Genomic DNA, 57,671 nt, shown 5'->3' on the forward strand with positions numbered 1-57,671 from the left:
CTATCTGATAGATGTGAATGTTCTCCAGTGCCGTATGGCCGGTTTCCAATTTCAGCGCACTATAGAAACGTGATTCGATGGAGGTCATCTGGCTTTCCTTGCGCTGCTGAAATTGTCGCTGATAAAAGCGCTCGGTATAAGTCAGCATCGTATTGAGTTGTGATACCAGAATGTCTTTGCTGAAGGCGTCGTGGGGCTGATCGTATTCCTGCTCCAGAGTGTCGAGGATGCTGCTCACCAGCGCTTCTTCCTGAGGTGATAAATGCAGTGCTTCATTGACGGAGTAGGAAAAATAAGTTGAGTTTTCTATGCGCTCCTGAATCGGAGTGCCTCGCAAAAAGTCTTCGTGGATCAGTACGATACGGGCCTGGGTTTTGACTCTCAGTCCCTGGGTTCTGACAACTTGACGCGGGGCCATACAAATCAAACTGCCATTTTTGAAATCGTATTTGGTGCGCCCATAAAAAATATCCCCCTCCAGAATATGCTTGAGGCTGATGGAATAAAAGTCGGTGCTGATTTCAACGTCAACATCCGGACAGTTCAATTCATTGGCTGTATCGGATTGCATGTTGATAACTGAAAACAGTGGATGCTCCGGGCCGGGTATTCCCAGATACTGGTGATAATCGTGCAAATTCGTGAAGTGGAGTTTCTGAATCATGATCGTTTTCCTGTCCCGCATCGTGGTTAACCAGGATGCGGGCGAAGGCAGTCAGGGTTATTGGTCAATGTTAAAAGCGGGTGAAGAATTCATCCATGTGTCGTACCGCTTGCGTTACAAACTTGTCCTGATCGTAAAGATCAACGTGAGACGCACCATCGATCTCAACAAATTGTTTGGGCTCGGAGGCTTGATCAAAATACTGTTTGGTCAGTGCCCCCGTGGCCAGAGCCCCGCTGGCCGGATCCATGGCTTTGGAACCAACGATACCAATATAGGGAGTATAGAGGTAAGGCGCATAGGATTGCGCGTCCGCCAGCATCGGGGTTTCCAGCATAAACGAGGGCGACAAGTGGCTGTAGTTGGGGTAGGTTTCGGCACCCGCTCTCTGGGTCATATAATAGCTATAACCTTCACTCGGGGTTACGCCCTGCTCGATAGCCGCCGCTTCTGCACCAAGGCCTAGCGCATCCACATAGTCGATTTCACCGGTTTCATAGGCCTTCTGGCGGCCAGCATTCTGCATGGTAATTAATCCGGTGACGGTTTCACGGTCCATGGTTGCAAAATAGCTGGCTTGGTTACCCATCATTCCGGATACCGTGGCGATGGCTTTCAGGCGTTTATCGGTGGTGGCAACCAGTGCCATATAGCCTCCGGAGGCGCAGACACCCAAACCATACAGCTTATCCTGATTGATGAAAGGCAGTGATCCCAGATAACTGATGGCATCACGGATGCTTTCCATTTTAACGAAGGCGTTTTCGTTATTCCGGATCTGGCCTTCACTGTCACCGTAGCCGGCGTGATCAAACACCAAAGTGATATAACCCTTCTGCGCCAGATGTCTGCCGTAAACGGTACCTGTTTGCTCCTTAACCTGATTAAACGGCGGCGAGAAAATCACAGCGGGGTATTTCTGTGCCGGATCAAACCCCTCTGGCAGAAACAGCAGTCCCGCCAGCATTAAATCGCCTGCGACAGTTTTGGATGCGAAAGCGATTTCATTGATGCCGGCTTTCAGTGTTGTGAGTATGGTCATGGCCCTTCTCCTGATCGTTGTTAAGGTATGGCGCCATCTTAGGAGGAGTGCCGAGCCGGGTTAATAAACAAAACTTCGTTTGTTGTATACAAAACACCTGAGCCATTTAATCGTGATCAAACTCTGATATTTGGTTTCTTTATTTCGGAGTAGTTTTATCTCAGTCAATAATTGGTCGGCTTCATAAACCGTCCGCCTGTTTGTTATACCTCCCAAGAAATATATCTTCCTTGCAATTTGAGCCTCTATACTCCTTTGAGAATTCCTGCTGACTGGTAGAGGAGAAAAAGCAGATGAAAATAAAGTCATTGACCCTGATGGCGTTTGTCGCCTTGTTTTCCGTGGGCGTCGCGGCGGCGGATCGGGTTGTCCATGTTTACAACTGGTCAGATTATATTGCTGAAGATACGCTGGAAAAATTCACCGCCCAAACGGGTATTGAGGTGGTCTACGACGTATTCGACTCCAATGAGATACTGGAGGCCAAGTTGCTGGCTGGCCAGTCGGGTTACGATGTGGTGGTTCCCACCTCCGACTTTTTAGCCCGGCATATACAGGCCGGGATTTATCAGCCATTGGACAAAAGTAAATTACCCAATTGGCAAAATCTGGATACGGACTTGTTGAATACCTTGTCCACCCACGATGCGGGTAATGCTTACGGTGTACCCTATCAGTGGGGTACCACGGGGCTGGGTTATAACGTTGCCAAAGTTAAAGAAATTCTTGGGGATGACGCCCCAACGGACAGCTGGAGTCTGCTGTTTGACCCAAGCTACGCGTCGAAACTGGCCGAGTGTGGCATTACGGTGCTGGATTCGGCTAACGAGGTTTTACCTTTTGCCTTGAATTACCTTGGACTGGATCCCAACTCCAAAAACACAAAAGACTACAAGCAGGCCGAGGCGCTGTTGCTCGCCATTCGCCCTCACATCAACTATTTCCACAGTTCCCAGTACATTGGCGATCTTGCCAACGGTGATGTCTGTTTGTCCATGGGTTGGAGTGGCGATATCTTTCAGGCCATGACCCGGGCGGAAGAGGCGGATAACGGTATCGAGATTGCCTACACAATCCCCAAAGAGGGCGCCGGTATGTGGGCTGACATGATGGCGATACCGAAGGATGCTCCGAATCTGGACGCCGCATACGAATTTATCAATTTCGTGCTGGATGCCCAGATTGGTGCCGATATCACCAACTACGTCTGGTACGGCAGCCCCAATAAAGCCGCCAGGGCGTTTATCGACGATGAAATCCTCTCGGATCCGGCCATCTATCCGCCAGAAGGTGCGAAACTCTTCTCTCTGGAAATGATGCCAATGAAAATTACCCGGACCATGACTCGCACATGGAGCAAAGTTAAATCGGGTAGGTAACGACATGCGAAGGCCTCGACTGGGTCGGGGCCTTCGCATGGCCTAGAGGGCCAGTTGCTTGTGTCAAGCAAGGTCTATTGTGGCTCGGTTTGTCAGATCGCAAAAGACTCAGGCTGTGAGGTAGTTGTGGTCTTCCCAAGCAGTGTCAGGCACTGATTTCCCGTGAAATTTGGTTGATAACACGCTTTGATTCAGGCAGTCGAAGCAGCATCCAGCAATGAATCATTTTATCAAATTCATGGTACTTAATGCCGATCCCTTGGGTGTCGCAAATGGCTTTCAGCTGTTTGGCGTCGGCATACAAAATATCATGGGTTCCCGAGAAGATACTGATCTGACCCAGCCCTTCCAGCTCTCCGTAAATCGGGCTCAGCTGATAATGGGTGGGGCTCTCATTTCCTGCATAAGCCTTACCGGCAAGCAGTAATCCATTGATATCCAGGAAAGGGTCTCTCTTTTCTATTTCTGCCAGTTCGGGATTGGTCATGGTTATATCTAGCCAGGGGGACAGTAAGAAAAGTTGTGATGGTTGGGGTAAGCCCATCTGCTTGATTGTCTGAACGAGTGCTAATGCCATGCCGCCTCCTGCAGAATCACCCATAATAATAAGATTCTCAGGGGCAGTTTGCTCTATGATCTCCAAATACAATTTTTCTAAAAATGTGGAAGTTTCCTGATAAGTATTTTCAGGCGCCAATGGATAGTCTGGTGCGATCACAGAGCAATCCAGCGTATCCAACAGATCTTCAATAAAACCCCAGTGCTGCTTGGTGAAATTGTGGACATAAGCTCCACCATGCAAATAGAGAATGACTTTCTGAGCAGGTTTGTTGTTGGGTGACAACGTAAAAACCTGATGGCCGTTGATGGTCTTTGCAGAGACGGCAAACTTATTCTTAAGCTTGGCAGGTGGGGCAGGCACATCCCTTGTTCGGTTAATCCTGCCCGTGGTCAGTTCCTTGGTCAGCTTGCCTTTAATCAGTAATCGGATAATGAGGCTAAGGATCTTACTTTTTATGCTGGTCATAGTTGTCAATCAATAGCCATTGGCGAAGAGCGTTAATAATAAATAAAAGCAGTCAATATAAAAGGCTGGTATTTACCTTAACAACTGCCTTACCAACTACATTAACAACGTCCGATACGGATTCAAGGCATGACCGGTTATAAACCCAGATCACTTAGACTGGGGTGATCATCGGGGCGACGGCCTAATGCCCAGGTCATTTTCCGGTCCTCTTCCCGGATCGGGAGGTCATTGATGCTGGCGAAGCGTCTCTGCATATAGCCGTGTTCATTGAACTCCCAGTTTTCATTGCCGTAAGAGCGGTACCACTGGCCAGAATCATCGTGCCATTCGTAAGCAAAGCGCACCGCAATGCGATTCTCGGAAAAAGCCCACAACTCCTTGATTAAGCGATAGTCCAATTCTCTCGCCCACTTTCTCTGTAAAAACTGTTTCACTTGTTCGCGGCCGACCGGGAACTCCGCTCGGTTGCGCCATTGGGTGTCTTCTGTGTAGACCAGAGCCACCCGTTCCGGGTCGCGAGAATTCCAGGCATCTTCAGCCATTCTCACCTTTTGTATCGCGGTTTCCAGGGTAAAGGGCGGGGCGGGTAATTTCTTTTCCATTGGATATCTCCATTTAAAGTAGACAGGTCTGTCTACTTGGTAAGACTACAAAAACCAGACAGATCTGTCTACAATCAAAAAATGAAGACGCAAACCAATCCGTCAGCGCGTGATCGCATTCTGACAACCGCTCACGATCTGTTTTATCAGCAGGGCATTCGAGCCACAGGCATCGACAAAATCATTGCCCAATCCCAGGTGGCCAAGGTCACTTTCTATCGGCACTTTCCCAGTAAAAACGACCTTGTTCTTACCTTTCTGGAGTATCGGCACCAGTTGTGGATTGGTTGGTTCAAGCAGGCTTTAGAGCGCCATGGCAACACTATTCAAGCGCTGGTGCCCACCTTGTCAGAATGGTTTAACAGCAAGGAATACAGGGGCTGTGCGTTTCTCAACAGCGTCGGTGAACTTGCGGACGAGCTGGCCGAAGTAAAACAAATCACTCGCAATCACAAGCAGGACATGATGGATGCTGTCAGTGACCTGTTGCCGTCATCCGCTGACAACGATGAATTTTTAAACGTATTACACATCGCCATTGAGGGGGCGATTATTAGGGCTCAATACGACTCAAGCCCGAGTCAGGCGCTGAAGGGGTTGAACAGTCTTATAGACACAGGCTTCAAATAGCACAGATGATAAAGCAACAAACGATCGAGCCTCTGTTACAGCCAGAATGACGGACATAAGCACAACCCATTTCATAATATGGAATATTTTGTCCGCTTTTACGCCCTAAGCGAGTTCTTCTGTTGAAGGAGTCACGCCTCAAGCGTTGGTTTTATGTTCTGATTGAACTTTAATCAATCCGGGTGGGTGCTATGCTTTGATGACCGACTATGGAGAGTCCGAAGTATGCGCCGGTTTACCCTAGCCCCGAAATTTATCCTGTTCTTTTCCGTACTGCTCACAGCCGTTGTCATTATGGCCGTGATCGGCTTTCAGGGCATGATCAATATCCGTGCCGGTGGCGAAGAAATCTACCGTAACTATCTGACCAGTATTGTGAATTTGCGCAATGCGGAGCAGCAATTGGCGGATATCGCGTTGTTGCAAAAAGCGCACATCATTGCGCCCAATGAAACGGTAATGAAAGACATCGAAGCGGAGATGGCCCAGGCGCGCGATGGTTTCCGCCAATCCATGCGCGCATTCGCGGTGACTCTCGATGCCGGTGAAGAGAGCGAACTCTATTACCAGTATCTGGCGGGTGTTGAAAATTTATTTGAGCTGAACGAGAAAATTATTGAACTCAGTATCGTCAACAACGATATAGAGGCCGATGCCATCAGTGAAGGCAGCTTCGCTCGGGTTTACCGCCGCGTATTCGATCTCGGCAAGCAGATGCTGGAAACCAATATTGAGGGCGGTGAAGCCCTGTCACAGCGTAATAATGCAGATTTTGAAAAGGTTAAGCTGTCTGAGCTGATTATTTTTACCATTGTCATGGGGCTGTTTTTTGCTCTGGGTGTACTGGTCAGGCGCCATCTGATTGATGCGCTTAAAGAACTGACCGATACCATGAAAGCTCTGGCGGCCGGTGACTTGAACCGCCATGTTCCCTTGATGGGGCGCACCGATGAAATTGGCGATATGGCCCGAGCTACCCGGCAATTCAAAGAGATGGCCTTGCAGTTGGAAGAATCTGAGGAGCTGGCGAAGGCATCGGCTTCGGCCAAATCAGATTTTTTGGCCAGCATGAGTCACGAAATACGAACCCCGTTAAACGGGGTGCTGGGTATCGTTGAATTACTGCAGGACACCGAGCTGAGTGAACAGCAGAAGCAATATCTGAAAACGGTGGAACGCTCCGGACGCGTCCTGAATCATGTCATCAACGACATACTCGATTACTCCAAGATCGAAGCCGGTGCCATGGAGTTAAATCCTCAGCCCTTTGATTTTCACAGTTTTCTGGAGCAGCTGGAAAGCACCTTCCAGATTAAAAAGCGCTCGGATATTTCATTCAATCTGATCAGTGAAGGCAGTATTCCAAAGTATCTGGTGGGTGATGAACCCCGTCTGCATCAAATTATCGGGAATCTGTTGAGTAATGCCTTCAAATTCACTGAAAAAGGCTCTGTCACACTGACCGTGCTTGTTTCCGAACAATCCGATAAAGAAGCGGTGATTCTGTTCAAGGTCAGTGATACCGGTATTGGTATTTCCCCCGGTAATCAGGTCCACATTTTTGAACCCTTCAGACAGGCGGATCAGTCCACTCATCGTCGCTTTGGCGGCACCGGTTTGGGACTGGTCATTTGCCGGCAGCTGGTTGAGCGAATGGGTGGCCAGGTGGATCTAAAAAGCCAGGAGGGACAGGGTTCCACTTTTTATGTGTCGCTGCCCATGGCCATTGCCAGTGAAGAGGCTATTACGGCCATCAGTCACAGTGATATCCAGCCAACCCTGGCGGCGGACCACTCGCGCATTCAGGTATTGTTGGTAGAAGACAATGCCACCAACCAGATAGTGGCCTGTGGCCTGTTGAAGAAACTGGGGGTTCAGGTGCGCGTTGCCGAAAACGGCATCGAGGCGGTTGATCTGGTGTGTAATTCCGGGCAGAACTACGACCTGATTCTGATGGATTGTGAAATGCCATTAATGGACGGTTACGAAGTGACGCGCCGTATCCGCCAGTGGGAGAAAACTAAACAGAAAGACTCCGTCAAAATTTGCGCTCTCACCGCCCATGCCGTTCAGGAATATCTGGATCGATGCTATGAAGCGGGTATGAATGAGCACATCATCAAACCCTACAAAATGCAGGAACTGCAGTTACTGGTGGAAGGCGTGTCGGCCCAGAGCATGCCCCTGCAGTAATAGAATCACAGATGAATAAGTCGATTTATTTCGCCGGAATGGTTCTGTATTTCTGAAAACACAAATCACTTTACTTTGCCGGCCGATTGGCTTTTTATTTCTTCTTGAGGGAATGCTATCCAGGGAGGATCAATGAGCAATCACACCCCGAACGACGCTGAACCACACTACGGTTCTTTTATTTCCAAGCACTGGCATGGTGGATACAGTTTGCCGGTTTCATACTGGTTGATCGGTTTTGTGGTCAATCTGGTTCTATCCGTCGTTATTGTCGCGATGGGCAGCTGGAGCGAAAACCTGTCGGCTCGAATTGTCGGCGCGGTGCTGATATTCATGCACCTCTCGGTTTTGATTCTTTCAGTCTGGCAGACCGTGGGAATCTGGCGCTCGGCCAATAAGCATGAAAGTCGTGGTGGTGCCGCTGGCTGGGCGAGAGCCGCCAAAGTGATGGTGGTGGTCGGCGTGATTGCATTTGCCCTGCAGTTTGCAACCAATAATCTGTTGCAAATTAAAGAGGGCGTTCATCTGGTGGTGCATGGTGATTCGATTCCAGAGTCGGATGTTCGAGTCAGCCGGGATGGCCGTGAACTGGTTCTTTCCGGCGGCATGAACAAAGGTACCACCAATAGGGTGATTGAGGTTCTGGAGCAGAATCCGGGTATCGAAATTCTCCATCTGAACAGTGTCGGTGGCTGGCTGGCGGAGGCCACCATGCTATCGAGAGTAATCAAACAACACGATCTCACCACCTACACTTCGGGACGGTGCATGAGTGCCTGTGCCTACGCGTTCCTTTCGGCTCAGCGCCGTTATCTGAGCGAACAGGGGGCATTGGGTTTTCACGGTGTGTCACTGGGCAGCGTTGAGGCAAACGATTACAACCTGATGAATCAGGATGCCGAGCGTTTGATGTCAGAGCGCGGTGTGCCCCGCAGTTTTATCAGTCGGGCGTTATCGGTGCCGTCAGATGATATGTGGTTTCCCGAACACGACGTACTGTTGGACGCCAATGTGGTTGATCGGATTGTCGATCCCGACAATTTTTTCTCAGCCCCGGCGCTGCCTAATACCAGTGTGGAAGAGTATCGGCAATCGTTGCAAGCCAACCCGCTCTATGCCGTTATTTATCAGCATTATCCCCGGCTGTCACAGCAGATTGATTTGGAGATCGAGCGACAGCTGGCCGAGGGACTGAGCCTGGAGGATATTCGCGCCGGTATGCGCAGCGTGATGATGGGGCCGGTGATGTTTGAAAATCTGGTCAAGGCTCCCGACGACTTGCTGGTGGATTATTTTAAAACCCAGTTTGCCGAGGTGGATTATCTCAATAATCACAATGCCGATGCCTGCGTTGCCTATCTGCTGGCGGATACTCTGCCCGAAGTTCGGCCGGTGATTGCCCATGAGGTCATGCCCGGCAGTTTGATTGATAACGATGTTCAGGCGTTTGCGCGGGCTCTGGAGGGGGCCGCCCTGAATGGTGTGGCGGAGCGGGCGATGACCGATGATCAGCTATACGCCGGGGTGGATCAGATGTTTGATCAGACCAACGAAGAAGCCTTTTACGTTTTTGATCATGTCATGACACTGGTTCAGGACAGCAACAATAACGCCCGGATTTGTGATGCTTATCGCCGTCTGTTTTATGACATCACCCATTACCAGAATACCCACTTTGCAGCGGAGTATATCCGTATGTTGCTGGGGCCTGTTTGAGTCCCTTAGCAGGGGCGGTCACTCGGCTTCGGGTGAAGCAGTCAGTGCCGGGTTTGCCTGACGAATGTAGTCGGGTACCGGGGCCAGTCGGCCCGGATGATATTTTTCCCAGATCCTGTCGAGGGTGCCGTCGTAGATCATATCCAGTAAGGCGGCATCGATTTCCGGGATCATGGCGACGTAGGGTGATTTCTTGCTGATGGCCAGTACGCCCATGTCACGGCTGGGAATCTTGAACTCGCTCAGCTCCAGTTGCGGGTATTCACTGGCGATATGAACATGTGATGAGCCATACACCGGGAAGGCATCAATCCGCTTGGTGATCAGCATTCTGGGCAGTTGTTCTTCGGTTTCCACGGCGGTTTTGGTGATGCTCTTATCCAGGTCGAACTGGCGGGTGTAGTAAAAGCCGCGAATGACACCGATCCTTAACCCTCGCAGATCCTCATAGGCTTGCAGTTGTTGGGCGTCACCGGCCCGGGTGTAAAAATGGATGTTGGTCAGGCCCGGCCAGACCTGAATATAATCAATGTGCTGGTCGCGGTGCGGAGCCTTAACAATCCACATCATCATATCAATTTTATTTCTGGCCAGTTTTGCCAGGCAGCGCTTGAAGGGACAGTAACTGTGTTCGGTCTGCAGGTTCAGGCGCTCGGCCAGCTCAGCAAAAATTTCCAGATTGATACCGCCCACCAGCTTACCGTCTTCAACCACCGAAAAACGCTCGCGTTTCATATCGCCCAGATGCAGTGGGGGGAGGGTGTCGGTGCCCGGTTCGGTATCCGCGGCTGTGGACAGGCTACTGAACAACCCAAGCAGGAGTCCGATCAGCAGGGACTGAGCGGCTGATTTGGCTATCAAATTACCCAGTGGGCGCATAGTAAAAAGGGCTCTATATTACTCAATGGTGATCTAATCTCGGCGATTATCGCCTATCTGGTCAGTATAGCCGGCGTTTAAGCAGGAAAAAAAGCAGCAGGGTAATATAGCCGCCAGCAACCACATCGCTGAGAAAGTGCGCCCCTACAATAACCCGGCTCAAAGCCACACAACAGCCCCAGATAATGGCCAAGGCCATGGCTGTTCGAATGGCTCGCTTTTTATTTGCCGGAATCAACAGGCTCAATCCGATGGTGGCAAAGCCATTGGCGGTGTGGCCGGAGGGAAAGGATCGGAAATCACCACTGCTGGCGGGGCCGGCGATTTGATACCAGTAGTGGAATTGTTCAAAGCTGGAGATGGCGCGCATCCGGGGGCGCCCCCAAACGTATTTGGTCAGATTGACCACAATGACTTCCAATGTGATCAGCGCAATCACTGTCAGTGCTGAACGACGGTAGGGACGCAGTTTCTCGCTGTTGATGCGGCAGGCGCAGAAAACGGCGGTCAGCCACAATGCCGCAGCGATCAAAGGCAGTTGCCTGCGGTATGTTGCGGGCATACCCGTGGCATCGAATTCATAGGCGTAGTGAAACGGAATATACAGGATCAGCCACACGGCCAAGCCCAACAGTGGCAAGCCAAGCACAAATGTCAGTCGATGTGCGGTGGGTTGCAAACCGTCGCGGCTGGCAATCAATAGCCACGCGGCCAAAAACAGACCTGCAGCGGCAGGGACTTCGCCATAGTCATTAAAAAACTGTCCAAAAGCTGAGGTCGGGTTTAGCAGTGCCCGGGATACATCCCAATCCACCGTGCCCAGTGCCGTGATGCCCAGTAACAGCAGAGTGATGGCACTGGTGAGGAATATGGGGGTTGAGCTGCGCATCGACATGGCGGGTTCAAATCATATAGGGCTTCAAACTGCTGACATCGGATTTACGGTCTTTGGCTTGCGGGAGAGTGACGGGATCGATTTCCGGTTTCGTGTAGGGAATCTGATCCAGGATGTGACGGATGCATTTGAGGCGGCCTTTGCGCTTGTTGTTGGTGTTCACTACGAACCATGGGGCATGCTCAGTGGAGGTACGCTTAAGCATGTCATCTCGTGCGATGGTGTAGTCATCCCAGTGTTTGTGGGATTCCAGATCCATGGGGCTCAGTTTCCATTGCTTGATCGGAGCGTCGATGCGACTTTGCAGACGTTTACGCTGCTCTTTCAGGTCGATGTCGAGCCAGTATTTAAGCAGGATAATGCCCTCACGGACGATCATCTTTTCCATTAATGGGGCATTGTGCATAAAGGTCTCGAGCTGCTGTTCTGTGCAGAACCCCATAACACGCTCGACGCCAGCGCGGTTGTACCAAGAGCGATCAAAAATGACGATTTCGCCTGCGCTGGGAAAGCGCTCTATATAGCGCTGGCCATACAATTGGGTGCGTTCGCGATCGCTTGGGCTGGGCAGTGCCTCCACGCGAAATACCCGGGAACTGCAGCGCTCTGTGATTGCGTGAATCATACCGCCTTTACCGGCAGTATCCCTGCCCTCAAAAACGATGACAATGCGTTGCCCCGTGGCCTGAACCCACTCTTGTAAATAAACCAGCTCAACCTGCAGCTCGCTGAGCTGTGCTTCATACTTCAATTTGTTCATGGCCTGTTGAACCCCGGACGTTATGGTAAAAATGATTCACACGTTAACAGGGTAGAACAAAACTCTCTGTGTTACTGAAGTGGACGCTTGTGCGTTGCCCGTTCAGGAAAACTCAGGCCAAAAATAATCGCCAGTGAGCGCACGCCAAAGCAGATCAGAAAGGCAAAAATAGTGACCCAGGTGTTGTCACCAAACAGGTAGTGGCCTATAGCAAAGGCGATGGCGCCAATCAGCGAGGCGGTGATATAGATTTCTTTTTGCAACAGCACGGGAATTTCATTGCAAATCACATCGCGCATAATCCCGCCAAAGCTGGCGGACATAATGCCCATCAGTGCGGCAACAGAATAAGGTGCCCCGACAGAAATCGCTTTTTGGGTGCCGATGATGGTAAACAGCGCCAACCCCATCGCATCAAACCAGATCAGGGTGCTCATCAAAATTTTGGAATTAAGCGTCACCCAGAATGTGAAGATGGCACTGAGAGCACACACATAAAGAATCGACGGGTCGACCACCCAGAATACCGGTTGATCTAGAATGACATCACGCAGGGTACCACCACCGACCCCAGTGACGGTGGCGATAAAAATAAAACCGACAATATCCATGTTTTTGCGCCCGGCCAGCAGCGAGCCACTGATGGCAAAGGCGATGGTGCCAATAATGTTCAGCCAGTAGATCAGCTCATCAATGTTCATTCGCGGTGGTCCGGGGCTTGGTTGCGGGGAGCGGAATAATCAGTCCATCAGGGCCTTCAAGTGTGCCACAGCACTGCGCGCTAGTGCACTCAGAGAATAGCCGCCTTCCAGAATCGAGATGATTTTTCCCCGGCTGTGTTTGTCGGCCAGCACTTTCAGGTTCTCGGTCATCCAACGGAAATCGGCTTCGACCAGACGCAACTGCCCCAGTTCATCTTCTACATGGGAATCAAATCCGGCCGAGATCAAGATCAACTGCGGAGCAAACCGATCAATGTTTTCAAACCAGACTTTGGTTGCCTCGCGAAACTCCCGGCCTGAGGCGCCGGCTTGCAGGGGGGCCAGATGAATGTTGTCGGCACTGGGTTTGTCACCCCCGAAAGGATAAAACGGGTGCTGAAACGAAGAGTAAAAGCGAATGCGCTGATCGCCGGCACAAATGTGTTCGGTGCCATTGCCGTGGTGAACATCGAAGTCGATAATGGCAACGCGCTCAAGGCCATGCTCGCGAATGGCGTGATAGGCCGCAACAGCGACGTTATTGAAAATACAAAAGCCCATGGCTTTGTCGTATTCGGCATGGTGGCCGGGAGGTCTGACAATACAGAAGGCCTGATTGAACTCATCATTCAAGACCAGATTGACTGCATCCCTGGCAGCTCCCGCGGCATACAGGGCCGCTTCCAGTGAGCCTTGCTGCATTAAGGTGTCATCGTCCAGCCAGACGCGCTCTTCTTTCTGACCTTTGACAAAGATGCCGTCGACATAGTCCGGATGATGGGCCTGATACAGATCCTGTCGCGTAGCCGCAGTTGCTTCGACATGACGCACCACCATGTCCAGCCCCGAGGTCAGCAGTTGATCCTGAATGGCGTTCATGCGCGCCGGACTTTCCGGGTGCTCATCGTCCATGTCGTGCAGCTGGCATTTATGGCTACTGATCACAGCGAGGTTCATGACTGGCTTTGCTCCTCTTCTTGCAGGTTGAGCACCATTTGCACCTCGTGAATGTCATCAGAGAGGGTGCGTTTAAAACCGTTTTTCTGGAATACCTTGAGCATGGGTTTGTTCTCAGCCAGAACGTGTGCCCGGATTTTACTCAGACCCCGCTCTTTGGCAATAAAGATCATTTCTTTTAACAGGGTTTTCGCCATGCCTTTGCCCTGAAAATCTTCACGGGTGACAAAGGCGACTTCACAACTGTTGTCGGCGTCTATTTTATAAAAGCGGCCCACGGCTTCGATGTCAATTTCCGGGTGCCTTTCTTTGACAATGCAAAGTGCCACATCCTTGGTTTGATCCACACTCACCAGAGTACAGGATTTTTCCCTGGTCATTTGCGAGGGAACCGATGAGTAGCGCAGGCGCAGACTTTCACGGGTCAGCGAGTAAAAAAACGATTGCAGGTGGCGTTCATCGGATGGATTCAGCGGGCGCAATTTAAAGGTGCTGTTACCGATTTTGAAATCTTTTACCTGACGACGGCCATACTCGGGAATTTCCATAGGCACGGCTTTCTGATAATCGGGCACCCAGAAGTTTTTGCGAACTTCACGCAACAGCTCCTTGCGGAAGGCTGGGTGTGCGATACGAATCAGTTCCAGTGCGCGCTCACGAATACTCTTGCCTTTGAGTGAGGCGATGCCGTATTCGGTCACCACATAGTGAACATTACCCCGGGTATTAACGATGCCGGCACCCTCGGTAATGTGTGGCACGATGCGCGATACCCGGCCATTGTTGGCGGTGGATTTAAGCGCAATGATGGGCTTGCCGCCGTTGCTCATGGCCGCGCCATTAATAAAGTCCACCTTGCCGCCAATACCGCTGTAGAAGTAATAGCCCACGGAGTCGGACACCACTTGTCCGCCCAGATCCACCTGTAAGGCATTGTTGATGGACGTCATGTTGTCGTTGCGGGCAATGTTACTGGCCGACTCAATGTAGCCACAGGGATAAAATTCAACGTGTGGGTTGCCGTCCACAAAGTTGTACAGCTTCTGGCTGCCGTAACAGGCGGTGGTCAGAATTTTTCCGGGGTGAAAAGTTTTACGGCGATTGTTGATGACGCCGCTTTTAAACAGGTCCACCATGTCATCAATCAGAATACCACTGTGGATGCCCAGATCTTTGTGGTTACCCAGATACTTGAGCGCCGAGCGGGGAGCGGCGCCAAAACCGATTTGCAAGGTGGCTCCGTTGTCTACCAGGCTGGCAAGGTACTGGCCGATGCGATCGTGTTCATCGCCAACAATTTCCTGCTCGTATTCCGGCAGCGCCTGTTCGGCTTCAATGCAGGCGGCGAACTCGGAAATATGCAGATGACTGTAGCCGTTGGTTCTTGGCATCAATGGGTTGATCTGGACAATAACATGGCGTGCTTTTTTGGCCGCAGACAGGTTGATATCAACCGATGTTCCCAGCGAACAGTAACCGTACTCGTCCGGTGGCGATACCATCAGTAATGCCGCGTCCAGCGGCAGATCATCGGTGCTGAACAGATTGGACATTTCCGAGTGTTTGCTGGGGGTGTAATCAGCCCGGCCTTCAGCCACTGCGGCCCGAACTTCGTCGTTACCGATGTAGAAGGTATTCACGGAAAACAGTTGATCGAATTCCCGATTGACCCAACGGTTGGGGGCCAGAGTGTGGCCATGCAGGATTTGCAAATCGTGGAAACCGTTACGATTGTCGATCAAATCGTCAATCAAGGCGTTGGGTACACTGACGCCAGAGCCGACGAACAATCGGTTACCAGAGCGGATCAGCTTGTGCCAGTCCGGTTTTGGAGGAAATTGGATGTCTGAATTTGAGGTACTGGAATCCAGAGTGGTGATGGCTGATGCGGTACCCTGATAACTCTGCAACATGATCGTAACTCCCGGTGAATCTCTATGCAGAAATTATCCGCTGGACTGCCCCGCAGGGCAGTGTACAAACGGTGGGTGAATGTGTGGTTTACGATTGTGAACGGATTCGCAGGGGTAACAGACTGGCGCACAAGATAAAGGCTGCCCCGAGTAGAATCCCGGCCCAGTGCGAATTCAGCAGCGAAGCCAGAGTGATTTTCCCTCCCCAGATGGCGTCAAACAGGCCAAGAGCGGCCAGTGATTCATAATCCATGGTGAAGGCCGCGGCACCTACCAATCCGCCAACCACATAAACCAGCGCGTCGATTCGGCCGGCTCCCAGATTGGCAACGCCGGTACCGGGGCACATGCCTGACAGAGCCCAGCCAATGCCCAGCAGGATACCGCCGGGAACCACGCCGAGGAACATGGATTTGGTGCTCAGATGAGTGGGGTCGATCAGCCCACATGACAGGCCGACAAACAACAGCAGGGCTGCCAGACCAATGCCCGAGGCAATGGCTTTGGCCAGATACATGTCCTTGAGGGTGAGCATGCTGATGATTTTGTCGGCATCGGTGGCGCCAACCCGATAGAGCACATAGCCAAACAGGGTGCCCAGAATAATAGCGAAAACAAGGCTCATGATTTTTTTGCTCCTCTGTCATATAACCAGATTGCCGTAGGCACTGCCGCAGCAAAAGCCGAGGCGGCGAACACAAAACCACTGACAGAGGTTTGCATCATGCCACTCATCATATGACCGCTGGTACAGCCCCCGGCCATACGCGCGCCATAGACACAGAGAAAGCCGCCGACAAAACTCAGCAAGTAGCGTTTCAGAGTGTCGTTGCCAAAGCGTTGCCTGTGCACGAGGGGCAGGCGTGGTGGGTCGGCATCTTGTCTGCGCAGCTGACGTGAGGCGATAAATCCGCCCACTATCATGCTCGCAACAAACATCAGGCCGTAGTTCAATGGGTTGGCGATAGCGGCGGCGTACTTGCCTCCGGATTTGTTCAGATAGGCATTGTCGCTGCCATAACCGCTTGGGCTCTCACTCGAGGGATATACCAGCGAGTCATTAAACAGCGACGCTATGATGCCATCGACGATTACAAATTGGGTGGATACCCCGATGGGTTTGACCAGTACGATGGCGAGCACAAAGGTGAGCCCCAGTGCCAATCCGCTTTTCTTCCAGTTCCACTGCATGGGAACAACCTCCAATAACAATGACGTTGGCTCGATTGTGCCGTATGTGCAATGCCAGGGCTGTGTTGTACCGGTTGCTGAATGTGCTTTGGTTATTCAGGGGTCAGAGCGAATCTGATGATATTCATCGGCCAGGATGGCCCAGATCAGTTTGATCAGAGCCAGTGGTAGCAGCAGGGCCAGTACCGCTGCCAGAAGACTTTTTTGCAGTAGCAGATTCATCACCATTATCCTCCATGGATTGTTCCGAGGTGCCATTCAATTATTGGCGATGTGGTGGCGACTGGCCGTGTCCTGTCGAGCTCTGTTTGTGTGATTGAACGGCACAATGTGACCTGAGATGTGGTCAAAAAAAAGGCCCTTGTGGCTCGCGCCAAAAGGGCCTTTTAAACAGAACCGCCCGGCGGCTCAGTGGTGATACGGTCAGCCGTTGATCAGCAGGTGTACATAGATGCTGGCACCGTAACCCAGAGCAATCACCGGGGTCCATTTCAGGTGACTGAAGAAGGTGTAATGGCCACGGGCCTGACCCATCAGGGCCACACCGGCCGCCGAACCAATGGACAACATGCTACCGCCCACGCCTGCGGTCAGGGTGACCAGCAGCCATTGCAGGTGCGACATCTCCGGCTCCATGGTCAGTACCGCAAACATCACCGGGATGTTATCGACAATGGCCGACAGTACGCCCACCAGAATGTTGGCTTTGGTTGGGCCCAATTCGCCGTACATGGCTTCCGATACCAGCTCGAGATAACCGATAAAGCCCAGACCGCCCACGGCCAGAATTACGCCATAGAAGAAAAACAGCGTGTCCCACTCGGCGTGAGCAACACGTTCAAAGATGTCGAACTCCTTGTGCTGGCGGCCAGCCGGGATACTCGACTGCAGGGATTTGCGACCCTGTTTGCGCAGCCAGAAACCGTAGAGTTTGATGTACGACAGACCCAGCATCATGCCGTAGACCGGAGGCAGGTGCAGGAAGTTGTGGAAGCTTACCGCGGTAATAATGGTGGCCAGAAACAGGCCGACAATGACCATGCCGCCTTGCTCAATTTCGGCAGCTTCGGTGCCGCTTGGCTCCGGTGAGCCTTTGGGCAGAGCAAAACTCATGATGAACGCCGGTACCAGGAAGTTGACCAGAGATGGAATGAACAGGGCAAAAAACTCGAAAAACTCGATAATGCCTTTCTGCCAAACCATCAGGGTGGTGATATCACCAAACGGGCTGAAGGCGCCACCTGCGTTGGCACTGATCACGATGTTGATACAGCCAATGGCAATAAATTCCGGCTTGCCTTTACCTACGGTCATGACCACTGCGCCCATGATCAGAGCGGTTGTCAGGTTGTCGGCGATGGGGGAGATAAAGAACGCCAGAATGCCTGTGAGCCAGAACAGGGCGCGGTAGCTGAAGCCCTTTTTAATTAACCAGTCGCGCAACGCATCAAATACACCGCGTTCGAGCATGGCGTCGATGTAGGTCATCGCCACCAGCAGGAAGAAAAACAGCTCGGCGTATTCCAGAAAGTTATGGCGGATCGCATGCTCAATCAGCGCGGGATCTTCGCCACGGTAAGCAAAAGCAATCAGAATCCAGATCAAACCGGCGGCCAGCAGTACCGGCTTGGATTTGCGCATGTGGATTTGCTCTTCGAAGATCACCATAGTGTAGGAGATTGCGAAGATCGCCAGACAGGCAAAGCCGACCCAGCTGTTGGTTAAATCGAGAGCGTCACCGCTGGCCAGAGCAAGTGCGGGCAGCAGCAAGGTAAACATCAAAGTCAGAAATTTGATCATGGGGGCCTCTTGAACATAGCGCCATAATTGGCGCGCGTATTTTAGAGGCCTTTGTTTGGTCTGGCTATCCACACCATGTACGACTTTGATCTAAGGCAAACTCAGGTCTCTAGTTTGATTAGATTAGTCGCAGAAATCAGAAATGGTTCCCCTGAAGGCGATTTTTAAGTGAATTTATTGATTAATCAGGTCATTTAGGGCCGGTTCCAGCTCCCGGTAGCGGAATTCAAACCCACTGTTTTCCAGTTTGTTTGGTATGACGTTTTGACTGTCCAGCAGCAGGCAAGCCGATTCTCCCAGTGCCATTCGCATTATTAATGGCGGCATGGGGAGAAACGCCGGACGTTTCAGTACACGTGCCAAAGTCTGGCTGAACTGGCGATTGGGCTGGGGTGTGGGTGCGGTGAGATTGACCGGCCCGGACAGATCAGGCTGCTCAAGCAGATAGGCCATGGCTCGGATATGATCCTGCAGGTGTATCCATGACATATATTGCCTGCCTTGCCCGATCGGGCCGCCTAGCCCAAGTTTGAATGGCAGCAGCATCTTGGCCAGTGCACCCCCTTGCTTCGCCAGAACAATGCCGGTGCGCAATAACACCACTCGGGTAACACCATTGGCGTTCAGGGCAATGGATTCCCAGTTGGAGCAAACCTCGGTGGGGAAATCCGGTTGTCCCGTAGGGGAGTCTTCCAGTAATTCCGTGTCACCCTGATGGCCATAAACACCAATCGCTGAACCACTGAGAAAAACTTTCGGTGGCTGGTCACTGTGATTGAAAAGGTCCACCAGATGTTTGGTGATATGCCAGCGACTGTTGCAAATAATGGCTTTCTGTTTGTCGCTCCAGCGCTTGTCGATGATGGGCTCGCCAGCGAGATTGATCACCGCATCAAAGCCATTGAGGTCGTGCAGATCTTCGAGGGATTCTATTAAATTAATATGTGAACCCAGAGAGCGCTGTGAGAGCTTGGGGGTGCGGGTTAATACGGTGAAGGTATGCTCCGGATACTGCCGGATAAAGGCTCTGCCAATCAGTCCGGTACCGCCGGTCATTAAGATGTTCATGGTCGCCCCAGATTCTGCGTATGGATAAATAATAATACGCAAAAACCGGGGGATTGGATGGGCGGGGATTCCCGCCCTGTGATGACTTCTGCTGATCAGGCTCGGTATTAGGCCTGCTCAGCGCTTTGCTGTTTCTTGATGCGGGCTTCCCAGAAGTCGGCGCCTTTGATACCCAGTTTTTCGGGATCGAAACAGAATTTATCAAGCCCCTGTGCCTGCTGCGCTTCATAGTCGCGCAGGGCTTTTACCGCTGGCTTGGCACAGATGTAGATAAAGATGATCGCCAGAATGTTCAGCCAGGCCATCAGACCCACACCGATATCGCCCATGGCCCAGGCCAGATTGGCGGCCTTGATGGCGCCATAAAAGGTGGCTGCAACCAGTGCTATTTTCAGAACAAACAGCGGGTTGGGTAAATGTACGTGGCGTTGCAGGTAAGTGAGATTGGTCTCGGCAATGTAGTAGTAAGCCAGGATGGTGGTGAACGCGAAGAAAAACAGTGAAATGGCAATCAACACGTTACCCAGATCCGGGAAGATGCTTTCCATCGCCGCCTGAGTAAAGGCCGGGCTGTTTGGAATCATGCTGGCACTCAGGTTGCTCACAATCATTTGCTCGTCGGCACCAATGACGTTGTAAGAACCGGTGATCAGAATCATCAGCGCAGTCGCGGTGCAAACAAACAGAGTGTCGACATAAACCGAGAAAGATTGCACCAGGCCCTGCTGGGCGGGGTGGTCTACTTCGGCGGCGGAAGCGGCGTGAGGGCCACTGCCCTGACCGGCTTCGTTGGAGTAAACACCACGCTTAACGCCCCAGCCAATAACCGCACCCAATCCAGCCATAGGGGTAAAGGCATCGCTGATGATCAGATTGAAAATGCCAGGCAGTTCGTGAATGTGCAGACCGATAACAATACAGGCGGTGATGATGTAACCGAGAGCCATAAAGGGCACGACCACCTGAGTCACATGGGCAATACGTTTGACGCCACCAAAGATGATGAAGCCCAGCAGCAGAGCAATCACAGTACCGGTAACGATTTTGGCAAAACTGATGTCGCCAAAGCCGGTTGATACCAGTTCACCCGGACCAATCGCCAGTTCCACCGCATTGGCCATGGCATTTGACTGGATGCCAGGCAGCATCAGACCAGTGGCAATCACCGTGGCAATGGCAAAAATCACAGCGTACCATTTTTGGCCGGTGGCTTTTTCAATATAAAAAGCCGGGCCACCACGGTACTGACCGTCGATTTCTTCTTTGTAAATCTGACCAAGGGTGGATTCAATGTAGGCGGTAGCGGCGCCAAAGAAGGCGACAACCCACATCCAGAAAACCGCACCTGGACCACCGAAACCAATGGCGGCAGCAACACCGGCGATATTGCCTGTGCCGACACGGCCGGACAGGGAAACGGTTAACGCCTGGAATGAAGAAATGCCCTTTTGGGATTCTTCGTTGTTCATCAGCAGACGCCACATTTCACGGAAATGTCGGACCTGCACAAAGCGTGTGGCAATGGAAAAAAATAAACCGGCACCAAGGCACAGATAAACCAGAGCCGGACTCCAGACTAATCCGTTTACCGCATCAACAAACTCTTGCATAACAACTCGCAAATTTTTAAATTCAGGGCACGAGTAGACCATTAAAAGTTCATATAGTTTAAAATTAGAATAACTTTTCTAAAAAAACTTTTTAAAAATTGATTTAAAAAGAACAGGTTAGTGTTTCAGGCAGGTGAGTGGTGTGGCGCCTGAAGCATCGGGTCGATGCAGGACGAAATCGTGACTTTGTCGAAGGGAGCGGGCAGAAAATTTTAATGACCTCGGCCGTTTTTCTGCCTTAATCAGGGCGCGTAAAAACTCGTCATTGTTCACGCGCTGCTGGACGCCATTGACAGTATCAATGGCGCCCGCAGGTAGACTCAGATAGCGCGGGACAAGGTGTTGTTCAACATCAGCAAAATACCGGTAGTTTCGCGATAGGGCAGTCCCCGATAGAACGAGTAAAAAATGCCCATGGTCATAACCGAAGTAAAGATGACGAATGTGTCTGCCAGCGACATGCCCAGTAAGGCGACGCCTGCTACGGTCAGAATGTAAGCGACCTGCACAAAGAAGGTGACGTCATGACCTTTGTCATCGGTGGTGGGAAGAAACTTACTGGCAAGCCATGCGATCGGGCCAGTAGCAATACAGAAAGACCAGATCAATGCCGGTGCAGTGGCGTTATACCCTGCCTGCTCGGTACAGAAAATCAGAACCGACAAGCACCAGATCATAAAAATACTGTTGGTATAGAGCGAGCTGAAAAATCCGAAAAAGTAACTGCCAAACCTGTGACCTTTTTCCAGCAGGGAAGAGGCCGGTGTCGTAAAAATTAATCCCGGTATCATCAGTACACCAATAACCAAAGGTGCGACCAGTAACGCGATGGCGCCATAACTGATTAGGTCCCACTCGCCCGCTATGGCCAGCCAAATGCCAGCGATGACTCCCATTAAGAGGGTGGTTGTTCCGGCTGGAATTTTTTTAAATGAAAATTCTTTTGCAAAAGATTTCATGATCTTTTACCTCTGAATATTTAGGTCGCAAAGAGACCGATTGAATTTCAGCGGCAAGGTTAGTGTGCTGGAAAGTAAGCTTTTTGATATGAATCAATGGGCCGGATCCTCAAGTCATGACTTGATTTCATGACGTGCATAATCAGAAATCATATAACCGAAAGCTGGCCGAAAAAGAACGGCTAAGTTGTCGCAAGGCTTATGACATTGATGTCAGTGATGACAAAAGTGCAAGAAATAATATTAAAGCGACAATCCAGAACGTCAGGCCCAATGAGCTTCTTTCTGTTCGGGCGACTTTTTGATGCTCCAGAAAACTTGCCAGTTCATGATCGTCAAGATGACTGCAGTGGGGGCAACCCTGTTTGCTTTTGGGATCGTAAAGTAAATTACAGCGTGGGCAGGGTGTGTTGTTTTTCTGGGATTTCAGTAATAGCAGTTTGGCAAAGAGTCCGCCGATGGGCATGTTTTCAATCCTTATAAGATCTGGGAAGAATACTCTTCCTGTTTTATGTGTCGGTACGCCATCGATAAGGCCGCAACTTCCAGTACGGTTGTCGCCATTGAAAAGATTAATGAAAAATATTCGCCAAGCAGAAAAAGCATGATCACATAATGCGGAATAAATAGAACCAGCGGGAAAATAATCAAGACAACTGCCAGTGGAAACTGATGTCTCTGGGTTAGCTTCCAGGAGAGTTTAAAGGATACCGCTTCATTGACCGCTATGCCGGGAAAAGCCAGTGAAAATCTACAGGCTAGCCAGAAGAATACCAAAACGCCGAGTGTCATGCCGACCGTTGGAATGAATGCCAAGGGAATCACAATTAGACACAGCAGCAAGATCAAGAAAAGCATATGAAAGGCAAACAACGTTTCCCTCTTGCTCCAGCGGTTTATTCCCCATTCCGGGACTGAGTCCGGCCCCAATAAAAGCATTCGATGTGTGGTGATTGCGACATTAACGTGGATCAGGATCGACAGAACACCGAAGATAAAGTTAGCAACTGGGTGAACATTGGCCCCGTAAGCCAGTTCAAATACTATGTAAACGATAAATGGAAAAAGGAGCGCTTTCAACAATGCGCTGCGATAGTAATAAACACTGTAGGCAGCGCCTGTGATTGCCTTGCCTGCATCCATGTCAGAACCTTCCCCTTTGTCACTATTTATTTCCTATACTGCAGGACTATCTCTGACAATGCTGGTTTTGACAAGATTTGACTGGGGAGAAAACCTCTCGGCAAATTGATGGGCGGAGGGTTTGTCTTTAATGACTGAATAAAAAAAGGCCCGCCATAGGCGAGCCTTTTGAATATGGTAGCTAGGGGCGGACTTGAACCGCCGACCCCAGCATTATGAGTGCTGTGCTCTAACCAGCTGAGCTACCTAGCCACTACCATCCCCTGTTGGGAGGGCGCGTATTTTCGCTATAGTCCCATTTAAAGTCAACCCTTAAAACAACGACTTAGCGTACTTTTTCAGGCTTTTTTCCGGGCGCTGTGTTTTTTCAAATTGTGAGCCAGAATGGGTGGCCCCAACAGTTCGAAAATGACGGTGGCGCCCAGTGCGGTTGGCAGCAGGATGTCGGTCAGCTCGGGGTAGAGTTGTGAGGCAATCAGTGCGGTACCAATGGCGATGCCGGCCTGTGGCAGCAGCGACATGCCCAGCTCAACACCTTCTCCGGCGCTTTTGTCGATGCGCTTCATGGCGATGGCACCGCCCAGTGCCCGGCCGCCGATGCGGGTGCCGATGTAGAGCAGACCAATCGCTCCCAGATTCTGCAGTTGTGGCAGTGACAGGGAGGCGCCGGCGAGAATAAAGAACAGCAGCATAAAGGGCCATTCGATGTGGTCGATGGCGTGGAAGGGGCGTTTGTGATGGCGGGCGGTGTTGGCCACGGTAATGCCCATGGTGATGCAGGCCAGCAGATAAGATACATCCAGCCACAGTGCCATGCCGGCGCACAACAATACCGCCCCCAGAGCTTCCACCAACATGGGTTCGCCACCGGGGGTGCGCCCGGTGATGTAGCCGATGGGCAGGCCCAGAGCCAGTCCCAGGCCAACCCCCCCCGAGTAATTCATACAATACATGCCAGCTGCCATCGGTGCCGTTGCCGGGTAGCAATTCGCCGGCCAGAATCAGTGACAGACCAAAGATCATCAGACCCCAGATGTCGTCCAGTGCCACAATCCCTAATAATTGTTTGTTGTAATTGCTGCTGCCTCTTTGTTCGTTGATGACATCGTGTACGGCGGCGGGGTCGGTGGCGGTGGCAATGGCGCCCAGCAGGAAGCCCAGTGCCCATTGGTCCAGCAGCAGACCCATGCTCAATGCCACGGTCAGCCAGGTGATCAGGGTAATGATGATGGAGTGATTGAGTACCACCTTGCCCTGCTTGCTGATAAAGCGTCGGGTGAGTTTGCCACCCAGCAGAAAGCCCACCATGGCCAGTGCCACGGTGCTGATCCACTGGAACTCGGCGGTGGCCACTTCGCTGACCAGATCCAGACCGGAAGGGCCGATGGCAATGCCCAGCAGGATCAACAGGGTAACCCGGGGCAGGTTGAGTTTATGGGCCAGCCACTGGGCGCTCAGTCCGAGCAACAGCATGGAGCCCAGCGAGGCGAGGTGTATGGCAATGGTGTCGGTGTGCATGGAGGTCGGTTTTATTATTTTGGTTAAGTGTAGTTGTTTCCGGTGGCAGAACGGAATCTCCGGGGCAGTCTTTTTTTACAGTTGATTGTGACCACTTCCGACCTTGTGGTCATTGTGGTTTGAGGAGACCATGGTGGGCTCCTATTCTGTTAATAATAAAAACCTGCAGGTTGTCGGTTATGTCCATCGTAATTTATGCCATTCCCCTTTATCTGATCTTGATCTTTATCGAGTTTATGGTGGATCGGGCCCGCCACACTGGCTATTACCGTATCAATGATGCCTTTGGCAGTCTGTCGCTGGGGATTATGAGTCGCTCATCCAAATTGGTGCTGATTGGTGCCGGTACGGTGTTTATTGACAAACTGTTGCCTGAGGCGCGTTTGTGGCAGCTGTCGGCAGACAGTGTCTGGGTGTGGCTGTTTACGTTTGTCGCTTACGATTTTACCTACTACTGGTTGCACCGCATCAGTCACAGCATCAATTTTTTCTGGGCCGGTCACGTGGTGCATCACTCCAGCGAAGAGTACAACCTGACCACGGCGCTGCGGCAGACCAGCTCCGATGTGGGGGTCTGGCTGTTCAGCGTGCCCCTGTTGTTGACCGGTGTGCCGGTTGAAGTATATCTGACCTGTGTTGGTTTGAATCTGATTTATCAGTTCTGGGTGCATACAAGGCTGATCGACAAACTCTGGCCCTGGTATGAAGCGGTGATGGTCACACCTTCCCATCACCGGGTGCACCATGCGCAAAATGCCGTATACATCGATCGCAATCACGGTGGCGTGTTTATTTTGTGGGATAAGTGGTTTGGTACGTTTCAGGCGGAGCTTGCCGACGAAGACATTATTTACGGGGTGCGGCGGCCTTTGCATTCCTTTAATCCGCTGTGGGCCAACGTTCAGGTGTGGTGGAGTCTGATGCAGGACGCATGGCACACCCGCCGCTGGCGCGACAAACTGCGGTTGTGGTGGATGCCAACCGGCTGGCGTCCGGCGGATGTGGAGGTGCGTTACCCGCTGCTGAAAAGCGATTTAAGCGCATTCACAAAGTACGATCCCGATGTTGACCGTCCGGTGCAGATCTATGGCATGGCCCAGTTGACCATGAACATCGGGCTGCTGGTCTATTTCCTGTTTTACTTTGCCGGCCTTGATAGTGCGCTGCTGTTGTCGGGTTTTGCCCTGATCAGCCTGCCACTGATTACCACAGGTTGGCTGTTTGAAGGGCGTAGTCATTGGTGGGAGGGCGCGCGATTGTTGCTCAGTTGGGTGTTGCTGGTAATGGCGAGCGCGCTGATTCCGCAAACGGCGGTCTGGGTGTTTGGCGGTTACCTTATCCTGTCCAGCCTGTTCTATACCGGTCTGTTTTTGCTTGGCACCACCGGAGTTACCCGCGCATCTGCGGGGTGAGTTGCGGTTGTCCGTTGTAGTCCGTGGTGGCGGCCACGTCTGTGTCTGATCTGGCGATCAATGTGATCTCCCGCCAGCCTCAAAGTAGTCTTTAATATAAGGCATGTGGGCGAAAGCCGTTCCCGGGGATTTGACACATGGTTATTTCAATCGGTCCGTGAAATTATCCGTACAAATTCCTGTGAACAACACAATGAGGAGGTGCGGCGTGAGCGGATCAAAGTTGATTGAAAAAAGCGAAATGGGAAAACACTCGGCCCGGGTCAAGCCGGGTATGGCGCTGATTATTGGCCTGGTGGGCATGGTTATTGGTGGCCTGATCACATTTAATCAGGTGGCCAGTCATAAGCCGGCACAAATGCAGACGGTGGGTGAAACCGCCGTGATTGCCTTGCCTGACGTTGGGCTCAGCTATCTGTCGAGAATTGATACTGGTGCCCGGGTGACCTCATTGCATGTAGTTGACTATGAAATCAGCGGTGAACCCCTACAGGAAGGCGAGCGAAAATCGGAGCATATCGGCCGCAATATTCGTTTTGTGACCGTCAATGAATACAACCAGTCGGCCTCCTATGAGACCAAGGTGCTGGATGTTTCCAGTGTCAGAAATGCTCAGGGCACGGAAGATCGCTATGTGGTGGAGCTGGCTCTGGAATGGCAGGGGGTCACCAAGAAAGTGAAGGTAAACCTTCGCGACCGCTCGGCAATGAGCTATAAACTTCTAATTGGCCGCAATTGGCTGGACGGTGATTTTGTAGTGGATGTATCGCAATCAGAGGGAGTGATTCAATGAGTACGACGGTAAGTGTCTGGGGTAAAAGATTGGCCATTAGTGGTCTGCTGTTGGTTTTGACAGCTTGCGGGACTTTTTCCGGTAAGCCTGATGAGCCGGCAGAGGTCGCTGAAACGCCTGAGATTCAGGAGCCGTCGGAACTGTGTGCACCTGCGATAGAGCCGGTTGAGCCGGTGGCACCGAAAATGGTGATCATTCAGACCCAGTGCCCGCCGGTGGATGGTCGCAATGTGATTGGTGAGGTGGAGTGGGTCAGTGTGATGCCCGAAGGATTGCGACAGAAGGCCCGCATCGATACCGGCGCTCAGACTACCTCGATTGGCGTGATTGCCACCCAGCGATTTGAACGTGACGGCAAGCCCTGGGTTTCTTTTGCGGTAAAAGACCGCGAGACCGGCAAGATGATTGAAATGAAGCGGCCTCTGGTGCGCATTGCCAAAATCAAGCGCCATAACGCCGAGCCACTGGAGCGGTTGGTGGTCAGCCTGGATCTCACCATGGGCGATATTGCTCAGACTGCCGAAGTGACTCTGGCAGACCGTGAGCAGTTTGAATTTCCCGTGCTGATCGGGCGCAACTTCCTCGATGGCGCTGCCGTGGTGGACGTCAGTAAAAAGTTTTTGAAACTCAAAGCGCCAGTCGTATCCGGTTCGGCTCAGTAATTCAAATTCAAGGAGAGAAACGTTGAATTCACGTAAACAAATAACCTATCTGGTGTTGCTGCTGGTTGGTCTTGGTGTCAGTGCCGTGGTCTACAAGCACAAGGTGCTGGGTTTTCCGCTGCTGGCAAACCAGACCGAAACCGTTTGGGATCTGGAGGCCAAATTACAGTTTGAAGCCGATGGCGGCCCGGTGTCGGTCAAGGTCAATTTACCCGACCCTAATCCGGCGCGAAAAATTTCGTTTTCCAAGAATGTGTCCCCCGGCTTTGACTACAAAGAAATAGAAGAGGACGGTGCCCGCTACGGTTTCTGGAGCAGTGAGGATGCCGAGGGGCCGCAAACCCTGTATCTGCGCGTGCAAACCTATTTTGTAGATGAGCCGCAGATCACCGGTGATGTGCCGACCTTGGAACAGCCGGATTTTGTGGGCGTTCAGGCTGAAGCGGCCAATCGCTATGTGGAAAACCTGCAGCAGCAAACCCTGGATTTGGATGGCCAGGTTAAACAGGTACTGGCAGACATCAACAGCCGGGCCAATGACAATATGGCGGTGCTGTTACAGGATCGTGGCGAACGCTCGGAGCAGATGGCACTGGCGGTTTCCTTGCTGGCTATGCAGGACATTCCAGCCCGCATGGGGCGCGGTATTTTTCTGGCGGACAAGAAGCGCAAACAGTCTGCGGTATTCTTTCTTGAAGTGTTTGATGATAAACAGTGGCTGCTGTTTGACCCGCGTGAGGAAGAGCAGATTTCCTGGCAGCAGGTGATCATTATGCAACACTCCACCGAGCCGTTGATCGAAGTTTACGGTGGTTCAGATTCGGAGTTCTCTTTTTCCAGTCTGAAACAGCAGCGTCCAACGTTTAAGGCCGCCGTGGATTCTGCGGCACAGGACAGCAGCCTGTTTGTCGACTTCTCCATCTACAGTCTGCCGTTGGCTGAACAGAACGATTTTAAATTGCTGCTGCTGATTCCTCTGGGGGCTCTGGTGGTTGTGGTATTGCGCAATCTGGTGGGAATCCGGACTTCCGGAACCTTTATGCCAATCCTGATTGCCATGGTGTTTTTGCAAACCAGCCTGCTGGCCGGTTTGGCGCTGTTTGTGATTGTAGTCGGCGTCGGGCTGATCATGCGCTCCTATATGAGCAATCTCAATTTGCTGTTGGTGCCCAGGATTGCCTCGGTGCTGGTGTTTGTCATTATTATCTATGCGGCCATTGGTGTGACCAGCCATAAACTGGGCATTGAGTGGGGCATGCAGGTGACGTTCTTCCCGATGATTATTCTGTCGTGGACTATCGAGCGGATGTCGATTCTGTGGGACGAAGAGGGCGGTAAAGAGGTAATGATTCAGTGTGGCGGCAGCCTGCTGACCGCGGTGCTGGCCTATCTGGTGATGAGTAATGAGGTGATTGCCGATACCGTATTCCTCTACCCTGAAATGCTGCTCATCCTGCTGGCCGTGATCATCGCCATTGGTAGCTACAGCGGTTACCGGCTGTCGGATTTGCGCCGCTTTGAGCCCATGCAGAAGCTGTAAGGGAGGTTAACAGAAACATTATGTTTGGATTAGCCAGCCCCAAAAAACTTCGCGAACTGGGCATCGTCGGTATGAATAAGCGCAACGTGAAGTACATTGCGCAGAATAATCCCCGTCATCTCTATCCGTTGGTGGATGACAAACTGAAAACCAAAGAGCTGTGTCGTCAGCACAATCTGGCCATGCCCAAATTGCTGGGGGTGTGTAAGGTCCAGAGCAATGTTAATGAACTCGAAGGGTTTCTCGCAGATATTCCGCAGTTTGTCATCAAACCGGCCAAAGGCAGTGGTGGCAAAGGCATTCTGGTGATTACCGGGCGCGATGGCGAAGATTTTCTCAAGCCCAGTGGGGCCAAGGTCACGCTATCGGAAGTCAAGCGCCACGTATCCAATACCCTCAGCGGTCTTTACAGTCTGGGTGGTAAACCGGATGTTGCTGTAATTGAAGATCTGGTGGTGTTTACCGACGACTTCGACGGTTTCAGTTTTGAAGGTGTACCCGATATTCGGGTGATTATCTACAAGGGTTATCCGGTGATGGCCATGACCCGACTGTCAACCCACGCCTCCGATGGCAAGGCCAATTTGCATCAGGGTGCCGTGGGGGTCGGGATCGATATTGCCACCGGTCACGCCTTGAATGCGGTGATGAATGCCCGGCCGATCGAGCAGCATCCCGATACCGGTAAGGCACTGAAAGAGTTGAAGGTGCCTCTTTGGCAAGAGTTGCTGACCTTATCGGTACAGGGCTTTGATACCACCGGCCTTGGCTATATGGGGGCTGATATTGTGCTGGACAAAAATCTGGGGCCGCTGTTGCTGGAGCTCAATGCCCGCCCGGGGTTGGCGATTCAGGTGGCCAATGGTCGGGGTCTGGAGCCGAGGCTGGCGCTGGCTGAAGAGCAGTCCAGGCTGCACCCGGATCGCAGTGCAGAAGAGCGAGTCAGGTATTCGATGGAGGTGATTGCACCCCTGTAAGCGGTATCCAGCTTACAGGGGTACTTACAGCAGGGGATAAAGGGCGCGCTTAGACGTTAAAGCGGAAGTGGATAACGTCGCCGTCAGCAACCACGTAGTCCTTGCCTTCCAGACGCCACTTGCCGGCATCCTTGGCGCCGGCTTCACCATTGTTCTCAACGTAGTCGTCGTAGCCAACCACTTCGGCGCGGATAAAACCTTTTTCAAAGTCGGTGTGGATTTTGCCGGCTGCCTGAGGTGCGGTGGCGCCCACAGGGATGGTCCAGGCGCGAACTTCTTTAACGCCGGCGGTGAAGTAGGTGTGCAGATTCAGCAATTCGTAGCCAGAGCGAATCACGCGATTCAGACCCGGCTCGTCCATACCCAGATCCGCCAGAAACTCGGTTTTCTCTTCATCATCCAGCTCGGCGATTTCCGCTTCCAACTTGTTGCAGATGGGCACTACCACGGCGTTTTCATTGGCAGCAATTGCGCGCACGGTGTCGAGATGCTCGTTGTCTTCAAAGCCGTCTTCATCGACGTTGGCGATGTACATGGTGGGCTTCAGCGTCAGCAGTGACAGCTCTTTCAAGGCTTTCAGTTCGTCGTCATTCAGCTCAAAGCTGCGCAGTGGCTGGGCTTCGTTCAGATGCGGCAGAATTTTTTCCATCAGGGCTTTCATCTTGATGGCGTGCTTGTCCTGTCCCTTGGCGGCTTTGGTAAAACGCTGCAGGGCTTTTTCACAGGTCTCCAGATCGGCCAGTGCCAATTCGGTATTGATCACATCGATGTCCGCGGCAGGGTTGATCTTGCCCTCTACGTGCACCACATTGGCGTCATCAAAGCAGCGCACCACGTGGGCAATGGCATCGGTTTCACGAATGTTGGCCAAAAACTTATTGCCCAGACCTTCACCCTTGGAGGCACCGGCTACCAGACCGGCGATGTCGACAAATTCCATAGTGGTGGCAATGGTTTTTTCCGGTTTGACGATTTCAGCCAGCTTATCCTGACGGGGATCGGGCACGGGTACCACACCGGCGTTGGGCTCAATGGTACAGAAAGGGAAGTTCTCGGCACCGATGCCCGCTTGGGTCAGTGCGTTAAACAGGGTGGATTTGCCTACGTTTGGCAGGCCGACGATGCCGCAGTTAAAGCCCATGGTGATTCTCGTATTGGATTTTCAAAGGAGGCGATTTTACAGGGAAAGGGGCGTGAGCAAAACAGTAAAAAAGGGCCTGAGTACAAAGTGACTTAGGCCCTTCTTAATTGTTACCCCGAACAAATGTGAGGGATCTTATGGAGATCCTTCGCTAATGCTCAGGATGACACTATTGGCGTTAGAAGTTATAGCGCGCATCCATACCCCAGGTCAGTGGTTCGGAAATGGTGGTCAGACCAATACCGAACTCACCGGCCGCATAACCACCGGGGACGCCGGTGTACTGGTTGTCCAGCAGGTTTTTACCCCACAGGGCCAGTTCGTACTTGTCATCATCGCTGTACCAGGCAATCCGGGCGTTGAGAATTTCCTTGTCATCACCAAAGTTCTCAATGCCGCTTTCCATGCCGACCTGATAGTTGTCTTCGTTTTGCAGGTCCTGCTCGTTGAAGATGTAATCCATGTGCACATGCAGCGAGCCCACCGGGATTTCCGGGGTCCAGTCCAGAGTCAGGGTGTAGGCATCCAGCGTTTCCCCTTTTTCTGTGGTGCCGCCCTGGGGATTGCCCTGAGCGTCGAAGTAGGATTCGGACGTGCTCTCACTGTCGCGCTGGGTGGTGATCAAGCCCAACATCAGGTTATCGGTTGGCAGCCAGTTAAGGCTCAGTTCCCAGCCGTCGAATGCATCGTCACTGCTGACAATCTGTGGCACACCGGCGATACCGGGGTAGGTTGGGTCGTAAGAGGTGACCGAGCGCTGCTTGCCTTCCACTTCCATGTCGAAATAGCTCAACTGCATGCGTAACTTGCCGTCGAGCAGGTCACCCTTGATGCCGATTTCGATGTTCTCCACTTCCTCCGGATCGATGGAGTCGGTGGCGGTATCCAGATCCAGACTGTCAAAGCCGCCGGATTTGTAACCGGTGGAGTAGCTGAGGAACGTCATTAATTCATCGGTCAGCTGGTATTGGGCGACGGCGCGACCGGTGGTTTTGCTCCATTTGTCGGAAGCGCTGACTTTGGTGTCGGTGACCACGGTGCTGCCCTGACTCAGAGGCGACAGGATGTTGGTGGCGTTTGGTACCACGGTGCCTACGGCGCCGGCACCGAGAATGGCTTCACGCTCGGCATTCAGAATGGTGGCCTGAGGTGCCAGAGGGCTGAACCAACTAAAGTCTTTTTCATCTTCGCTATAGCGCAGGCCAAAGATCAGATTGAGGCGATCGGTGATGGTAAAGTCGATGTCGCCGTAGATGCCCCAACTGGTGAAGTCGGCGGTATTATCCACTTGCTCATTCCAGAAGCCGCCTGCGGCGGAAGGGTGTGCCCAGGTGGCAGCCAGAACACTTTCATAGGGTGCGAGGCCTGCTCCCAGACCACCCGCGGCACCGATGATCTGTGCCAAAGCCGCCTGGTAATCCGCCGGGCTGCCGTCGGCGGGGCCCGCGTAAGCGGTGCCCGCTATCAGGGCGCCAACAAAATCGTTCCAGTCTGAGGTCGACCAAATACTATCGAGTTGGCCGTCACCGGGGATCAGTGCATTTAGGCCAGAATCGATCAGGAAACCATTGGCAACCTGTGTGGCCAGTGCGGCAGCGGTCTCGGTGGTTGTGACAATGGTAGTGGTTTGGGTTTTGTCTTCGGTGGAGTAATTCATACCCCCGACAAAACTGATCCCATCGCCTTCGTAGTTGAATTGCAGTTCGGTGTAGAAGATCTCATTGGATTCAATGTTGTCAGTGTGCAGGTAGGCCGAGGTAATGCCAGTGCCGTCCTGATCGTCCAGATTGGTGGTGTCCAGATCGCGGTAATTGGCCCACCAGCTCATCGCCCAGTTGTCATTGAGTTCGTGGTTGAGTTTGAATCCGACGGAGTACATGTCGCGGGTTTCTTCTGAGCCCACCACATCATTACTGGCATCGTCTGAAAACGGGTCAGCTACCCAGGTGTCGGTGGCGTAAACATAGCCGTTACTGGATTGCGCGCCATTGTCGGTCTTGTCGTAATCGGCGCTGACAGTCAGGTCTGTTACATCGGAAATGTTCCACAATACGGCCACCCGGGCAGTGATGTTGTCCTGGGTGTCGAGCTCTTCACCGACCGCTGAACCGTTGTCCAGATAACTGTCGCGCTGGTTGGTCAGCAAATTGACCCGCAGAGCGACATCCTCGGACAGCACTGTGTTGAACATACCTTCCCAGCGCATAAAGTCGTAGTTGCCGGCTTTCAGTTTGATAAAGCCTTCATCGCCTTCCAGACTTGGGCCATTGGGTACCATGTTAACGCTGCCGACTGCGGCATTTTTACCCGACAAGGTGCCCTGCGGACCTTTCAGGACTTCCACTCGCGCCATATCGGAAAAGGCAATGGTGGTTGCGGTGCTGGGGATGTAGACGCCGTCAAAGAAGGTGGCCACTGAAGGGTCGCCGCCGGAGCTGATATTGGAGCTGCTGACGCCACGAATCGATAGGGTGGACTGGGTGGCACCACCGCTGACCTCAAATCCCGGTACATAGTCATCCATGTCTTCCAGTACCAGAGCGCCGGTATTTTCCATATTCTGGGTGGAGAAGGTGTCTACGGCGATGGGCACATCCATCGAGTTCTGTTCACGCTTCTGGGCGGTTACCACCACTTCTTCCAGAGTCAGGCTGTGCCCGGATGATTGTGCCAGAGTCACCTGACTGGTTGCCATAGCGATGGCCATGGCCAGTGGCAGGCGTCCCAGAGTTTGGAGAAAGGGCGTCTTGCCCTGTCTTGGGTTGTTCATGGAGTCTTCCTCTCAATTATTGTTTTCAGGCCGACACGATGGGTTGTTGTTTTATTTTCGTGATGACCAGGAATAACCGGTTATTGTTGTAAATGAGGTTTTCCTGAGGCTATTTTTGAGGGAGAGGGGTGGCAAATCTTACTGATTTTAGAAATTCGTCAGCAGTTTCATTGGGGGTTATGACGAATTTAAACAATTCGTTAGGTGGCTGGATGGTCACAAACTGAAGGTCACAAAAAAGGCCGAAGCAGCGTTGCTGTTTCGGCCTTGGTCGATTGTCATTCTGAGCGAATGCGAAGAATCTCCAAGAGATCCCTCACATGCGCTCGGGATGACGACTGCAACTTCAAGCCATCACTTTAACCAGGCTTCCAGCTCATCGGCGCCGCCAATGCACTGGCCGTCCACGAATACCTGTGGGGTGGTGCCGGCACCGCTGATGGCGGTCAGCGAGCTGTAGCTGATGCCGTGGCTGCCCAGCTCAATCACTTCGTATTTCAGGCCTTTGCCATCCAGAGCCTGCTTGGCGCGGGTGCAGTGCGGGCAGCCCGGTTTGGTCAGCATGGAGATGCGCTTGGGCAGCTCGGCGTTGGCATTGATGTAGTTGAGCATGGTGTCGGCATCGGAGACCTGGAACGGGTCGCCTGGAACATCCGGCTCGATGAACTGTTTCTCGATCACGCCGTCGTTCACCAGCATGGAGTAGCGCCAGGAGCGATCGCCGAAGCCCAGATCGTTTTTCTCTACCAGCATGCCCATGCCGCGGCTGAAGTCGCCGTTGCCATCAGGTAGAAAGGTGATGTTTTCCGCGTCCTGATCTTCCTGCCAGGCGTTCATCACAAAGGTGTCGTTAACCGACAGGCAGATGATGCTGTCCACACCCTCTTTGGCGAATACCGGAGCCAGCTCGTTGAAGCGAGGCAGGTGGGTAGAGGAACAGGTTGGGGTAAAGGCGCCGGGCAGGGCGAACAAAATAACCTTCTTGCCGGCGAACAGGTCGTCGGTGGTGACGTTTACCCAGTCGTTGCCCTGACGGGTGGGGAAGGTAACCTGAGGTACTTTCTGGCCTTCGCGATTCTCTAACATGATGTGTCTCCAGTTGGGTTGTTTGCTTAAGTTGGAAACAGTATAGGCAGAGATTCTTGATTGATAAATTTATATAAATTGATTTTATTGATCTGAAAAATAGATTAATTGGTGTGGAGTTCTTTCATCGCGGCGTTCCATTCCCCTTTGATCGCCAGCGGCAGGTGGCGCAGAGCGTTGTGAATGCTGTCTTCAATCAGTTGTTGATCGGCCTTGGGGGCTTTCTTCAGCACATAGCCCGATACCTGTTTGGCGTTGCCGGGGTGGCCAATGCCGAGTCGCAGCCGGGCAAAATCCTTGCTGTTACCCAGACTGGAAATAATATCGCGCAGGCCGTTGTGGCCACCGTGGCCGCCACCCAGTTTAAAGCGGGCGATACCGGGCTCCATATCCAGTTCGTCGTGGGCCACCAGAATGGCTTCGGGCTCAATTTTGAAGAAATTGGCCAGTGCACCGACGGCTTGGCCGCTGCGATTCATAAAAGTGGTGGGCACCAGCAGGTGTACCGGGCGATTGTCGATCAGGGCTTTGGCGTAGTGACCAAAGTATTTTTTCTCCGGCGCCAGGGTGGCGCCATAGGCGCGGGCCACTTCGCGAACAAAATCTTCGCCGGCGTTATGCCGGGTGTTCTGGTATTCGGTGCCGGGGTTGCCCAGACCTACGATCAATTTTATCGGTGTGTTCATAATCTTTGGTCATGTCATCCCGAACGTATGTGAGGGATCTCCTTGGAAGAGATCCTTCGCTTTGCTCAGGATGACATGGTTTGCAGTGTTGTTGATTGGAAGAAACAAAAACGGCCGGGAAGTCAGACTTACCGGCCGTTCTCTGGGTTACTGAGAACAATAAATTACTCAGCAGCTTCCTCGCCTTCACCACCTTCGCTGGCTTCTTCGTCAGCAGCGGCGCCCTTGGGCTTGGCAATGCTGGCGATGGCCTGATCGTGATCCGCGCCGTGAGACAGCTCAACAGACTCAACGCCTTTTGGCAGTTTCAGGTCGGAGATGTGGATGATGGTGCCAACTTCGGCATCGGCCAGATCCACTTCGATGAACTCAGGCAGGTTGGCTGGCAGACAGCTGATTTCCAGTTCGGTAGCGTTGTGGGAAACCTTACCGCCCTGCAGCTTAACACCTTTACAGGAATCTTCGTTGATGAAGTGCAAAGGTACCTTGGTCTGCAGTTTCTTGGTCTTGGAAACTCGCAGGAAGTCAGCGTGCATGATTTCAGCTTTGGCCGGGTGACGCTGCAGGTCCTTCAGGATAACGTCTTCGCTCTTGTCACCGATGTTGATGGTGATGATGTGAGAGTAAAACGCTTCGTTTTCCAGTTGCTTAATCAGATCTTTGTGGGGGATCTGGATGTTGGCTGGCTTTTTCTTGCCGCCGTAAACGATGGCTGGAACTTGGCCGTTAAGACGACGCAGGCGGCGGCTCGCACCTTTCCCTTGGTCTTCACGGGCTTCTGCATTCAATACAAAATCTTCAGACATGAGTCTTTCCTCAAAATTAAACTGTCGGGTTCCGCGACCAGAAACGACGACAGGGTTTTAAAAACTTGAGCCCACAACTGTAAAAGCTTGTGGGCTCAAGGTGTTGCCGAGTGCGATGTGTTATTGATCAAACATCGCGCTCAGGGATTCTTCGTTGCTCAGACGGCGCATGGCCTCGGCGAGCATCACTGACAGGGTCAGCTGGCGGATCTTACCACAGTTTTGCAGCTCTTCGCTCAATGGAATGGAGTCCGCTACCACCAGTTCGTCCAGAACCGAATTTTCAATATTGCTCAGTGCCTTGCCAGACAGTACCGGGTGGGTACAGTAGGCAACCACTTGTTTGGCACCGAAGTCTTTCAGTGCGTTGGCTGCACCACACAGGGTGCCGGCGGTATCGACCATATCGTCGATCAGGATACAGGTGCGACCGTCAACGTCACCGATCAGGTTCATGATCTCGGCCACATTGGCTTTCGGGCGACGTTTATCGATGATCGCCAGATCAACACCCAGTTGTTTGGCCAGTGCACGCGCGCGAACCACGCCGCCGATATCCGGGGAGACCACGATCAGGTCTTCGTATTTCTGGGCGCGAATGTCGTCCAGCAGTACCGGAGAACCGTAAACGTTATCAACAGGTACATCAAAGAAGCCCTGGATCTGCTCGGCGTGCAAGTCAACAGTCAGTACGCGGTCGATGCCCACGGCGACCATCATGTCGGCAACTACTTTGGCGGTAATGGGTACCCGGGCAGAACGAACACGGCGATCCTGACGGGCGTAACCAAAGTAGGGAACAACCGCGGTGATGCGGCCGGCAGAGGCGCGACGCAGGGCGTCGACCATCACAATCAGTTCCATCAGGTTGTCGTTGGTCGGTGCGCAGGTGGACTGCACAACGAAAACGTCACGACCGCGAACGTTCTCGTTCAGCTCAACGGCCACTTCGCCGTCTGAAAATTGGCTTACGGTGGCATCGCCCATCGGGATGCCCAAGCGATCAACGATTTGCTGTGCCAGTTTCGGGTTTGCGTTCCCGGTAAAGACCATTAAGTCAGCCACGTGATGTACCTTCTGGTTTGTTCACAAATTCTTGCTATCAAGAGTTCAAAGTCAGACTCTTAATATAGAAGCTTCGCGCTTGAATGCACTGCGTATTTAATGAACGCAGTTGCTGAGAGAAGGTGGAAGGATTGACTCGGCCGTCCGGGCCTCGCCCTTCGGGTTCGCTTCGCGAATCTAAAATTGCTCCTGGCAATTTTGTCGAACCTTCTGTGAAGGTTCTTATCCTTCTGTTAAGAAAGCCTACTCTCTCGCCGGAGCATCAAGTTTGGGAAACTTGCTAAAGGAATATGGCTGGGGTGGAAGGATTCGAACCTTCGCATGACGGGATCAAAACCCGCTGCCTTACCGCTTGGCTACACCCCAGTGGTGTCAAACTGTACCGGACAATTGTTGGTGGGCTGGTGAGAGATTGACTCCCTTGGCCACAAAGCCTTTCAGATCTTCTGGAGCCTGCTCCAGAATTGCTTCGGCCTGTTCTCGTGATTCGAACTCGGCGAATACACAAGCACCTGTTCCGGTCATCTTGGCGGGGGCGAATTTTACTAACCAATTCAGTGCCTTAGCAACCTCTGGGTAAAGTTTTTTTACCAGTGGTTGGCAGTCATTTTGGCCGCCCTGCTCAAGAAAGGCCGCTACTGTAATGGCGGAGGTGTCTCTTGTCAAATCTTTATGTGAAAAAATTTCCACGGTGGATACATGGCAATCGGGGGTCAGCACCAGATAGTATTTTTCTGGCAGTTCCACCGGTGTCAGCTGTTCACCGATGCCCTCGGCCCAGGCCGTTTGCCCGTGGATAAAGACGGGTACATCGGCGCCCAGTGAAGCGCCCAATTCGGCCAGTACAGGCAGTGGTAGATTGAGTTGCCACAGGGCATTGAGGGCCAGCAGGGTGGTGGCGGCATCACTGCTGCCGCCACCGATGCCGCCGCCCATGGGCAGTTGCTTGTCCAGTTCAATGTGTGCCCCCAGTTTTGTCTGGCTGTGGCGTTGCAGCAGGCGGGCGGCGCGAACAATCAGATTGTCTTCGGCGGCGACCCCTTCAATGTCGGGTGACAGGGTGATATCAGGGGTGTCGGTGCAGCAAAACGTCAATTGGTCGCCGTGATCAAGCAGCTGAAACAGGGTTTGCAGGTTGTGGTAGCCATCGGCTCGGCGGCCGGTGATGTGCAAAAACAGGTTGAGTTTGGCGGGGGCGCTCAGGGTCAGAGTGTTGTTCATATATAAGGCGGTCAGGGTATTCCGGCAGGTTACCGATCAGTAGATCTTCCAGTTTTTCATGATAAGGGTCAGGCGAATGCCTCGGCGTTCGGCGATCATCTTTTGCGGCAACATCCAGCCAGAAAAGGATTTATAACGCTGATAGCTGACTTGCCAGCCCGATTGCTGCAGCGACACCAGACGCCCATCCCGATCACGCTCTTGCGTTGTCACGGGAGACTCCGGTGATACCAAACCACGTCCCCAGTAGTAGAGTTCCTCCACCGGCAGACTCCAGCCCAGGGTTTCCTGCATCAGTTGTTCGGGGGTGTCTGCAAATACAGGCAGTTTGTCTCCGCTGGTAATGCTGACCTGAGAGTCGTTGCCGCGAATCCAGGTGGCGCCCTGTCCCAGCGGCCCACTTAAATGAATGGCGTAGCGGTGGGGTTCCTGCATCCAGTTGTAATACAGGCTGCCGGAGTTGTCGGGCAGGCGGATGCCAAGCTTGCCCTGTACCTGCCAATGGCGGATGCTGGCCAGAATGGTTTGATAGTCTCCGGTGGCGGTGTCGACTGGCGCCTGTTTTTCAATGGCCGGGCGCTGAAATTCGGTTTTTGGTGGGCGGCTTTGGGTTTTGGATTGGGGGCTGCTGGTGGTTTTGGCCGACGACTGGCTCGCCGGCTCGTGGACTGGTGCCGGCGGTATGGTTTTCGGTTGACTGCTGCAGCCGATCAGCCCGACCAGCGTCAGGCACACGGCGATAAACTTGAGGGCTGGCGCCCGTAGGGGGTACTTCATTGTGCTTTCAGGCGGTCCATGGTTTCAGTGATGATGCTGCTGTCAGGGGTCAGCTTCAGGCCTCGCTGCCAGATACTTTCGGCCTGATCTTTATCCCCCATAAGCCAGAGTACTTCGCCAAGGTGTGCGGCTATTTCATGATCCGGCATCAGGTTCATGGCCTGACGCAATCTTACCAGCGCTTGTTCCAGATTGCCCTGTTTGAAATGCAGCCAGCCCATGCTGTCAATGATGGCTGCGTCATCCGGGCGAATTTGAATGGCTTTGGTAATCAGGATTTCCGCTTCCTCAATGCGATCGGTGCGATCCACCAGGGTATAACCGAGGGCGTTGAGTGCTGTGGCGTTGTTGGGATCGTATTTCAGTACGGTGCGCAGATCCTTTTCCAGCCCTTCGAGACTGCCCCGTTGCTCGTGCAGCATGGCGCGGCTGTAGAGCAGCTTGGTGCTGGTGGGAAACAGTTCAATGGCCTGATTCAATACGATTTCGGCCGCCTGCAGACGCTGGTGGTTGGTGAGGACTTCCGCCTCCAGCAGAAACAGGCGTTCGGCCTGATCTGGAAACTTGGCGCGCACGGCGTTCAGTCGCAGGTGGGCTTTGGCTTCCTCATTGGCTTTAACCAGAATGTCGGTGGTGTGCAGCAGGGCGGCGACAAAGTCGGGGCCGGGTTCTACCAGCAGGTAGTGTTCAAGAGCCTCTTCCCATTGCTGGTTGTCCTCGGCGATGCGCCCCAGATAGTAATGCGCCGATGAGCGTCGCTGCGGAAATTGCAGCAGGTCGGTAAAGTGCTGGCGAGCGCCCTCGGTATCGCCCAGCTCCCTTGCGATCAATGCCAGGCTGTAGCGCAGTTCCGAGTCTTGCGGGGTCTGCTGCAGCATGATTTCAAACTGTTTGCGCGCCCCTTCGAGATCAATGCCGGCCAGCAGGCGTGCGTATTGCAGGCGCAGGCGTTGATCCCGGGGATGGTCTTCCAGCATTTGCTCCAGACGGATCATGGCTTTGTCGGTCTGCCCCAGCGTCAGAAGCAGCCGAGCTTCCAGAGTTGCTGCCGGAATCAGTTTGGGCTCTATTTTTAGGGCTTGCTGGGCGTATTCCAGAGCTTCTTCCGTCTCACCCTGTTGTTGATGCAATAACCCCAGACCTACCAGCAGCTCGGTGTTGTCGGGGTAGGTTTGCAGCAGCTGGCGGTACTTTTCCTGCAGTTGTTCGCGCTGGGTGTCGGTACTTTCGGCGGCCAGTGCAGCAATGCTCTGGAAAATGGAAGTACCTTTTTGTTGCTGCAGGTAGATGGCGTGCTCCACCGCTTCCAGCAGTCGGCCGTCCTGAGCCAGAGCGTTGCCGGCGGTAAAGCGGGCTTCGAGATCGTTGGGTGCCAGTTCGGCCCAGAGCGTAGCGGCATTGAGTATGGCTGGTTTGGCATTGAGATAGCGGGCAATGTGGGTGGCTCTTGCCGCGACCCCGGCGTCACGGGTTTTGTAAGCCTGTTGCAGGTAGTTGCTCAGGGCAATGTCATAGCGTTCCCGACTGCCTGCCAGTTCTGCGGCGATCAGCGAGTAGAGAGTGTCGGCTGGAAAGGGGCGTGCCGGTATCTCCTCGGTTGCCGGTTCTGCCGGCGTTGGAGTGGGTTCAATAAGGGTGACGCTGTCTTGCGCTGGTGGCTGTTGTACCTGAGTACTACAGGCTCCCAGTAGCAGGGTGGCCAGACTGATGGCCAGGGGCAGTGATCTCATTAATGTCTTCTATTTATATCGGTTTCAGAGGTGGTCAACCTTGGACAACCTTACCTGTGATTGGTTACAGGGGGAAGTGTGGAATATTTTTGAGGGTAATTCCTGTCTGGGAATAAATTTCTCCAGGAAAAATGCGGTTTTACTGAGAATTCCCTTGTCATGGGCAGTCAGGAATCGGAAAATTGGCGGCTTTGTATTTTCCCGGCAAATTTTATGACCCTGTTGGCCTTTGGCATCAATCACAATACCGCTTCCCTTGATTTCAGGGAGCAGGTTGCGTTTGCTCCTGATCAGGTGCAGACCGCTTTGCGCATGGCGTGCCACGATGCCGGTCTGGATGAGGCGGTAATCCTGTCAACCTGTAACCGAACCGAGCTGTATGTTCATGGCCGGGGTGTAGAGGGCAACGAGGGTGGTCGCAGTGCTCTGGATTGTCTGAAAGAGTGGCTGGTGCATTTTCAGGATCTGAGTCACGGCGAGCTGGATGCCTGCCATTACAGCTATCAGGACGGTGAAGCCATCGAGCATATGATGCGTGTGGCCAGTGGTCTGGACTCCATGGTGCTGGGTGAGCCCCAGATTCTCGGTCAGATGAAATCCGCCTACGCGGTGGCCTGTGAAGCGGGCACTGTGGGTCGCTACTTGCACGGCGCATTCCATCAGACTTTTTCGATCGCCAAGCGCGTGCGCACGGAAACCGCCATCGGTGAAAACCCGGTATCGGTAGCCTATGCCGCGGTGAGTCTGGCGCAGCAGATCTTCTCGGATTTAAAACAGGATACGGCATTGCTGGTGGGTGCGGGTGAGACCATTGAACTGGTGGCACGGCATCTGACGGAACAAAAAATTGGCAGGCTGATTGTGGCAAATCGGACCCTGGGTCGCGCCCATGAGTTGGCTGAAAAATTTTCGGCAGAAGCCATTTTGCTGGCAGATATTCCGGAGCATCTCCATCGGGCCGATATAGTAATTACCTCCACTGCCAGTCAATTGCCACTGCTGGGTAAAGGCGCCGTCGAGTCGGCCCTGAAAAAACGCCGCCACAAGCCCATGTTTATGGTGGATATCGCGGTGCCTCGCGATATTGAAACTGAAGTGGCCGATCTTGAGGATGTGTACCTCTACAGCGTTGATGATCTCAAAGAAGTCATTGATGAAAATATGCGCTCGCGTCAGGAAGCTGCGGAAAAGGCACGGCAGATAGTGACAGAGGGTGCCGGTCAGTATTTGCAGGAATTGCGCGCGCTGGGCTCGGTCAATACCATCAAGGCCTTTCGTCAGAAGGCCGAATCACTGCGTAATCAGGAGTTGCAGAAGGCCATCAAGGCGCTGGAATCCGGAGCGGCTCCGGAGCTGGTGGTGCAACAGCTGGCTCGCGGGCTGACCAATAAATTACTGCACGCCCCTACTAAGCGTTTGAAGCAGGCGGGTGCGGCAGGTGAAAACGAATTGCTGGAATTCAGTAACCAATTATTTGATTTGACGGACAAGCGGGATTGATTCCGCTGGCCGGACTTCACTGAGTATTCACTATGAAAGCTTCCATTCAGGAAAAGCTCGACAATCTTTGTGATCGCTACGACGAGGTAAGCGCCTTGCTGAGTGATGCTGAGATCATTTCCGATCAAAATCGTTTTCGCGATCTCTCCAAAGAGTTTGCCGAGCTGGAACCGGTAGTAAAAACCTACGCCAGTTTTCAGCAGGTACAGGACGATATTGAAGAGGCCAAAGGCCTTTTGAAAGACGGCGATGCCGATATGCGCGAGATGGCTCAGGAGGAGTTAAAAGAGGGCGAGGCGCAAAGTGAAGAGCTGGAGACCGAGCTGCAAAAACTGCTGCTGCCAAAAGACCCCAACGATCACAAAAACGTGTTTCTGGAAATTCGCGCTGGTACCGGTGGTGATGAGGCGGCCATTTTTTCCGGTGACCTGTTCCGGATGTATTCCAAGTACGCCGAATCGCGCAAATGGAAAATGGAAATTCTCAGTGAGAATGCCGGTGAGCACGGCGGTTACAAAGAAGTTATTACCCGGATTGTGGGGGATGGCGCCTATTCGCAACTGAAGTTTGAATCCGGTGCTCACCGGGTTCAGCGCGTGCCTGAAACAGAATCCCAAGGGCGCATCCACACCTCGGCCTGCACCGTGGCCGTGATGCCTGAGGCCGACGAGGTCGCCGAGGTCGACATCAATAAGGGTGATCTGCGGATTGATACTTTTCGAGCCAGTGGCGCTGGTGGTCAGCACGTCAACAAAACCGATTCTGCCATCCGCATTACCCACTTGCCTACGGGCGTTGTGGTGGAGTGTCAGGATGAGCGCTCGCAGCACAAAAACAAGGCGCGGGCCATGTCGTTACTGGCCGCCAAGCTGCAAAGTGCCGAAGAGGAAAAAGCGGCGCAGGGCATCGCTGATGAGCGTCGCAATCTGGTGGGCAGTGGTGATCGCTCTGAGCGCATCCGTACCTACAACTACCCTCAGGGCCGGGTGACGGATCATCGCATCAATCTGACACTCTATAAGCTCAACGAAATCATGGAAGGGCAGGTGGATGAAGTGATTCAACCGCTGGTCCATGAGTATCAGGCCGATCAGCTTGCGGCTCTGGCCGAATAAACACTGCGCGCATCGCTTCGGCTATGAATGTGGCAACCATCCAGACTTGTTTGCAGCGGGCATCCGAGTTGAGCGAGATCAGTGATTCTGCGCGTTTTGATGTCGAGCTGTTGTTGTGTCATGTGCTCGATTGCGATCGCAGTTATCTGTTTACCTGGCCGGAAAAATCACTGACGGCTGAACAACTGCAGCAATTTGATGTCCTATTGCACCAGCGCCTCGAGGGGCGTCCGGTGGCCCACCTATTGGGAACCCGGGAATTCTGGTCGCTGCCGCTGCAGGTCAATGATTCCACTCTGATTCCTCGCCCTGATACCGAAGTGCTGGTTGAGCAGGTGTTGGCTCTGACTTTGCCGGCTGACGCAAAGATTCTGGATTTGGGAACCGGCACCGGCGCCATTGCTCTGGCGTTAGCCAGTGAGCAGCCTCGTTGGCAGATTACCGCTGGGGATTTTTCCCGGGATGCCGTAGCCCTGGCGCAAGCCAATGCCAGGCAGCTCGGATTGAGTAATGTCCGGGTGTTGCGCAGTGACTGGTTTGCTGCGGTAGATGGCGAGCAATTTGATGTGGTGGTCAGTAATCCACCCTATATTGATCCGGCTGATCCCCATTTGCAGCAGGGTGATGTCAGGTTTGAGCCGGCCTCTGCTCTGGTGGCTGACGATGAAGGCTTTGCGGATCTGTTTTATATCGCCAGCAAGGCCCTTACTTTTTTGAACCCTCGTGGCTGGTTGTTGCTTGAGCATGGATTCGAGCAGGCCGGGCGGATGAGGGAAAAGCTACAACAGCTGGGCTACGATTCTGTAGTGACCCTGCGCGACTACGGTGGTAATGATCGGGTTACTCTTGGGCGCAGGCCCTAATTTTCAGGAGTTTCTTGATGCATCAAATCAGTGGTCGCCGGGGGCTGGGAATTACCCTTGCTCTGGTGACGGCGTTTTTATGGGGGGTCTTACCCATTGCCCTGAAGGTCGCCTTGCAGGAGTTGGATGCCTATACCGCCTGTTGGGTGCGAATGGCTGTCAGTGGTTTGCTGGTGGGTTTATTTCTGGCCTGGCGGGGCGAATTGAAGCCGGTTGCAACCCCTTCACTGGTGTTGCTGTTAATGTGTGCCGTGGCCGTTTTCGGCTTGCTCGGTAATTATCTGTTTTACAATTTTTCCCTGCAGCGCCTCAATCCCGAAACCGCCCAGTTGATGATTCAGGTGGCGCCGTTTCTGGTGATGGTTGGCAGTGTCATCATTTTTCATGAGCCCTTTTCCAGACGGCAGATTTTCGGTGCTCTGCTGGTGGTGGTCGGGTTGCTGACTTTTTTTAATGAGAATCTGATGCTGTTGCTCGATTCAGGCTCCAGCTTCAGCCGTGGGGTGATGCTGATGATGGTGTCGTCGGTGGCCTGGGCCGCTTATGCGCTGGTGCAGAAAAAATTGCTGCGCACCATGAGTTCGATGAGCATTATGCTGATGATTTATATTGCCGGCGGATTGCTGTTTTTGCCCATGGCGGATCCGGCAGCAATACTGGAAATGAGCCCGTTACCGCTGGCCATGTTGTTGTTTTGCTGTGTTAACACTGTGCTGTCCTATGGCGCATTTTCAGAGTCCATGAATCACATTCACGCCTCTCAGGTCAGTGGCATTATCACGGCGGTGCCGGTGTTTACCTTTGTGGTGATGAGTGTTCTGGTGGAGTTCTGGCCTGAAAACTTTCAGGCTGAAGAGCTGAACCTGTTGGCGTATCTGGGTGCTGCTATGGTGGTCGCCGGTTCGGCCTTGGCGGCGATGGCGAAAAAAGCCTGAATCAATTAACGGTTAATGCCAGCTTCTGTACTTTGGGGGTGATGGCAAAGGTGCCGCTGAGGTTGAGAGTCAGATCCAGCAGCTCATCCCAGGGATCGGCGTCGCGCATGCCCTTGATCGCTTTGTCGATGGCATTGGCTTTGCGCAACAGGGTTTGCAGTTGTGGCTGCTTGAGGTGGCGCAGAGCATTTTTCACCAGCCCCTTGCGCTTGTCCCAGACGCCGGATGTTTTGCAGGCCCAGTCAAACTGTTTACCCTGATCCACGCTGTGGCAGACCTGCAGCAGTGTGCGTATCTCTCGGGCCAGGGCCCAGAGTACCGTGATCGCTTCGGTACCTTCACCGCGCAATCCATGCAGGCATTTGACGGCCGCGCGGCTGTCGCCATGCAAGGCTTTGTCGATCAGGCTGAAGACGTCATAGCGGGCGCTGTCGGTGACCATGCCGCTGACCATTTCCGGTGTGACCTGTCCCTGCGGTGCCAGCAGCTTCAGCTTTTCCACTTCCTGAGCTGCGGCCAGAAGATTGCCTTCCACCTGAGCGGCCAGCAGGCTGATGGTGTCACGGTCGGCAGTAAGGCCGGCACTGCGCAGTCGTTGCTCCAGCCAGTGGGGCAGTTGCTGTTCGTTGATCGGCCAGATCTGTACCGTAACGCCGACTTTATCCAGTGCTTTAAACCACTTGCTGCGCTGGGCATTGCCATCGAGTTTGGGGGTGACGATTAACAGCAGGTTGTCTTCAGAAGGTTGGCTGGCGTACTCCACCAGAGCTTTGGAGCCGGCATCGCCGGGTTTGCCATTGTCGATGCGCAACTCAAGAATCTTGCGCTCGGCAAACAGTGACAAGCTGTTGGCTTCGCTCAGCAGCTGGCTCCAGTCAAAGCTTTTGTCACCGTGGTAGATGACGCGTTCACTAAAGCCTTGCTGGCGCGCATGAGCGCGAATCTGATCACAGGCTTCCTGAGCCAGCAGCGGTTCGTCGCCGCTGATCAGGTAGATGGGGGCCAGCTGCTTTTGCAGAGCACTGGAAAGCTGTTCCGGTCGCAGTTTGGCCATTGTGGGTCTTACTGATTGTCTTGGGTTGCTTCCGGAGCGGAGACCGGAGCGGCACTCAAAAAGCGCAGACGATTAAGAATCTGCGACGCCAGTTGCGGTTTCATCTCCTGGCGAATCAGCTCTTCTTCTTCGTTTTTGGCGATGACGTTATCGCGGTCGTAGCTGTAAGAGCGAATCACCTGAGCCGTAGACTTGGGTACCAGGATCAGGTCCTCGGCGTTGGTGATGGAGTAGTCTACCTCGTAGGTCAGCTCGTATTCCGATGCTTCGCCACCGCTGGTGACAGAGATGGTGCGGCGCTCGTAGCGCTCGTTGCTCAGGGTGATGGTGTACTGTGCATCGGCCCTGTTTTCAGTAACGGTGACGTCGTTGGCTGCAATCAGGCGGTTGAGCTCTGCCTCGGTGACATTGCCCTGTGACTGGTTGTCAATGTAGAGGCTTTGCAGGTCGCTGGGCAGATTAAGATCGCCGCGCAGGTGCCAGCCGCAAGCGGTCAGAAGGCTCAGTGACAGTAGCAGAGTCATTATTTTTTTCATTGTGCTTCCCTGGTCTCCGGGTTGTTTATTAGTGAACGGTTGTGGTTATTGTTGGGAGTAGTTACTTAACGGCAAAGGTTACCAGTTTACCCGGGATGACTTTGCACATTTTGATTTCCTTATCCTGCAGGAATTTTTGAACATTCTCGTTGGCTTTGGCCATTTCGATGATGCTGTCGGAGTCGGCGTCCGGGGCCACTTCCAGTTTGGCCCTCACTTTACCATTAATCTGTACCACCAGTTCAATGGAAGTTTTTACCAGTGCCGCTTCGTCCACTTGAGGCCAGGGGGCATCAATCACATTGTCGCCATTGCCCATTGCCTGCCACAGGCTGTGGCTGATGTGGGGAACCACGGGTGCCAGCAGCAGGGCCGCTGCTTCCAGAGCTTCGCGTTCAACCGCGCGGGTTTCCGGCGTGGCGCGGTCGGCCAGCTTGGTGATGTCGTTGAGCAATTCCATTACTGCCGCGATGGCGGTGTTGAAGGTTTGGCGGCGACCATAGTCGTCGCTGACCTTGGCAATGGTCTCATGGGTTTTGCGGCGCAGGTCGCGCTGCTGATCATTGAGGGCGTCGACGTTCAGTTTGCCTGCATCGCCAGCCTTGAGGTGGGCCGCGGTGGTTTTCCACAGGCGGCGTAAAAAGCGGCTGGCACCTTCCACGCCGGAATCGCTCCACTCCAGAGTCTGCTCTGGAGGTGCGGCAAACATGGTGAACAGACGCACGGTGTCGGCACCGTATTCATCTACAGCCGTCTGTGGGTCAATACCGTTGTTTTTGGATTTGGACATTTTAGTCATGCCGCCCAGTTGCAGCTCACCGGCGTCCGGGTGAGAGGCGGAGGTGACCTTGCCCTTGTCATCTTTCTCCAGGGTGACTTCGGCCGGGTTAAACCAGTCTTTGCTGCCGTCGTCGTTCTGGCGGTAGAAAGAATCGGCCAGCACCATGCCCTGACACAGCAGGCGCTTGAAGGGTTCGTCGCTGTCGACCAGACCTTCGTCGCGCATCAGCTTGTGGAAAAAACGGGCGTAAAGCAGGTGCAAAATGGCGTGCTCAATGCCACCGACGTATTGATCCACCGGCAGCCAGTAGTTGGCGGCATCGGAATCGAGCATGCCTTCGGCAAAGTTGGAGCAGGTGTAGCGGGCGTAGTACCAGCTGGATTCCATAAAGGTATCGAAGGTGTCGGTTTCGTGCTCGGCACCTTCACTGTGCCAGTCGGCCTTGCGCCACTCGGGATCGGCTTTGATCGGGGAGTGCACGCCGTCCATTTCCACGTCTTCGGGGAGCAGTACCGGCAGACGGTCGGCCGGCACCGGAATTTCACCGCCGTCGGGCAGGTTCAGCATGGGGATTGGCGCCCCCCAGTAACGCTGACGGGAAACGCCCCAGTCGCGTAGGCGGAAATTGGTTTTGACCGAGCCTTTGCCTGAGTCAATCAGGGCCTTGGCAATGGCATCGAAGGCTTTCTTGAAGGTCAGGCCATCAAACTCGCCGGAGTTGATCAGTTGGATGTCGCTCTTGCGGGCATACCACTCTTGCCATTCGCTGCTGTCAAAGTTGTCTTCGCCTTTCTTGGTGCTGGCGATCACTTGTTTGATAGGCAGGTCATATTTGTTGGCGAAGGCAAAGTCGCGCTCGTCGTGGGCGGGCACGGCCATCACGGCGCCGGAGCCGTAATCCATCAGCACGTAGTTGGCGATCCATACGGGCACTTCTTCGCCGGTGATGGGGTGGGTGGCCTTGAGGCCGGTATCCAGACCTTTTTTGTCCATGGTGGCCATATCGGCTTCGGACACGGAGTTGGTTTTGCACTCCTTGATAAAGGCCGCCAGTTCGGCGTTGTCTTCCGCCAGTGCCAGGCTGATGGGGTGTTCGGCGGCAAGGCTGACATAGGTCACGCCCATCAGGGTGTCCGGGCGAGTAGTGTAAACGTCAAAGCTGTTATAGCCGGCCACTTCCTGAGTCAGGCCAAAGGTCATTTTCACGCCCTTGGACTTGCCGATCCAGTTGCGCTGCATGGTTTTTACCTGCTCTGGCCATTCAGGCAGATTGTCGAGGCTCACCAGCAGTTCGTTGGCGTAATCGGTGATCTTGATAAACCACTGGGCCAGTTCCTTGCGCTCTACCGGTGCGCCTGAGCGCCAGCCGCGACCGTCGATTACCTGCTCGTTTGCCAGTACGGTTTGATCCACCGGATCCCAATTGACGGTGGCCATTTTCTTGTAGACCAGACCTTTTTCGTAGAGGCGGGTAAAAAACCATTGCTCCCACTTGTAGTAGTCGGGGCTGCAGGTGGCCAGCTCGCGCTTCCAGTCGAAACCGAAACCCAGTGATTTCAGCTGTTGCTTCATGTAGTCAACGTTGCTGTAGGTCCACTTGGCAGGTGCCGTGTTGTTCTTGATGGCGGCGCCCTCTGCGGGCAGACCGAAGGCGTCCCAGCCCATGGGGTGCAATACGTTCTTGCCCTGCATGCGCTGGTAGCGAGAGATGACATCGGTGATGGTGTAGTTGCGCACATGGCCCATGTGCAGCTTGCCGCTGGGGTAGGGGAACATGGCCAGACAGTAGAATTTTTCTTTGCTGGTGTCTTCGCTGACCTCAAAGCTGCCTTTTTGCTCCCAGGCCTGTTGCGCCTGAGCTTCGATCTCTGAGGGGTTGTATTGCTCTTCCATTTGTTCCCGTAAACCTGTTGTGTCTTTGCGGTGTCGCAGTGATGGTTGAAATGGCGGCTGAAAGTGACTCCCGAAATCAATTCGGGATGTGATCCAAGTGCCGCTCGACAAAGCCGGCCATTATAGGTGTTGTAGCCCGATAATGCGATGTCAGAACGAGGGGTTTAGGCCTTTTTTATCGGCTCGAAACGCGTATAAGCCTGACTCTGTATAGATAAAAATGGCCTTAGTATTACTGGTGCCTTTTTAGGTGATGACTGATTACTGTACTAGACTGAAGAGGTGGCACAGGAGTATGCACTTACTGTCTGGTGCATGACTGGTTATGCGGTGCAAAGGCTTTTTGCGGGCCGGCGGTTTTGAGTGTTTTAGAGGTATGGGTGGTGTCTATGGTGCAACGACAGAGAGCTGATCAAGATGGGCAGGCGGCCGAGGTGTCTGTTAAAGACCGGTTGCTGGAAATCAATCGCCCTGCCCAGCGAATTACCATTGATTCACCGGATGAGGGCAGTAGTGCCGATCCGGTTGATGTTTCACCCTTGGAAGATTCGGTCGCTTTGGGGGCGGGCACTAGCAACAAGCCTCAGGGGGATCAGGGTTTCTGGCATGAGCTCTTGTCTGAATTGATGTATCTGGAGGCCACCAGTGCTTACTGGGCTTTGCAGGCCGCCAATCCGGCGGATATCGACTATCAGAAATTGCAGCGCAGTCTGCAGTCGAGTCAGGTAATCGCTGCGGGAGAGACGGCCAGTAATGAGCATCTGACCTGTCTGCAATGTTTTCATCACTATTTTGCCCAGGGTACGGTGGAGCTGGCTCCCTGCCAGTGTGGCTGTCAGTATTTTTCGGTGGGTCAGAGGCACTAAGGAGTCGGGGCCCGGTTTGCATTGAGCCAGTTACAGGCAGTCTCATGGACGGCCTTGTTTTAAGGGCCAATATTCCTTGAGGCCTGTATTGGATGTGTTAGAATGCGCCACCTGATTCGGTGCTGATTGTCGCCGATGACATAATAAAAATAACGATAATAAGTAGTATCACTATGGTTCACTCAGAAGCTTTAGGCGCTTCCCAGTTTCGGGATGCGTTGTTCTCCGATGATTGTCATTGGGAAAAATTATCCCTTAAAAATCGCCTTGATCAGGATATTGAGTTACAGATTCAGTGCCATCTGTTCAAAGGTCGGTTTCATCTGCTGATTCGTTCGGCAAATCCTGTTGAATCCCGTAAGCTGCAAAAAAGCGCTGAGCATATTGCCCGTCAGTTGGTGGATTTGATCAAGGTCGCTCCAGATAATCTCAGTTTTGTGCTGGTTCAGGAAAACGACCCCCAGAGCTGCTGGCGCTGGGCATTTCGTTGGGTGGGTAACTCCCCTTTGCACTCTTCAACCACCGAGCTCACCGATGCTGCTCAGCAGCGCCTGTTTTCTCAGGTGATTCAGCGCGGTGCGCAGTTTCCTCTGATCATGCGCGTCGGAGACGTGGCTTGAAATAAAGGCGCTAATGTCTGAAACAAGCTAAACAAAAAAGCCCCCGCGGATGCGAGGGCTTACTGCACAACCTCTGACCCATCAGGGTTTGCGGCCGCTGATTAGTGGCTGGAACGGCTGGCCAGCCATTTAGCGCTTTCCTTCCAGACGACCTTCTGTGCTTTGCTGCCCAGAATAACCCCCATGTGACCACCCGGAGCAACGTGAAACTCGGTGTCCTCTGTCGCCACAACTTCGGTGCTTGCCTGAGCGATGGAGGGCGGCACCAAGTGGTCGGTTTGACCGGCAAATACCAGCAGGGACGACTCAATGGTGTCGAGCTCGGCAATGGTGCCGTCGGATAGCTCCAGTTTGCCCTTCGCCAATTGATTGTCGACGATCACCTTGGCGGTCATGTCCTGCAGTACACCGCCCGGGTAGCGCAGCATATTGTTGAGATAATCGGACGTAGTTGAGTGGGACTCGACAAATTCCCGATCCCACAGGCGGGTCAGCAGATCCCAATAGGTGGTTACGCTGGCGACTGGTGCGGTTAGCTTGAAGGCCAGTGTGGTCATCCAGGGAGGCAGACTCATCAGTGAGGAATCGACGTCTTTCATGCTCATGCGGCCATAGTTTTTAACCAGTTGCGCCGGCCCGTTGAGGGCCTGGGATACGCCGGCTATGACGCCGCCACCCTGCAGCAGATCAATAGGGCTGGCTACGGTAACAATATTGCGGATGTTGGGGTCTTTGACCTGGCCTTGATGCAACAGGCACAGCAGACCGCCCATGCACCAGCCCATCATGGACAGTTGTTCGCTGCCACTGTGTTCACGGACTTTGGCCAGCGCTTCGCTCATCATGTGATAGGAGTAGTCGCGCAGATTCAGACGCTTGTGCTCTTTGGTGGGCTTGCCCCAGTCAACCAGATACACCTTGTAGCCCTGAGCCACCATGTAGCGCACCAGACTGCGCTGCGGCATCAGGTCAAAGGTCTCGGTGGTTACACCCAGTGGTGGCACCAGAACCAGAGGTATATCGTGCTTGTTCTGCTGGATCTCCATGGTGCTGCCATCGGCCAGCTCGATTTCGTCTTCGCCTGGCAGTTCGTAGTAGCGCACCGACATCGGGTCGCCATCGAGAATCAGCTCAAACCAGGTCTGCCCTGATTTGACCAGTGTGTCGTGGCGAAACAACCAGTCGACGCCATTGGCTGCGGTTTCAGAAAATTTTTGGTTAAAGGCCAGGCCCTGATCCAGCAGCATCTGGGTAAAGCGATTCATGCTTGCGCCTCCTCTGGCAATAACAGTGACTCCAATTCTGCGAGTGCCTGATCCATATAGAGGGCCATACGCTGCAGGCGTGGCAGGGTGTCGCGGGCGCCGGTCAGGCCAATATTGATGGTGCCGTTGTAAATGGCGCAATCGAAGCTCAGGGCGCTGTACTGCATCAGGTGAGCCATTGGGTAGATGGCTTCCAGTTTGGCGCCGCTGAGGTAGAGCGCTTTCTCTGAGATTTCGTTATTGGAGATACCCACATTGAACATGCTGGGTACCATGCGACCAATGCCCCGGATGTGGCCGGCAATGATCGGCAGCGATGTCATGATCGCATAGGGGCTGCGGGCTTTCTCCGGCAGCGACGACAGGTAGTCGCGAGTGCGAACAATGGAGCGGTTTACCGCCTCAAACCGCTTGATCGGGTCGGCAATGTGGGTGGCCAGCGAGATACCGATTTTGGCAACCACTTCACGGTCATCACTGTCGACGTAGTCATTGAGTCTCAGAGCCCCTGCAGCGCGCAGGGGTTGGTCTGGCAGGGCATTGTATTCCTTGAAGAAGCGACGCATGGCGGAGCCGCACAGGTAGGCAATGATGGTGCTGTTGGTGCAGTTGCCAGCCTTGGTCAGTTTTTCGAAGCGAGTCATATCGTATTGCTGGGTGGCAAAACGTCTCTGACGATTGACGCTGGCATTCACTGAAGAGCGGGGGGCCAGACGAGGTGCCTTAAAGCCTTCCCCTTTTACCACGCTTTTGAACATTTTCCCGGCAAAGCTGCTGGTGGCTGCGACGGATTCGGTCAGCTCGTTGAGCTTGTCAGCCAGTTCGGCGGCCGGGCTATCGAAAGAGGATGCTTCAATGGTGTGCGTATCCCTTTCGATGGTCCAAAATGGGGGCATCAAGGAGTCGCCTTTGCTTGTCAGTACATCTCTGAGAATAGGGGCAACGTCCGAACCGTGAATCAGTGAAGGGTGCAGCTTGACATATATGGCAAAGCGGTTGTTTTCCAATCCTTCGATCAGGTGGAATTCCCAAAGTGGGCGATGCTTGTCCAGTGGATGGCTGTGCAGGCGCGACACCAGAATGCCCAGCTCGCGTTCGCCGCCGGGTGAAGGCAGGGCGTGGTGGCGAAAGTGGTAGTCCATGTCCAGAGTTCTGACAGTATCCATCTGGGGTGAGATAGAAATGCCATTGGGCCTGCGCAGTCGCAGGTTCCATGGGCTGACGGGTTTTTTGTGCGCCCGATACTGCTCGGCCAGCTCCTGCAGGAAATTGTCCGTATTGTCTTTTGGCAGCTGGAAGGTCAGGAGTGCGCCAATGTGCATGGGGGTGTCACGGGACTCCATGAGTAGCCAGCGGGCGTCCAGAGGGTTTAAGCGTTGTCTGATCATGTTGATGGTCTTGCTCTCAATCTGATGTTCGGTTGTTGCAATGGCTGTTTTGGCGCATTTATTAACGTGCCGCCATTGTAAGAAAAATCCCGTTGTTCTGTAAGCAAAATCTGCTCCGGCTTGACCGAATTTGTGACCTAGATCCCCATTCGGCTCTTCAGCCAGGTTTGTTGAATGATGTAGGCATCGGTACTGGCTCGATGGCGAGGGGCCGTGGTGGATTCAATAATCCTGCGTTTGGTCTCATCCCAAATTCCGATTTGTGCTTCTGTCAGAATCATTTCTATCGGCGAAAAACGGAATTCCGGTTCTTTGAGTGCGGCGTAAAACAGTTTTCGCAGCCAGGGGTAATCGTGGGCCCAGCCATCGGAATAGACGGTTGTTCCGACCAGTCTGCGGTTAATTTCTATAGCGATTTCCCTCGGGTCTTTGCCGTGGGTTTCAATCTCCCGGCGACTGATGCCGTGCACTGCCTCGGCGCTTTCAGACCAATGGGTCCAATCCGGCAGCGGCTTGATCAGGCTGCAGTAGCGATTACCCTTGTCATCTATCAGGCCGATCTCGATCGGGTAGCTGTCTGAGCCAAATCCCGACGCTTCTATGTCAACGATGATAGGGATGATGTCTTTTTTCACTGCAGATAATGGTTCCTGTGTTGATTGCTCAAGCCGGGGGGTGCTACAAGTCTGGCTGGCTGAGCAGGTAAGCCGCCAGTGCCTCACGCTCGTCAGCGGTTAACGGAAAGCGGGGCATGGGTGGATTCGGAATCAGAAGATACGCAGCCAGTGTGTCTGGTTGATAACGAGCGGATAAGTTTTGCAGTGATTTTCCGGAGCGATTACCTTCATCATTGAGGTGATGACACTGCAGGCAGTTGTGGCGATCGAATACTTTTTTGCCAAGCGTAACCTGTGCCATGGGAAAGTTCTGGGGGGTGGATGCCTGCTGGAGTTTTTCTGGTGACTGTAACGTGTCGCCCGGCTGCTGCCCATAGCAGACACGGTAAATGGTGCCGGCGTAATCGTCGGAGACAAACAGACAGCCGTCTACGGATTCGGCGATGTCCACCGGCCGGCCGATAATGTCGCCGTTTTGTTCGAAGCCGCTCAGGAAATCACTGCTGCTGATGTTGCCCTGTTCGTCCCAGTGCAGGGCGATGACTTTGTAACCGTCCGGCGTGCGGCGATTCCAAGATCCGTGCAGAGCCACCAAAGCGGTTCTGGCATAGTGCTCTGGTATTCTGGCGTTGCGGATAAAGCGAATGCCCAGCGGAGCATTGTGTGCGGCAAAACCGAACACCGGAGAGGTGGCTGTTGCCAATAGGTGTTCTTTGCCCTCGCCCATATCCGGATCCAGATCCCCGAAACCATTAATGTAGGGCCAGCCATAAAATTGATTCTTCTGGATATGATTGAGTTCGCAGGGCGGATAATCATCTCCCAGTAGATCGCGGCCATTATCGGTGGCGTAAATCTCATTGTTCCAAGGAGCCGCATCCAGACCGACGCTGTTGCGCAGACCCGAGGCAAAAATTTCTCCCTGACTGCCATCGAGTTCAAAGCGCATGATGCTGGCGCGGCGCGGATCCTCTTCTTCGCAGACATTGCAGGTAGAGCCCAGACTGAGGAACAGGGACTGGTTGTGTATCAGCAGCGAGCGGGTCCAGTGATTGCCGTTGTCTGTCAGGCCGGTGATGATGTGCTGGTAATCGCCGATCAGTTGGCCACTGGTCTGATCGAAAGCAACGCGACCGACAGCGTTTGATTCGGCAATATAGAGCCAGCCGTTATGGAGTGCCAGGCCGTGAGGGCGGGTCAAGCCATCAATCAGCACGCTCATGCCATCGTGGCGATTGTCGCCATTGGTATCGTGATTCAGTTTCAGGACACGACCCTGTCGAGGTTGGGATACCAGCAGGTCACCGTTGGCGGATGTTGCCATAAAACGGATGTGTCCCAGCTCAGTGGCATAGCGAACCAAACTGAAGCCTTCGGCTACTTTAAGACGCTGTTGGATGGTTTCGGTAGTTGGGGTATCAATGGTTTGGCCAAGCACGGTTTTGAGAATGGTGCCTGGGTTGGATACCGGGCCAAAGACAAACAGAGCTGTGACAGCAAGCACCAAAAAAAGGATGCCTGCGGACAGAAATTTGAACGCCTTGGAAATCAGTGACATTGCTATTGCGCTTTTTATTGTTTTTGAAGGTCTGTATGACAGTAGTTTTTCTGTTATTTGAAAGCAAGCGATATCAGTGGATTTAGGGGTTTATTGGCGGGACTGGTTCAATGGTTGTTGGCGTCACTGACAACCTTGTTGCGACCACCTTCCTTGGCCTTATAGAGCCATTTATCCGCGCGATTGATTTGGGATTCCAGAGTGTCATCGGGTTGTCGCGAAGATACCCCAAAGCTGGCGGTAAATTTGAATGTTTTGCCAGCTTCGGCTTTAAGGGTCATGGCGGCAATGCCCTCGCGCAGTCGCTCAGCCAGAGACGCGGCCCCGTGCAGATCGGCTGAAGGGCAGCAAATAACGAATTCTTCACCACCAAAGCGACTGATGATGTCGGAGGTGCGGCAGATTTCTTTGCAGGTTTTGGTCAGATCAATCAGTGCCTGATCGCCGGCAGCGTGACCATAGGTGTCATTGATGCTTTTGAAATGATCAATATCCAGCATGATGATGGACAGTGGTTGCTGGCTGCGCACTGTTTTGGAAAATTCGGCTTTGGCCAGATTAAAAAACTGGCGTCGATTGTAAGCTCCGGTGAGGGAATCGTAGGAAGCCAGCTTCTCGAGCAATTGATTGGCTTCCATCAACTTTTCCTGGCTGGCCTTGAGGCGCAGGGCTGAGCGCATTCGGGCGGCCAGTACCGGATAGATAAAGGGTTTGGCGACGTAGTCGTGGGCGCCAATGTCCAGAGCTTCGATGACGTCATCGTCCCCGTCTTTGGCTGAGACCATGATCACCGGAATCTCTTTCAGAGCGTCATCCTGCTTGAGGTGAGTCAGCGTTTCTTTGCCGTCCATGATGGGCATCATCATGTCCAGCAGGATCAGATCCGGTTTTTCGGTTTCCGCCAGAAGCAAACACTCTTTACCGTTGGTGGCGGTAATCACCTGATGATCATCATCTTCCAGATCGAAGCTCAGCAGTTTGATGTTGTCTTCTATGTCATCAACGACAAGGATTTTGCTCATTCATCCAATTCCGATATGTGATTACAGCAGTTTAGAACAAATCGATCTCACCGGGCTGAACATCTTCAAATTTAGCCTGGCCATCCCTGACCATGTCTTCAAAGAAGGTAATGCGATTTCGCCCGTTGCCCTTGCTGTGGTAAAGGGCCTGATCTGCGTAGTCCAGCAGGGTAATGTGAAAGGTTCTGGGTTTCATTTCGGTGGCGCCGATACTGATGGTGATCTTGCCGACACCGGGGAAATCCTTGTTGGCTACGGTGGTTCGCAGTCGCTCCAGCATCTGCTCACAGCTTTCTCTGTCAGGGGTTCTGACGATGGCCACAAATTCTTCGCCACCGAAAC

52 protein-coding genes, 2 tRNA genes and 1 pseudogene (1 of these 55 only partly in view) are annotated in these 57,671 nt (G+C 53.1%); 15 read left to right on the forward strand and 40 right to left on the reverse strand.

From position 1 onward, the window contains the following. Together ACPXV9_RS10660 and ACPXV9_RS10665 are read right to left on the reverse strand one after the other, a co-directional pair. A partial coding sequence (locus ACPXV9_RS10660) for a hypothetical protein (protein ID WP_423896742.1) occupies positions 1–664 on the reverse strand: 664 nt, incomplete at its 3' end. Positions 665–734: 70 nt separating this feature from the next. Beyond that, positions 735–1,706: an alpha/beta hydrolase gene (locus ACPXV9_RS10665; RefSeq protein ID WP_423896744.1), complete on the reverse strand. Its 972-nt coding sequence runs from the start codon at positions 1,704–1,706 to the stop codon at positions 735–737. A 293-nt stretch (positions 1,707–1,999) separates the two neighbouring features. Between ACPXV9_RS10665 and ACPXV9_RS10670 the strand changes: the two genes are divergently transcribed. Continuing rightward, on the forward strand, positions 2,000–3,085 hold the full coding sequence (locus ACPXV9_RS10670) for a polyamine ABC transporter substrate-binding protein (protein ID WP_423896746.1): 1,086 nt from the start codon (positions 2,000–2,002) through the stop codon (positions 3,083–3,085). A gap of 145 nt (positions 3,086–3,230) precedes the next feature. Here the strand turns inward: ACPXV9_RS10670 and ACPXV9_RS10675 are convergent, their stop codons facing one another. Then, entirely contained in the window at positions 3,231–4,112 is an 882-nt protein-coding gene (locus tag ACPXV9_RS10675) for an alpha/beta hydrolase fold domain-containing protein (RefSeq protein ID WP_423896748.1), read from the reverse strand. 137 nt (positions 4,113–4,249) lie between these two features. Continuing rightward, positions 4,250–4,717, reverse strand: a complete 468-nt coding sequence (locus ACPXV9_RS10680; RefSeq protein WP_423896750.1) for a DUF1348 family protein — start codon at positions 4,715–4,717, stop codon at positions 4,250–4,252. A gap of 81 nt (positions 4,718–4,798) precedes the next feature. Here ACPXV9_RS10680 and ACPXV9_RS10685 point away from each other — a divergent pair, with 81 nt between their 5' ends. The 3 genes from ACPXV9_RS10685 to ACPXV9_RS10695 all read left to right on the forward strand — a co-directional run bounded on the left by ACPXV9_RS10685 (position 4,799) and on the right by ACPXV9_RS10695 (position 9,256). Then, positions 4,799–5,347 (forward strand): TetR/AcrR family transcriptional regulator, encoded by a 549-nt coding sequence (locus ACPXV9_RS10685; RefSeq protein WP_423896753.1) that lies wholly within the window; start codon positions 4,799–4,801, stop codon positions 5,345–5,347. 225 nt (positions 5,348–5,572) lie between these two features. Then, complete coding sequence (locus ACPXV9_RS10690) at positions 5,573–7,540, forward strand: ATP-binding protein (RefSeq protein WP_423896755.1); 1,968 nt, start codon at positions 5,573–5,575, stop codon at positions 7,538–7,540. A gap of 132 nt (positions 7,541–7,672) precedes the next feature. Continuing rightward, positions 7,673–9,256 carry a hypothetical protein gene (locus ACPXV9_RS10695; RefSeq protein WP_423896757.1) on the forward strand — a complete coding sequence of 528 codons (1,584 nt, stop codon included), beginning with the start codon at positions 7,673–7,675 and terminating at the stop codon, positions 9,254–9,256. 18 nt (positions 9,257–9,274) lie between these two features. Here the strand turns inward: ACPXV9_RS10695 and ACPXV9_RS10700 are convergent, their stop codons facing one another. The 17 genes and pseudogenes from ACPXV9_RS10700 to ACPXV9_RS10780 form a co-directional block, all read right to left on the reverse strand. Continuing rightward, positions 9,275–10,135, reverse strand: coding sequence for a substrate-binding periplasmic protein (locus tag ACPXV9_RS10700; RefSeq protein ID WP_423896759.1), 861 nt, complete (start codon positions 10,133–10,135; stop codon positions 9,275–9,277). 61 nt (positions 10,136–10,196) lie between these two features. Then, positions 10,197–11,030 (reverse strand): phosphatase PAP2 family protein, encoded by an 834-nt coding sequence (locus ACPXV9_RS10705; protein WP_423896761.1) that lies wholly within the window; start codon positions 11,028–11,030, stop codon positions 10,197–10,199. A 7-nt stretch (positions 11,031–11,037) separates the two neighbouring features. After that, complete coding sequence (ppk2, locus tag ACPXV9_RS10710; protein ID WP_423896762.1) at positions 11,038–11,790, reverse strand: polyphosphate kinase 2; 753 nt, start codon at positions 11,788–11,790, stop codon at positions 11,038–11,040. A gap of 71 nt (positions 11,791–11,861) precedes the next feature. Beyond that, the gene (locus tag ACPXV9_RS10715; protein WP_423896765.1) at positions 11,862–12,491 is read right to left on the reverse strand and encodes a trimeric intracellular cation channel family protein; all 630 of its coding nucleotides are present in this window, start codon (positions 12,489–12,491) and stop codon (positions 11,862–11,864) included. A 39-nt stretch (positions 12,492–12,530) separates the two neighbouring features. Then, positions 12,531–13,448, reverse strand: a complete 918-nt coding sequence (locus ACPXV9_RS10720) for a histone deacetylase family protein (protein WP_423896768.1) — start codon at positions 13,446–13,448, stop codon at positions 12,531–12,533. After that, positions 13,445–15,361: a GNAT family N-acetyltransferase gene (locus tag ACPXV9_RS10725; RefSeq protein ID WP_423896769.1), complete on the reverse strand. Its 1,917-nt coding sequence runs from the start codon at positions 15,359–15,361 to the stop codon at positions 13,445–13,447. Before ACPXV9_RS10725 ends, ACPXV9_RS10720 begins: the two co-directional genes overlap by 4 nt. 88 nt (positions 15,362–15,449) lie before the next feature. After that, complete coding sequence (locus ACPXV9_RS10730) at positions 15,450–15,986, reverse strand: DUF6691 family protein (RefSeq protein WP_423896772.1); 537 nt, start codon at positions 15,984–15,986, stop codon at positions 15,450–15,452. Next, a complete protein-coding gene (locus ACPXV9_RS10735) occupies positions 15,983–16,573 on the reverse strand; it encodes a YeeE/YedE thiosulfate transporter family protein (protein WP_423896774.1) in 591 nt (196 codons plus the stop codon). The genes ACPXV9_RS10730 and ACPXV9_RS10735 overlap by 4 nt, the downstream gene beginning before the upstream one ends. 75 nt (positions 16,574–16,648) lie before the next feature. Next, positions 16,649–16,774 carry a hypothetical protein gene (locus ACPXV9_RS10740; RefSeq protein WP_423896776.1) on the reverse strand — a complete coding sequence of 42 codons (126 nt, stop codon included), beginning with the start codon at positions 16,772–16,774 and terminating at the stop codon, positions 16,649–16,651. A gap of 201 nt (positions 16,775–16,975) precedes the next feature. Then, the gene (gene nhaD / locus ACPXV9_RS10745; protein WP_423896778.1) at positions 16,976–18,352 is read right to left on the reverse strand and encodes a sodium:proton antiporter NhaD; all 1,377 of its coding nucleotides are present in this window, start codon (positions 18,350–18,352) and stop codon (positions 16,976–16,978) included. Positions 18,353–18,526: 174 nt separating this feature from the next. Further along, positions 18,527–19,420: a TIGR01777 family oxidoreductase gene (locus ACPXV9_RS10750; RefSeq protein WP_423896781.1), complete on the reverse strand. Its 894-nt coding sequence runs from the start codon at positions 19,418–19,420 to the stop codon at positions 18,527–18,529. Between the two features lie 107 nt (positions 19,421–19,527). Then, complete coding sequence (locus ACPXV9_RS10755) at positions 19,528–21,030, reverse strand: alanine/glycine:cation symporter family protein (RefSeq protein ID WP_423896784.1); 1,503 nt, start codon at positions 21,028–21,030, stop codon at positions 19,528–19,530. Between the two features lie 320 nt (positions 21,031–21,350). After that, positions 21,351–21,989, reverse strand: a complete 639-nt coding sequence (locus ACPXV9_RS10760; protein ID WP_423896787.1) for a hypothetical protein — start codon at positions 21,987–21,989, stop codon at positions 21,351–21,353. A gap of 477 nt (positions 21,990–22,466) precedes the next feature. Further along, positions 22,467–23,132 carry a hypothetical protein gene (locus ACPXV9_RS10765; RefSeq protein ID WP_423896790.1) on the reverse strand — a complete coding sequence of 222 codons (666 nt, stop codon included), beginning with the start codon at positions 23,130–23,132 and terminating at the stop codon, positions 22,467–22,469. Between the two features lie 175 nt (positions 23,133–23,307). Continuing rightward, positions 23,308–23,384, reverse strand: a tRNA-Met gene (locus tag ACPXV9_RS10770). Between the two features lie 86 nt (positions 23,385–23,470). Then, positions 23,471–24,076 (reverse strand): cation:proton antiporter, encoded by a 606-nt coding sequence (locus ACPXV9_RS10775; protein ID WP_423896791.1) that lies wholly within the window; start codon positions 24,074–24,076, stop codon positions 23,471–23,473. Between the two features lie 109 nt (positions 24,077–24,185). Next, positions 24,186–24,650, reverse strand: a pseudogene (locus ACPXV9_RS10780) (cation:proton antiporter); the annotation flags it as partial. 179 nt (positions 24,651–24,829) lie between these two features. Between ACPXV9_RS10780 and ACPXV9_RS10785 the strand changes: the two are divergent. The 5 genes from ACPXV9_RS10785 to ACPXV9_RS10805 all read left to right on the forward strand — a co-directional run bounded on the left by ACPXV9_RS10785 (position 24,830) and on the right by ACPXV9_RS10805 (position 30,034). Beyond that, positions 24,830–26,062, forward strand: a complete 1,233-nt coding sequence (locus ACPXV9_RS10785; RefSeq protein ID WP_423896793.1) for a sterol desaturase family protein — start codon at positions 24,830–24,832, stop codon at positions 26,060–26,062. A 208-nt stretch (positions 26,063–26,270) separates the two neighbouring features. Further along, positions 26,271–26,855, forward strand: coding sequence for an ATP-dependent zinc protease (locus tag ACPXV9_RS10790; RefSeq protein WP_423896795.1), 585 nt, complete (start codon positions 26,271–26,273; stop codon positions 26,853–26,855). Beyond that, entirely contained in the window at positions 26,852–27,517 is a 666-nt protein-coding gene (locus ACPXV9_RS10795) for an ATP-dependent zinc protease (protein WP_423896797.1), read from the forward strand. The genes ACPXV9_RS10790 and ACPXV9_RS10795 overlap by 4 nt, the downstream gene beginning before the upstream one ends. A gap of 22 nt (positions 27,518–27,539) precedes the next feature. Further along, positions 27,540–29,057 carry a UUP1 family membrane protein gene (locus ACPXV9_RS10800; protein ID WP_423896799.1) on the forward strand — a complete coding sequence of 506 codons (1,518 nt, stop codon included), beginning with the start codon at positions 27,540–27,542 and terminating at the stop codon, positions 29,055–29,057. 20 nt (positions 29,058–29,077) lie between these two features. Then, positions 29,078–30,034, forward strand: coding sequence for an alpha-L-glutamate ligase-like protein (locus ACPXV9_RS10805; RefSeq protein ID WP_423896802.1), 957 nt, complete (start codon positions 29,078–29,080; stop codon positions 30,032–30,034). Positions 30,035–30,083: 49 nt separating this feature from the next. On the opposite strand, the gene ychF is transcribed toward ACPXV9_RS10805, so the two are convergent. The 10 genes from ychF to ACPXV9_RS10855 form a co-directional block, all read right to left on the reverse strand. Further along, the gene (gene ychF, locus ACPXV9_RS10810; protein WP_423896805.1) at positions 30,084–31,175 is read right to left on the reverse strand and encodes a redox-regulated ATPase YchF; all 1,092 of its coding nucleotides are present in this window, start codon (positions 31,173–31,175) and stop codon (positions 30,084–30,086) included. Positions 31,176–31,353: 178 nt separating this feature from the next. Beyond that, complete coding sequence (locus tag ACPXV9_RS10815) at positions 31,354–33,945, reverse strand: TonB-dependent receptor (RefSeq protein ID WP_423896808.1); 2,592 nt, start codon at positions 33,943–33,945, stop codon at positions 31,354–31,356. A gap of 354 nt (positions 33,946–34,299) precedes the next feature. Then, complete coding sequence (locus ACPXV9_RS10820; protein ID WP_423896810.1) at positions 34,300–35,031, reverse strand: glutathione peroxidase; 732 nt, start codon at positions 35,029–35,031, stop codon at positions 34,300–34,302. A gap of 104 nt (positions 35,032–35,135) precedes the next feature. After that, complete coding sequence (pth, locus tag ACPXV9_RS10825) at positions 35,136–35,717, reverse strand: aminoacyl-tRNA hydrolase (RefSeq protein ID WP_423896813.1); 582 nt, start codon at positions 35,715–35,717, stop codon at positions 35,136–35,138. A 164-nt stretch (positions 35,718–35,881) separates the two neighbouring features. Further along, complete coding sequence (locus ACPXV9_RS10830; RefSeq protein WP_423896815.1) at positions 35,882–36,523, reverse strand: 50S ribosomal protein L25/general stress protein Ctc; 642 nt, start codon at positions 36,521–36,523, stop codon at positions 35,882–35,884. Positions 36,524–36,643: 120 nt separating this feature from the next. Continuing rightward, positions 36,644–37,588 (reverse strand): ribose-phosphate pyrophosphokinase, encoded by a 945-nt coding sequence (locus tag ACPXV9_RS10835; protein ID WP_423896817.1) that lies wholly within the window; start codon positions 37,586–37,588, stop codon positions 36,644–36,646. A 291-nt stretch (positions 37,589–37,879) separates the two neighbouring features. Continuing rightward, positions 37,880–37,954, reverse strand: a tRNA-Gln gene (locus ACPXV9_RS10840). A 6-nt stretch (positions 37,955–37,960) separates the two neighbouring features. Next, on the reverse strand, positions 37,961–38,809 hold the full coding sequence (gene ispE / locus ACPXV9_RS10845) for a 4-(cytidine 5'-diphospho)-2-C-methyl-D-erythritol kinase (protein ID WP_423896820.1): 849 nt from the start codon (positions 38,807–38,809) through the stop codon (positions 37,961–37,963). A gap of 36 nt (positions 38,810–38,845) precedes the next feature. Then, the gene (gene lolB / locus ACPXV9_RS10850) at positions 38,846–39,586 is read right to left on the reverse strand and encodes a lipoprotein insertase outer membrane protein LolB (protein WP_423896822.1); all 741 of its coding nucleotides are present in this window, start codon (positions 39,584–39,586) and stop codon (positions 38,846–38,848) included. Then, entirely contained in the window at positions 39,583–41,316 is a 1,734-nt protein-coding gene (locus ACPXV9_RS10855; protein ID WP_423896825.1) for a tetratricopeptide repeat protein, read from the reverse strand. The genes lolB and ACPXV9_RS10855 overlap by 4 nt, the downstream gene beginning before the upstream one ends. A 213-nt stretch (positions 41,317–41,529) precedes the next feature. Here ACPXV9_RS10855 and hemA point away from each other — a divergent pair, with 213 nt between their 5' ends. The 4 genes from hemA to ACPXV9_RS10875 are packed head-to-tail and all read left to right on the forward strand — an operon-like array spanning position 41,530 to position 45,729. Further along, positions 41,530–42,816, forward strand: a complete 1,287-nt coding sequence (gene hemA / locus ACPXV9_RS10860) for a glutamyl-tRNA reductase (RefSeq protein ID WP_423896828.1) — start codon at positions 41,530–41,532, stop codon at positions 42,814–42,816. Positions 42,817–42,848: 32 nt separating this feature from the next. Beyond that, positions 42,849–43,931: a peptide chain release factor 1 gene (gene prfA, locus ACPXV9_RS10865; RefSeq protein ID WP_423896830.1), complete on the forward strand. Its 1,083-nt coding sequence runs from the start codon at positions 42,849–42,851 to the stop codon at positions 43,929–43,931. Positions 43,932–43,954: 23 nt separating this feature from the next. Then, the gene (gene prmC / locus ACPXV9_RS10870) at positions 43,955–44,794 is read left to right on the forward strand and encodes a peptide chain release factor N(5)-glutamine methyltransferase (RefSeq protein ID WP_423896832.1); all 840 of its coding nucleotides are present in this window, start codon (positions 43,955–43,957) and stop codon (positions 44,792–44,794) included. Positions 44,795–44,811: 17 nt separating this feature from the next. Continuing rightward, positions 44,812–45,729: a DMT family transporter gene (locus ACPXV9_RS10875; RefSeq protein ID WP_423896834.1), complete on the forward strand. Its 918-nt coding sequence runs from the start codon at positions 44,812–44,814 to the stop codon at positions 45,727–45,729. A 1-nt stretch (position 45,730) separates the two neighbouring features. Here ACPXV9_RS10875 and holA read toward each other — a convergent pair whose 3' ends face one another. The 3 genes from holA to leuS form a co-directional block, all read right to left on the reverse strand. Next, positions 45,731–46,783 (reverse strand): DNA polymerase III subunit delta, encoded by a 1,053-nt coding sequence (gene holA / locus ACPXV9_RS10880; RefSeq protein WP_423896837.1) that lies wholly within the window; start codon positions 46,781–46,783, stop codon positions 45,731–45,733. An 8-nt stretch (positions 46,784–46,791) separates the two neighbouring features. Then, positions 46,792–47,319: an LPS assembly lipoprotein LptE gene (gene lptE / locus ACPXV9_RS10885; protein ID WP_423896840.1), complete on the reverse strand. Its 528-nt coding sequence runs from the start codon at positions 47,317–47,319 to the stop codon at positions 46,792–46,794. 61 nt (positions 47,320–47,380) lie between these two features. Further along, complete coding sequence (gene leuS / locus ACPXV9_RS10890) at positions 47,381–49,993, reverse strand: leucine--tRNA ligase (protein WP_423896842.1); 2,613 nt, start codon at positions 49,991–49,993, stop codon at positions 47,381–47,383. 389 nt (positions 49,994–50,382) lie between these two features. Between leuS and ACPXV9_RS10895 the strand changes: the two genes are divergently transcribed. Then, the gene (locus tag ACPXV9_RS10895) at positions 50,383–50,859 is read left to right on the forward strand and encodes a zinc ribbon-containing protein (RefSeq protein WP_423896844.1); all 477 of its coding nucleotides are present in this window, start codon (positions 50,383–50,385) and stop codon (positions 50,857–50,859) included. A 173-nt stretch (positions 50,860–51,032) separates the two neighbouring features. Continuing rightward, entirely contained in the window at positions 51,033–51,479 is a 447-nt protein-coding gene (locus ACPXV9_RS10900) for a hypothetical protein (protein WP_423896847.1), read from the forward strand. Between the two features lie 101 nt (positions 51,480–51,580). On the opposite strand, the gene ACPXV9_RS10905 is transcribed toward ACPXV9_RS10900, so the two are convergent. The 6 genes from ACPXV9_RS10905 to ACPXV9_RS10930 form a co-directional block, all read right to left on the reverse strand. Continuing rightward, on the reverse strand, positions 51,581–52,744 hold the full coding sequence (locus ACPXV9_RS10905; RefSeq protein ID WP_423896848.1) for an alpha/beta fold hydrolase: 1,164 nt from the start codon (positions 52,742–52,744) through the stop codon (positions 51,581–51,583). Continuing rightward, entirely contained in the window at positions 52,741–54,132 is a 1,392-nt protein-coding gene (locus ACPXV9_RS10910; protein ID WP_423896850.1) for a wax ester/triacylglycerol synthase family O-acyltransferase, read from the reverse strand. The genes ACPXV9_RS10905 and ACPXV9_RS10910 overlap by 4 nt, the downstream gene beginning before the upstream one ends. A gap of 137 nt (positions 54,133–54,269) precedes the next feature. Further along, complete coding sequence (locus ACPXV9_RS10915) at positions 54,270–54,767, reverse strand: hypothetical protein (RefSeq protein ID WP_423896852.1); 498 nt, start codon at positions 54,765–54,767, stop codon at positions 54,270–54,272. 43 nt (positions 54,768–54,810) lie between these two features. Beyond that, entirely contained in the window at positions 54,811–56,307 is a 1,497-nt protein-coding gene (locus tag ACPXV9_RS10920; RefSeq protein ID WP_423896855.1) for a PQQ-dependent sugar dehydrogenase, read from the reverse strand. A 107-nt stretch (positions 56,308–56,414) separates the two neighbouring features. Next, positions 56,415–57,329, reverse strand: a complete 915-nt coding sequence (locus ACPXV9_RS10925) for a diguanylate cyclase (protein WP_423896858.1) — start codon at positions 57,327–57,329, stop codon at positions 56,415–56,417. Positions 57,330–57,360: 31 nt separating this feature from the next. Next, positions 57,361–57,671, reverse strand: the end of a protein-coding gene (locus ACPXV9_RS10930; protein ID WP_423896860.1) for a GGDEF domain-containing protein. It continues 706 nt past the right edge of the window; only the last 311 of its 1,017 coding nucleotides appear in the window; its start codon lies off the right edge, out of view; its stop codon occupies positions 57,361–57,363.

The organism is Candidatus Pelagadaptatus aseana (assembly GCF_040362265.1).
Lineage (GTDB): Bacteria > Pseudomonadota > Gammaproteobacteria > Pseudomonadales > Cellvibrionaceae > Pelagadaptatus > Pelagadaptatus aseana.

Excerpts from the sequence above, each read along its gene's own strand:
- prfA (WP_423896830.1), top strand. The coding sequence starts at position 42,849 with ATGAAAGCTTCCATTCAGGAAAAGCTCGACAATCTTTGTGATCGCTAC.
- prmC (WP_423896832.1), top strand. The coding sequence starts at position 43,955 with ATGAATGTGGCAACCATCCAGACTTGTTTGCAGCGGGCATCCGAGTTG.
- ACPXV9_RS10665 (WP_423896744.1), bottom strand. The coding sequence starts at position 1,706 with ATGACCATACTCACAACACTGAAAGCCGGCATCAATGAAATCGCTTTC.
- ACPXV9_RS10755 (WP_423896784.1), bottom strand. The coding sequence starts at position 21,030 with ATGCAAGAGTTTGTTGATGCGGTAAACGGATTAGTCTGGAGTCCGGCT.
- ACPXV9_RS10875 (WP_423896834.1), top strand. The coding sequence starts at position 44,812 with ATGCATCAAATCAGTGGTCGCCGGGGGCTGGGAATTACCCTTGCTCTG.
- ACPXV9_RS10920 (WP_423896855.1), bottom strand. The coding sequence starts at position 56,307 with ATGTCACTGATTTCCAAGGCGTTCAAATTTCTGTCCGCAGGCATCCTT.
- holA (WP_423896837.1), bottom strand. The coding sequence starts at position 46,783 with ATGGCCAAACTGCGACCGGAACAGCTTTCCAGTGCTCTGCAAAAGCAG.
- ACPXV9_RS10725 (WP_423896769.1), bottom strand. The coding sequence starts at position 15,361 with ATGTTGCAGAGTTATCAGGGTACCGCATCAGCCATCACCACTCTGGAT.
- ACPXV9_RS10905 (WP_423896848.1), bottom strand. The coding sequence starts at position 52,744 with ATGAATCGCTTTACCCAGATGCTGCTGGATCAGGGCCTGGCCTTTAAC.
- lolB (WP_423896822.1), bottom strand. The coding sequence starts at position 39,586 with ATGAAGTACCCCCTACGGGCGCCAGCCCTCAAGTTTATCGCCGTGTGC.
- ACPXV9_RS10680 (WP_423896750.1), bottom strand. The coding sequence starts at position 4,717 with ATGGAAAAGAAATTACCCGCCCCGCCCTTTACCCTGGAAACCGCGATA.
- ACPXV9_RS10670 (WP_423896746.1), top strand. The coding sequence starts at position 2,000 with ATGAAAATAAAGTCATTGACCCTGATGGCGTTTGTCGCCTTGTTTTCC.
- ACPXV9_RS10785 (WP_423896793.1), top strand. The coding sequence starts at position 24,830 with ATGTCCATCGTAATTTATGCCATTCCCCTTTATCTGATCTTGATCTTT.
- ispE (WP_423896820.1), bottom strand. The coding sequence starts at position 38,809 with ATGAACAACACTCTGACCCTGAGCGCCCCCGCCAAACTCAACCTGTTT.
- ACPXV9_RS10910 (WP_423896850.1), bottom strand. The coding sequence starts at position 54,132 with ATGATCAGACAACGCTTAAACCCTCTGGACGCCCGCTGGCTACTCATG.
- ACPXV9_RS10730 (WP_423896772.1), bottom strand. The coding sequence starts at position 15,986 with ATGAGCCTTGTTTTCGCTATTATTCTGGGCACCCTGTTTGGCTATGTG.
- ACPXV9_RS10700 (WP_423896759.1), bottom strand. The coding sequence starts at position 10,135 with ATGCGCCCACTGGGTAATTTGATAGCCAAATCAGCCGCTCAGTCCCTG.
- ACPXV9_RS10805 (WP_423896802.1), top strand. The coding sequence starts at position 29,078 with ATGTTTGGATTAGCCAGCCCCAAAAAACTTCGCGAACTGGGCATCGTC.
- ACPXV9_RS10740 (WP_423896776.1), bottom strand. The coding sequence starts at position 16,774 with ATGAATCTGCTACTGCAAAAAAGTCTTCTGGCAGCGGTACTGGCCCTG.
- ACPXV9_RS10855 (WP_423896825.1), bottom strand. The coding sequence starts at position 41,316 with ATGAGATCACTGCCCCTGGCCATCAGTCTGGCCACCCTGCTACTGGGA.
- lptE (WP_423896840.1), bottom strand. The coding sequence starts at position 47,319 with ATGAAAAAAATAATGACTCTGCTACTGTCACTGAGCCTTCTGACCGCT.
- hemA (WP_423896828.1), top strand. The coding sequence starts at position 41,530 with ATGACCCTGTTGGCCTTTGGCATCAATCACAATACCGCTTCCCTTGAT.
- pth (WP_423896813.1), bottom strand. The coding sequence starts at position 35,717 with ATGAACACACCGATAAAATTGATCGTAGGTCTGGGCAACCCCGGCACC.
- ACPXV9_RS10715 (WP_423896765.1), bottom strand. The coding sequence starts at position 12,491 with ATGAACATTGATGAGCTGATCTACTGGCTGAACATTATTGGCACCATC.
- leuS (WP_423896842.1), bottom strand. The coding sequence starts at position 49,993 with ATGGAAGAGCAATACAACCCCTCAGAGATCGAAGCTCAGGCGCAACAG.
- ppk2 (WP_423896762.1), bottom strand. The coding sequence starts at position 11,790 with ATGAACAAATTGAAGTATGAAGCACAGCTCAGCGAGCTGCAGGTTGAG.
- ACPXV9_RS10705 (WP_423896761.1), bottom strand. The coding sequence starts at position 11,030 with ATGTCGATGCGCAGCTCAACCCCCATATTCCTCACCAGTGCCATCACT.
- ACPXV9_RS10695 (WP_423896757.1), top strand. The coding sequence starts at position 7,673 with ATGAGCAATCACACCCCGAACGACGCTGAACCACACTACGGTTCTTTT.
- ACPXV9_RS10685 (WP_423896753.1), top strand. The coding sequence starts at position 4,799 with ATGAAGACGCAAACCAATCCGTCAGCGCGTGATCGCATTCTGACAACC.
- ACPXV9_RS10925 (WP_423896858.1), bottom strand. The coding sequence starts at position 57,329 with ATGAGCAAAATCCTTGTCGTTGATGACATAGAAGACAACATCAAACTG.
- ACPXV9_RS10750 (WP_423896781.1), bottom strand. The coding sequence starts at position 19,420 with ATGAACATCTTAATGACCGGCGGTACCGGACTGATTGGCAGAGCCTTT.
- ACPXV9_RS10760 (WP_423896787.1), bottom strand. The coding sequence starts at position 21,989 with ATGAAATCTTTTGCAAAAGAATTTTCATTTAAAAAAATTCCAGCCGGA.
- ACPXV9_RS10900 (WP_423896847.1), top strand. The coding sequence starts at position 51,033 with ATGGTTCACTCAGAAGCTTTAGGCGCTTCCCAGTTTCGGGATGCGTTG.
- ACPXV9_RS10820 (WP_423896810.1), bottom strand. The coding sequence starts at position 35,031 with ATGTTAGAGAATCGCGAAGGCCAGAAAGTACCTCAGGTTACCTTCCCC.
- ACPXV9_RS10795 (WP_423896797.1), top strand. The coding sequence starts at position 26,852 with ATGAGTACGACGGTAAGTGTCTGGGGTAAAAGATTGGCCATTAGTGGT.
- ychF (WP_423896805.1), bottom strand. The coding sequence starts at position 31,175 with ATGGGCTTTAACTGCGGCATCGTCGGCCTGCCAAACGTAGGCAAATCC.
- ACPXV9_RS10720 (WP_423896768.1), bottom strand. The coding sequence starts at position 13,448 with ATGAACCTCGCTGTGATCAGTAGCCATAAATGCCAGCTGCACGACATG.
- ACPXV9_RS10815 (WP_423896808.1), bottom strand. The coding sequence starts at position 33,945 with ATGAACAACCCAAGACAGGGCAAGACGCCCTTTCTCCAAACTCTGGGA.
- ACPXV9_RS10675 (WP_423896748.1), bottom strand. The coding sequence starts at position 4,112 with ATGACCAGCATAAAAAGTAAGATCCTTAGCCTCATTATCCGATTACTG.
- ACPXV9_RS10830 (WP_423896815.1), bottom strand. The coding sequence starts at position 36,523 with ATGTCTGAAGATTTTGTATTGAATGCAGAAGCCCGTGAAGACCAAGGG.
- ACPXV9_RS10765 (WP_423896790.1), bottom strand. The coding sequence starts at position 23,132 with ATGGATGCAGGCAAGGCAATCACAGGCGCTGCCTACAGTGTTTATTAC.
- nhaD (WP_423896778.1), bottom strand. The coding sequence starts at position 18,352 with ATGATCAAATTTCTGACTTTGATGTTTACCTTGCTGCTGCCCGCACTT.
- ACPXV9_RS10690 (WP_423896755.1), top strand. The coding sequence starts at position 5,573 with ATGCGCCGGTTTACCCTAGCCCCGAAATTTATCCTGTTCTTTTCCGTA.
- ACPXV9_RS10895 (WP_423896844.1), top strand. The coding sequence starts at position 50,383 with ATGGTGCAACGACAGAGAGCTGATCAAGATGGGCAGGCGGCCGAGGTG.
- ACPXV9_RS10775 (WP_423896791.1), bottom strand. The coding sequence starts at position 24,076 with ATGAATTACTCGGGGGGGGTTGGCCTGGGACTGGCTCTGGGCCTGCCC.